Source organism: Phenylobacterium sp., from assembly GCF_041919955.1.
Lineage (GTDB): Bacteria > Pseudomonadota > Alphaproteobacteria > Caulobacterales > Caulobacteraceae > Phenylobacterium.
In genome coordinates this window covers 297,983-352,274 of the sequence record NZ_JAYRSU010000001.1, presented here as the reverse complement: position 1 = coordinate 352,274, position 54,292 = coordinate 297,983, and the positions used below count along the sequence as shown (strand labels likewise).

At 67.8% G+C, this 54,292-nt stretch carries 56 protein-coding genes (2 of these 56 cut by a window edge); 33 read left to right on the top strand and 23 right to left on the bottom strand.

What is annotated here, in order from left to right; genetic code table 11:
* Nucleotides 1-1,789: the 3' portion of a TonB-dependent receptor plug domain-containing protein gene (locus tag ACE3T2_RS01695; RefSeq protein ID WP_374654027.1), read on the top strand. The gene continues 953 nt to the left of window position 1, outside the view; only the last 1,789 of its 2,742 coding nucleotides appear in the window; the start codon falls outside the window, past its left edge; it ends in the stop codon at nt 1,787-1,789.
* A 569-nt stretch (nt 1,790-2,358) separates the two neighbouring features.
* Here ACE3T2_RS01695 and ACE3T2_RS01690 read toward each other — a convergent pair.
* From ACE3T2_RS01690 to ACE3T2_RS01665, 6 genes are all read right to left on the bottom strand, one after another.
* Entirely contained in the window at nt 2,359-4,614 is a 2,256-nt protein-coding gene (locus tag ACE3T2_RS01690) for a TonB-dependent receptor (protein WP_374654025.1), read from the bottom strand.
* A 152-nt stretch (nt 4,615-4,766) separates the two neighbouring features.
* Nucleotides 4,767-5,474, bottom strand: coding sequence for a hypothetical protein (locus tag ACE3T2_RS01685; RefSeq protein WP_374654023.1), 708 nt, complete (start codon nt 5,472-5,474; stop codon nt 4,767-4,769).
* Nucleotides 5,471-6,172, bottom strand: a complete 702-nt coding sequence (locus ACE3T2_RS01680) for a hypothetical protein (protein WP_374654021.1) — start codon at nt 6,170-6,172, stop codon at nt 5,471-5,473. Before ACE3T2_RS01680 ends, ACE3T2_RS01685 begins: the two co-directional genes overlap by 4 nt.
* Before the next feature lie 6 nt (nt 6,173-6,178).
* A complete protein-coding gene (locus ACE3T2_RS01675) occupies nt 6,179-6,985 on the bottom strand; it encodes a hypothetical protein (protein WP_374654019.1) in 807 nt (268 codons plus the stop codon).
* Between the two features lie 20 nt (nt 6,986-7,005).
* A complete protein-coding gene (locus ACE3T2_RS01670) occupies nt 7,006-7,749 on the bottom strand; it encodes a class II aldolase/adducin family protein (RefSeq protein WP_374654017.1) in 744 nt (247 codons plus the stop codon).
* A gap of 20 nt (nt 7,750-7,769) precedes the next feature.
* Complete coding sequence (locus ACE3T2_RS01665; RefSeq protein WP_374654015.1) at nt 7,770-9,092, bottom strand: MFS transporter; 1,323 nt, start codon at nt 9,090-9,092, stop codon at nt 7,770-7,772.
* A 634-nt stretch (nt 9,093-9,726) separates the two neighbouring features.
* Between ACE3T2_RS01665 and ACE3T2_RS01660 the strand changes: the two genes are divergently transcribed.
* Nucleotides 9,727-11,226 (top strand): aldehyde dehydrogenase family protein, encoded by a 1,500-nt coding sequence (locus ACE3T2_RS01660; protein ID WP_374654013.1) that lies wholly within the window; start codon nt 9,727-9,729, stop codon nt 11,224-11,226.
* Between the two features lie 111 nt (nt 11,227-11,337).
* A complete protein-coding gene (locus tag ACE3T2_RS01655) occupies nt 11,338-11,508 on the top strand; it encodes a hypothetical protein (protein WP_374654011.1) in 171 nt (56 codons plus the stop codon).
* Here the strand turns inward: ACE3T2_RS01655 and ACE3T2_RS01650 are convergent.
* The gene (locus tag ACE3T2_RS01650; RefSeq protein WP_374654009.1) at nt 11,505-12,254 is read right to left on the bottom strand and encodes a M48 family metallopeptidase; all 750 of its coding nucleotides are present in this window, start codon (nt 12,252-12,254) and stop codon (nt 11,505-11,507) included. The two genes, ACE3T2_RS01655 and ACE3T2_RS01650, sit on opposite strands and share 4 nt — an antisense overlap.
* A 34-nt stretch (nt 12,255-12,288) precedes the next feature.
* Nucleotides 12,289-12,924, bottom strand: a complete 636-nt coding sequence (locus ACE3T2_RS01645) for a glutathione S-transferase family protein (protein ID WP_374654007.1) — start codon at nt 12,922-12,924, stop codon at nt 12,289-12,291.
* A 112-nt stretch (nt 12,925-13,036) separates the two neighbouring features.
* On the opposite strand from ACE3T2_RS01645, the gene ACE3T2_RS01640 reads away from it, so the two are divergent.
* Nucleotides 13,037-14,404 carry a spinster family MFS transporter gene (locus ACE3T2_RS01640; protein WP_374654005.1) on the top strand — a complete coding sequence of 456 codons (1,368 nt, stop codon included), beginning with the start codon at nt 13,037-13,039 and terminating at the stop codon, nt 14,402-14,404.
* Nucleotides 14,405-14,441: 37 nt separating this feature from the next.
* On the opposite strand, the gene ACE3T2_RS01635 is transcribed toward ACE3T2_RS01640, so the two are convergent.
* A complete protein-coding gene (locus ACE3T2_RS01635; RefSeq protein WP_374654003.1) occupies nt 14,442-14,702 on the bottom strand; it encodes a hypothetical protein in 261 nt (86 codons plus the stop codon).
* Between the two features lie 191 nt (nt 14,703-14,893).
* Here ACE3T2_RS01635 and ACE3T2_RS01630 point away from each other — a divergent pair, with 191 nt between their 5' ends.
* The 4 genes from ACE3T2_RS01630 to ACE3T2_RS01615 all read left to right on the top strand — a co-directional run bounded on the left by ACE3T2_RS01630 (nt 14,894) and on the right by ACE3T2_RS01615 (nt 20,632).
* Nucleotides 14,894-17,848: a TonB-dependent receptor domain-containing protein gene (locus ACE3T2_RS01630; RefSeq protein ID WP_374654001.1), complete on the top strand. Its 2,955-nt coding sequence runs from the start codon at nt 14,894-14,896 to the stop codon at nt 17,846-17,848.
* Nucleotides 17,849-17,934: 86 nt separating this feature from the next.
* Complete coding sequence (locus ACE3T2_RS01625) at nt 17,935-18,864, top strand: nucleoside hydrolase (RefSeq protein ID WP_374653999.1); 930 nt, start codon at nt 17,935-17,937, stop codon at nt 18,862-18,864.
* On the top strand, nt 18,861-19,715 hold the full coding sequence (locus ACE3T2_RS01620) for a ribokinase (protein ID WP_374653997.1): 855 nt from the start codon (nt 18,861-18,863) through the stop codon (nt 19,713-19,715). The genes ACE3T2_RS01625 and ACE3T2_RS01620 overlap by 4 nt, the downstream gene beginning before the upstream one ends.
* Nucleotides 19,712-20,632, top strand: coding sequence for an isopenicillin N synthase family dioxygenase (locus tag ACE3T2_RS01615; protein WP_374653995.1), 921 nt, complete (start codon nt 19,712-19,714; stop codon nt 20,630-20,632). Before ACE3T2_RS01620 ends, ACE3T2_RS01615 begins: the two co-directional genes overlap by 4 nt.
* 22 nt (nt 20,633-20,654) lie before the next feature.
* Here the strand turns inward: ACE3T2_RS01615 and ACE3T2_RS01610 are convergent, their stop codons facing one another.
* A complete protein-coding gene (locus ACE3T2_RS01610) occupies nt 20,655-21,557 on the bottom strand; it encodes a LysR substrate-binding domain-containing protein (RefSeq protein ID WP_374653993.1) in 903 nt (300 codons plus the stop codon).
* Between the two features lie 430 nt (nt 21,558-21,987).
* Here ACE3T2_RS01610 and ACE3T2_RS01605 point away from each other — a divergent pair, with 430 nt between their 5' ends.
* From ACE3T2_RS01605 to ACE3T2_RS01590, 4 genes are all read left to right on the top strand, one after another.
* The gene (locus ACE3T2_RS01605; protein WP_374653991.1) at nt 21,988-22,395 is read left to right on the top strand and encodes a helix-turn-helix domain-containing protein; all 408 of its coding nucleotides are present in this window, start codon (nt 21,988-21,990) and stop codon (nt 22,393-22,395) included.
* The gene (locus ACE3T2_RS01600; protein ID WP_374653989.1) at nt 22,392-22,760 is read left to right on the top strand and encodes a DUF4180 domain-containing protein; all 369 of its coding nucleotides are present in this window, start codon (nt 22,392-22,394) and stop codon (nt 22,758-22,760) included. Before ACE3T2_RS01605 ends, ACE3T2_RS01600 begins: the two co-directional genes overlap by 4 nt.
* A 93-nt stretch (nt 22,761-22,853) precedes the next feature.
* Nucleotides 22,854-23,969, top strand: a complete 1,116-nt coding sequence (locus ACE3T2_RS01595) for a sensor histidine kinase (RefSeq protein ID WP_374653987.1) — start codon at nt 22,854-22,856, stop codon at nt 23,967-23,969.
* On the top strand, nt 23,966-24,709 hold the full coding sequence (locus ACE3T2_RS01590) for a LytR/AlgR family response regulator transcription factor (RefSeq protein ID WP_374653985.1): 744 nt from the start codon (nt 23,966-23,968) through the stop codon (nt 24,707-24,709). Before ACE3T2_RS01595 ends, ACE3T2_RS01590 begins: the two co-directional genes overlap by 4 nt.
* A 101-nt stretch (nt 24,710-24,810) precedes the next feature.
* Here the strand turns inward: ACE3T2_RS01590 and ACE3T2_RS01585 are convergent, their stop codons facing one another.
* Nucleotides 24,811-25,470: a PEPxxWA-CTERM sorting domain-containing protein gene (locus tag ACE3T2_RS01585; protein WP_374653983.1), complete on the bottom strand. Its 660-nt coding sequence runs from the start codon at nt 25,468-25,470 to the stop codon at nt 24,811-24,813.
* Nucleotides 25,471-25,698: 228 nt separating this feature from the next.
* Here ACE3T2_RS01585 and ACE3T2_RS01580 point away from each other — a divergent pair, with 228 nt between their 5' ends.
* From ACE3T2_RS01580 to ACE3T2_RS01535, 10 genes are all read left to right on the top strand, one after another.
* A complete protein-coding gene (locus tag ACE3T2_RS01580; protein ID WP_374653981.1) occupies nt 25,699-26,058 on the top strand; it encodes a YciI family protein in 360 nt (119 codons plus the stop codon).
* Complete coding sequence (locus tag ACE3T2_RS01575; protein WP_374653979.1) at nt 26,055-27,302, top strand: RNA polymerase sigma factor; 1,248 nt, start codon at nt 26,055-26,057, stop codon at nt 27,300-27,302. The genes ACE3T2_RS01580 and ACE3T2_RS01575 overlap by 4 nt, the downstream gene beginning before the upstream one ends.
* A gap of 86 nt (nt 27,303-27,388) precedes the next feature.
* Nucleotides 27,389-27,835 (top strand): VOC family protein, encoded by a 447-nt coding sequence (locus ACE3T2_RS01570; RefSeq protein ID WP_374653977.1) that lies wholly within the window; start codon nt 27,389-27,391, stop codon nt 27,833-27,835.
* Between the two features lie 15 nt (nt 27,836-27,850).
* Nucleotides 27,851-28,222 carry a DUF1801 domain-containing protein gene (locus ACE3T2_RS01565; protein WP_374653975.1) on the top strand — a complete coding sequence of 124 codons (372 nt, stop codon included), beginning with the start codon at nt 27,851-27,853 and terminating at the stop codon, nt 28,220-28,222.
* Between the two features lie 240 nt (nt 28,223-28,462).
* Nucleotides 28,463-30,604, top strand: a complete 2,142-nt coding sequence (locus tag ACE3T2_RS01560) for an ATP-binding protein (protein WP_374653973.1) — start codon at nt 28,463-28,465, stop codon at nt 30,602-30,604.
* An 86-nt stretch (nt 30,605-30,690) separates the two neighbouring features.
* On the top strand, nt 30,691-32,175 hold the full coding sequence (locus tag ACE3T2_RS01555; RefSeq protein WP_374653971.1) for a spinster family MFS transporter: 1,485 nt from the start codon (nt 30,691-30,693) through the stop codon (nt 32,173-32,175).
* Nucleotides 32,176-32,218: 43 nt separating this feature from the next.
* A complete protein-coding gene (locus tag ACE3T2_RS01550; protein WP_374653969.1) occupies nt 32,219-32,899 on the top strand; it encodes a MarC family protein in 681 nt (226 codons plus the stop codon).
* Between the two features lie 62 nt (nt 32,900-32,961).
* Complete coding sequence (purB, locus tag ACE3T2_RS01545) at nt 32,962-34,284, top strand: adenylosuccinate lyase (RefSeq protein WP_374653967.1); 1,323 nt, start codon at nt 32,962-32,964, stop codon at nt 34,282-34,284.
* Between the two features lie 162 nt (nt 34,285-34,446).
* The gene (locus ACE3T2_RS01540) at nt 34,447-35,688 is read left to right on the top strand and encodes a PLP-dependent aminotransferase family protein (protein ID WP_374653965.1); all 1,242 of its coding nucleotides are present in this window, start codon (nt 34,447-34,449) and stop codon (nt 35,686-35,688) included.
* Nucleotides 35,689-35,795: 107 nt separating this feature from the next.
* Nucleotides 35,796-36,284: a pyridoxamine 5'-phosphate oxidase family protein gene (locus ACE3T2_RS01535; protein ID WP_374653963.1), complete on the top strand. Its 489-nt coding sequence runs from the start codon at nt 35,796-35,798 to the stop codon at nt 36,282-36,284.
* A gap of 37 nt (nt 36,285-36,321) precedes the next feature.
* On the opposite strand, the gene ACE3T2_RS01530 is transcribed toward ACE3T2_RS01535, so the two are convergent.
* Entirely contained in the window at nt 36,322-37,560 is a 1,239-nt protein-coding gene (locus ACE3T2_RS01530) for an acetyl-CoA C-acetyltransferase (RefSeq protein WP_374653961.1), read from the bottom strand.
* Between the two features lie 155 nt (nt 37,561-37,715).
* Between ACE3T2_RS01530 and ACE3T2_RS01525 the strand changes: the two genes are divergently transcribed.
* A complete protein-coding gene (locus ACE3T2_RS01525; RefSeq protein ID WP_374653959.1) occupies nt 37,716-39,140 on the top strand; it encodes a coniferyl aldehyde dehydrogenase in 1,425 nt (474 codons plus the stop codon).
* 9 nt (nt 39,141-39,149) lie between these two features.
* Here ACE3T2_RS01525 and ACE3T2_RS01520 read toward each other — a convergent pair whose 3' ends face one another.
* Genes ACE3T2_RS01520 through ACE3T2_RS01510 form a run of 3 tightly spaced genes read right to left on the bottom strand, consistent with a single transcriptional unit; the run spans nt 39,150 to nt 41,775 of the window.
* On the bottom strand, nt 39,150-40,313 hold the full coding sequence (locus tag ACE3T2_RS01520; RefSeq protein WP_374653957.1) for a glutathionylspermidine synthase family protein: 1,164 nt from the start codon (nt 40,311-40,313) through the stop codon (nt 39,150-39,152).
* 31 nt (nt 40,314-40,344) lie between these two features.
* Entirely contained in the window at nt 40,345-41,082 is a 738-nt protein-coding gene (locus ACE3T2_RS01515) for a PspA/IM30 family protein (RefSeq protein WP_374653955.1), read from the bottom strand.
* Between the two features lie 21 nt (nt 41,083-41,103).
* Nucleotides 41,104-41,775, bottom strand: coding sequence for a YjfI family protein (locus ACE3T2_RS01510; protein ID WP_374653953.1), 672 nt, complete (start codon nt 41,773-41,775; stop codon nt 41,104-41,106).
* A 131-nt stretch (nt 41,776-41,906) separates the two neighbouring features.
* Between ACE3T2_RS01510 and ACE3T2_RS01505 the strand changes: the two genes are divergently transcribed.
* The 3 genes from ACE3T2_RS01505 to ACE3T2_RS01495 are packed head-to-tail and all read left to right on the top strand — an operon-like array spanning nt 41,907 to nt 43,608.
* Complete coding sequence (locus ACE3T2_RS01505; RefSeq protein WP_374653951.1) at nt 41,907-42,554, top strand: DUF2491 family protein; 648 nt, start codon at nt 41,907-41,909, stop codon at nt 42,552-42,554.
* A gap of 14 nt (nt 42,555-42,568) precedes the next feature.
* On the top strand, nt 42,569-42,982 hold the full coding sequence (locus ACE3T2_RS01500) for a DUF350 domain-containing protein (RefSeq protein ID WP_374653949.1): 414 nt from the start codon (nt 42,569-42,571) through the stop codon (nt 42,980-42,982).
* 8 nt (nt 42,983-42,990) lie between these two features.
* Nucleotides 42,991-43,608 (top strand): DUF1190 domain-containing protein, encoded by a 618-nt coding sequence (locus ACE3T2_RS01495; RefSeq protein ID WP_374653947.1) that lies wholly within the window; start codon nt 42,991-42,993, stop codon nt 43,606-43,608.
* A gap of 7 nt (nt 43,609-43,615) precedes the next feature.
* Here the strand turns inward: ACE3T2_RS01495 and ACE3T2_RS01490 are convergent, their stop codons facing one another.
* Both ACE3T2_RS01490 and ACE3T2_RS01485 read right to left on the bottom strand, forming a co-directional pair.
* Nucleotides 43,616-44,020 carry a hypothetical protein gene (locus ACE3T2_RS01490; RefSeq protein ID WP_374653945.1) on the bottom strand — a complete coding sequence of 135 codons (405 nt, stop codon included), beginning with the start codon at nt 44,018-44,020 and terminating at the stop codon, nt 43,616-43,618.
* A gap of 160 nt (nt 44,021-44,180) precedes the next feature.
* Nucleotides 44,181-44,504: a DUF1476 domain-containing protein gene (locus ACE3T2_RS01485; protein ID WP_374653943.1), complete on the bottom strand. Its 324-nt coding sequence runs from the start codon at nt 44,502-44,504 to the stop codon at nt 44,181-44,183.
* A 245-nt stretch (nt 44,505-44,749) separates the two neighbouring features.
* Here ACE3T2_RS01485 and purC point away from each other — a divergent pair, with 245 nt between their 5' ends.
* From purC to ACE3T2_RS01465, 4 genes are read left to right on the top strand one after another with little or no spacing between them, the layout of a single operon-like run.
* Nucleotides 44,750-45,508 carry a phosphoribosylaminoimidazolesuccinocarboxamide synthase gene (gene purC / locus ACE3T2_RS01480; protein WP_374653941.1) on the top strand — a complete coding sequence of 253 codons (759 nt, stop codon included), beginning with the start codon at nt 44,750-44,752 and terminating at the stop codon, nt 45,506-45,508.
* A complete protein-coding gene (gene purS / locus ACE3T2_RS01475) occupies nt 45,508-45,750 on the top strand; it encodes a phosphoribosylformylglycinamidine synthase subunit PurS (RefSeq protein WP_374653939.1) in 243 nt (80 codons plus the stop codon). The genes purC and purS overlap by 1 nt, the downstream gene beginning before the upstream one ends.
* Nucleotides 45,747-46,130 carry a hypothetical protein gene (locus ACE3T2_RS01470; RefSeq protein ID WP_374653937.1) on the top strand — a complete coding sequence of 128 codons (384 nt, stop codon included), beginning with the start codon at nt 45,747-45,749 and terminating at the stop codon, nt 46,128-46,130. Before purS ends, ACE3T2_RS01470 begins: the two co-directional genes overlap by 4 nt.
* An 11-nt stretch (nt 46,131-46,141) precedes the next feature.
* Entirely contained in the window at nt 46,142-46,627 is a 486-nt protein-coding gene (locus tag ACE3T2_RS01465; RefSeq protein WP_374653935.1) for a DUF3291 domain-containing protein, read from the top strand.
* Between the two features lie 94 nt (nt 46,628-46,721).
* Here ACE3T2_RS01465 and ACE3T2_RS01460 read toward each other — a convergent pair whose 3' ends face one another.
* Nucleotides 46,722-48,962 carry a TonB-dependent receptor gene (locus ACE3T2_RS01460; RefSeq protein ID WP_374653933.1) on the bottom strand — a complete coding sequence of 747 codons (2,241 nt, stop codon included), beginning with the start codon at nt 48,960-48,962 and terminating at the stop codon, nt 46,722-46,724.
* 169 nt (nt 48,963-49,131) lie between these two features.
* On the opposite strand from ACE3T2_RS01460, the gene ACE3T2_RS01455 reads away from it, so the two are divergent.
* Together ACE3T2_RS01455 and purQ are read left to right on the top strand one after the other, a co-directional pair.
* Nucleotides 49,132-50,496 (top strand): metallophosphoesterase, encoded by a 1,365-nt coding sequence (locus ACE3T2_RS01455; protein ID WP_374653931.1) that lies wholly within the window; start codon nt 49,132-49,134, stop codon nt 50,494-50,496.
* A 71-nt stretch (nt 50,497-50,567) separates the two neighbouring features.
* Nucleotides 50,568-51,230: a phosphoribosylformylglycinamidine synthase subunit PurQ gene (gene purQ / locus ACE3T2_RS01450; protein WP_374653929.1), complete on the top strand. Its 663-nt coding sequence runs from the start codon at nt 50,568-50,570 to the stop codon at nt 51,228-51,230.
* On the opposite strand, the gene ACE3T2_RS01445 is transcribed toward purQ, so the two are convergent.
* The 5 genes from ACE3T2_RS01445 to ACE3T2_RS01425 all read right to left on the bottom strand — a co-directional run bounded on the left by ACE3T2_RS01445 (nt 51,227) and on the right by ACE3T2_RS01425 (nt 53,870).
* A complete protein-coding gene (locus tag ACE3T2_RS01445) occupies nt 51,227-51,643 on the bottom strand; it encodes a hypothetical protein (protein ID WP_374653927.1) in 417 nt (138 codons plus the stop codon). The genes purQ and ACE3T2_RS01445 overlap by 4 nt on opposite strands.
* A 44-nt stretch (nt 51,644-51,687) precedes the next feature.
* Entirely contained in the window at nt 51,688-52,161 is a 474-nt protein-coding gene (locus tag ACE3T2_RS01440) for a hypothetical protein (protein WP_374653925.1), read from the bottom strand.
* 79 nt (nt 52,162-52,240) lie between these two features.
* Nucleotides 52,241-52,648 (bottom strand): SRPBCC family protein, encoded by a 408-nt coding sequence (locus ACE3T2_RS01435; RefSeq protein WP_374653923.1) that lies wholly within the window; start codon nt 52,646-52,648, stop codon nt 52,241-52,243.
* Nucleotides 52,648-53,019: a VOC family protein gene (locus ACE3T2_RS01430; protein WP_374653921.1), complete on the bottom strand. Its 372-nt coding sequence runs from the start codon at nt 53,017-53,019 to the stop codon at nt 52,648-52,650. The genes ACE3T2_RS01435 and ACE3T2_RS01430 overlap by 1 nt, the downstream gene beginning before the upstream one ends.
* A gap of 29 nt (nt 53,020-53,048) precedes the next feature.
* Nucleotides 53,049-53,870 carry a helix-turn-helix domain-containing protein gene (locus ACE3T2_RS01425; RefSeq protein ID WP_374653919.1) on the bottom strand — a complete coding sequence of 274 codons (822 nt, stop codon included), beginning with the start codon at nt 53,868-53,870 and terminating at the stop codon, nt 53,049-53,051.
* A 123-nt stretch (nt 53,871-53,993) separates the two neighbouring features.
* On the opposite strand from ACE3T2_RS01425, the gene ACE3T2_RS01420 reads away from it, so the two are divergent.
* A protein-coding gene (locus ACE3T2_RS01420) for a DUF2804 domain-containing protein (protein WP_374653917.1) crosses the window boundary here: on the top strand, nt 53,994-54,292 show its start. Its footprint extends 727 nt past the window's final position; the window shows 299 of its 1,026 coding nt (coding positions 1-299); it begins with the start codon at nt 53,994-53,996; its stop codon lies off the right edge, out of view.

Genomic DNA, 54,292 nt, shown 5'->3' with positions numbered 1-54,292 from the left:
CACGACCGGCTCCCCGGCGACCTGCTCGGAGGCGGCCTACACCAACTCGGCGTTCCGCACCGCCAGCTTCGGCGCGGCGGGCCTGTTCGCGCCGATCTACCTCGACAAGACCGGGACCTTCGATTCGAAGGGCAACCCGATCTGGGACGCCAACGGCCGCACCTTCAGCTTCCTGTCGCGCTTCCCGGGCGGCTTCGCTCCGCGCTTCGGCGGCAAGATCACCGACGCCTCGATCGGCGGCGGTTACAAGGGTGAGGTTTCGGGCGTCCGCTACGACCTGTTCGCCGGCTACGGCATGAACCGGATCGAGTACACGCTGAAGAACACGGTCAACGCTTCGCTCGGCCCCGACTCGCCCAGCTCGTTCAAGATCGGCACCCTCGAGCAGCGCGAGCTGAACGTGAACGCCGACTTCCTTTACGACTGGAAGATCGACGCGCTCGAGCAGCCGATCACCCTGTCGGCGGGCGCCGAGTACCGCAAGGAACGCTACCTGATCGGCCTGGGCGACTACGCGTCCTATGCGGTCGGCCAGTACGGCGCCCAGGTGCTGAACAACGGCAAGACGGTCACCCAGGCGCCTGGCGCCTCGGGCTTCGGCGGCTTCAGCCCTGCCGTGGTCACCGACCGCGATCAGTCCAGCGCCTCGGTCTACTTCGGCGCGGAAGGCGACCTGACCGACGCGATCCAGTTCGGCGCCATGCTGCGCTACGAGAACTACGACAGCTTCGGCTCGACGACGACCGGCAAGATCACCGGCCGCTACGAGTTCAACGACAGCTTCGCGGTCCGTGGCACGGTTTCGACCGGCTTCCGCGCGGCCACGCCGGGCCAGCAGGGCACCTACGCCCTGTCGACCACCTTCTCCGACCCGGCCAACCCGCTGACCCCGGTCATCACCGGCACCTACGCGGTCGACTCGGTGAATGCGAAGTACTTCGGGGCCAAGGATCTGAAGCCGGAAAAGGCGGTCAACTTCTCGGGCGGTTTCGTGTGGCAGCCTCTGCCGCGCACGACCATCACCATGGACTACTACAACATCAAGGTGCGTGACCGGATCACCCTGGCGCCGACCTTCCGCGTCAGCGGCACGGCGATCACGGGTGACACCAGCATCCTCAACGGCTGCGCGGCGACCAACGACAAGCAGGCCCTGGCCTGCCTCGGCGATCCCAACGCCCAGTTCCTGTTCGGGGTGAACTACTTCGCCAACCTGTTCGCGACCCGCACCGAGGGCGTCGACCTCGTGGCGACGAACACCTACCCCTCGGAAAGCTTCGGCCAGTTCACCACCACCCTGGCGGCGAACTGGAACCAGACCAAGGTCACCAAGCGCAACAAGTACGACTACAACGGCGCCGCGGCGATCGCGATCGAGGAGACCAACCCGAAGTTCAAGTTCAACATCACTGAGAACTGGCAGATCGGGAAGTTCTCCACCACAGCCCGCCTCTCCTGGTACGGCAAGTGGAAGCAGGTTCCGCTGAGCGGCACCACGCCGATCAATTCCTCGACCACGGTGCCGTCGAACCCGGGCGCGCTGATCTACAACCCGATCATCGAGTACGGTTCGGAATACACCCTGGACCTGGACGTCACCTACCGCATCAACGACCACCTGCAGTTCTCGGTCGGTGCGGAGAACATCCTGGACCGCTACCCGGAAAAGAGCCGCGAGAACGTGTTCCCGGCGACCGGCACCGGCCAGTTCGGCAGCTACTATCCGGGCGGCACCACCATCTCCACCAACGGCGCCTTCTGGTACACCAAGCTGACGGCGGAGTTCTAAGCGTTCCCGGCTCCGGGCCCCGGCTCGGAGCCGCACCTGGACGCGGCGGCGGGCGATCCCTCTCACCCCTTCGAAACCCGCCACGTCCAAGACTTGAAGCGGGGGGCCGCCCGGCCCGCCCCGGTGGTGATGCGCGCGCGCGGGGGGGCGGGCCCACCCCCACCCCCCTGACACCCCCCCCAGTCCCATGACTGCCGGGGGGGGCCCCCGGGCCCCCCCGCTTTTCTTATGCGCGCTCTCCTGGTGTCTGCGCCTCCTCCTCCGCCCGCCTAGCCTTGGGACGGTGGCGCCAGATGCCGGGCGCAGCCCTGGGCGCGCCGAGCGCCCAGGCCCCCACCGCCACGCACCAGGCCTTGCCCCCTCTCCCCTCGACCGTCATCGACGGAGGCAGACGCTCTCACGGGCGCCCGCGGCCGGCGCTCCGGTCCGCCCTGCGCTGCCGCGGATCCTCGCCGACTGTCACCGTCGCGCAAACGAAAGCGCCCGCCGGTGGGGCCGGCGGGCGCGAAACTCGAAAAAGAACCGGCGGGCTCCGCAGGAAATGGAGCCCGCCGGGTGGGGAGGAAGTCCTAGTACTTCATGCCCAGCGAGATCCCGACCGTGCGGGGTTGGCTGGTGTAGATCAGGTACGGGGTGGTGGCGTCGTTGGCGACGTTCACCTGGGCCGCTTCGTCGAAGATGTTGCGGACGTAGAGCTTGGCTTCCCAGGTGTCGCCGCTGGCGATGCTCGCGGCCGCATTGACCAGCGTGTATTCCTTACCCGGGCGGTTGTCGGCGACGCGGTAGTGCGTGATCGGCACCTCGCCCACGTGCTGGACGTCGGCGCGGACCATCGCGGTCCAGCCGTTGGCCAGATCCCAGGTGTAGCTGCCCGAGGTCGAGAACGAGAAGCTGGGCGTATTGCGCAGCTGCGTGCCGGCGGGCGGATCGCCCTCACCGTTCAGCAGTTGCTTGTCCAGCTCGGCCTTGAACGCGGTCGCGGCCAGGGTCAGGTCCAGGCCCGGCATCGGGCGCGCCGTAACGTCCAGCTCGACGCCGGTCGAATGCGCACACTTGCCTTCGCAGTTCAGCACGCCCTCGAAGGTGCCGTTGAAGAACGACCCCGAGTACTGCATGTCGTACCAGTTGATCTTGTAGGCCGACAGGTTGGCCTGCAGACGACGGTCGAACCACTCGCTCTTCACACCCGCTTCGTAGTTCAGGGTGTGGTCGGCGCCGTAGGACTCCGGCAGTTGCGGCACGACGCGGACGATGGTGCCGCCCGCACGATAGCCTTCCGACACCGAGGCGTAGAACGTCAGGTCTTCAGTGTGCTTGTAGGTCACCTGACCCTTGTAGATGGCCTTGCTCTCTTCGCTGTTCACGTTGTCCTGGGCGCCCGGGGTGCCGAGGACGCGCATGAACGGAATGACGCTGGTCGAGATGTCGTGGCGTTCGTTCTTGAACACCCGCAGGCCGGCCAGGACCGAGAGCTTGTCGTTGAAGGTGTAGGTCGCCTCACCGAACGCGGCGATCTGCTTCAGCTCGAAGTCGGCGGTGCGGTTGTACCACAGCGGGATCGTGTCGATCGGCCGGCCGGCGTTGTCGATCTGACGGAACCGGTTGTCGATGTGGATCTTGCGGTTTTGGTACATGACGCCGGCGACGCCGTTCAGCGGGCCGTCGAACTTGGTCGCGACGCGGGCCTCGGTGGTCCACATCTCGGTTTCCTGCGCCGACTCGAACACGCCCTGCGGCATGCGCGGCACGGGCGGGAAGTTGCCCTGCGAGACCAGGTAGCCGAAGTAGTCGTTCAGCTCGCTGGCGTTCGAGATGTCGTCGTTCTTACGCTTGAAGTAGGCTTGGCTGATGGTCAGGTTGGCGGCGTCGAACTCATGTTCCAGCGTCAGGCCGGCCATGACCGTGTGGTCGGTGCGCGGCTGCAGCGCCTTGGAGTCGTTCTTCCACTTGCCGGCCGCCGGATAGAGGGTCGCGCCGATGATCTCGTCGTACGGACGGTGAGCGCCCTTGTCGGCGGCGTCGATGTCCTGGACGAACAGCTGACCCAGCAGGGTCGTGCGGTCGCCGAGCCAGGCCTTGGCGCTCAAGCGGAAGCCTTGGCTGTCGACGGTGTTGATGTCTTCACGGCCCAGGCGGGTGTTGTCGATGAAGCCGCCGTCGTGCGTCTTGTAGGCGACCAGGCGGACCGCCAGCTTGTCCTCGATGATCGGCAGGTTGACCATCGACTTCAGGGCGTAGTTGGTCGAGCCGTGCGCAGTGGCCGAGCCGTCGACGACCAGTTGGCCGTGCACCGCGTCGGCTTCCGGCTCGTTGGTGATGATGCGCACCACGCCGGCCAGGGCCGACGAGCCGTACAGCGTCGATTGGGGGCCGCGCAGCACTTCCACGCGCTCGGCGTCGAAGATGTAGAGGTCGGTCTGACGGCCGGCCGAGGCGGCCGCGCTTTCACCCGAGCCGTTGGTCGGCAGGTTGTCGTAGTAGAGGCCGACGGTGGACTCGCCCGCGCCGATCAGGCCGCGGATCATGAAAGTCTTCTGGCCGGGGCCCTGGTCGACGACGTTCAGGCCGGCGACGTTGCGGGTGATGTCGATGAATTCCTTGATGTCGCGCTGGGCGAGCGCCTGCTCGCTGAGCACGCCGATGCTGGTGCCGACGTCCTGGACCGATTCAGCGCCGCGCTTGTTGGCGGTGATGACCAGTTCCTCGACCTGATAGGCGTCGCCGCCTTCGGCCGCCAGGACCGGCGTGGCGGCCAGGGCCGCGGCGATCGAGATCGCGGCGATGCTCGCGCTCGACTTAAGATTGTTTCCGATCGACTTCGTCATTGCTTGTTATCCCCCTTCATTGGCGAAGGCGTCGCGTGCGGGTTTTCCCCTGTTGGCGACTCTTCGCGTGGCTATCGGGCGCCCCTGTAGCACCGGCGGACCTGCCTGTGCCCAAGCGCCATTTCCTTTTTCACGCTGCGGAATTTCCGGGCCTAGCGCACGCTATGCACGGTGGCGGCGCCGTCCTCGGACACCCATCGCGGGTTATCCTTTCCATGTTCAACACATATGTAATCACTAATCAAAACGTCGCCCAGTCGTTCGTAAACCCTGCGCTGGGTCCACGGCTTGGCCAACATCTCTTCGTCAACCAAAGTAATTTCATCGAACAACACTCTCCCGTTTTCGGAGAGCCAGATACGCTCGACTGCGCGCAGGTCCGGGCCGTGGGGCGCGCCCTCATGGTCCAGCCAGGTGTCCTTGAAGCCGCGCGTCTCCACGACCAGCGTCTGCCCGTCCCAACGGCCGAGCGAATGGCCGTTATATGCGGGGTCTGCGTCGGCTTCCGGCGCTCGGCCGTCCGTGAAGACCCGGCGCACGCGGATTCCCGCCTGGAAAATCATTGTCACCTGCCCGGGCGTCTGGACGATCTGGATGGGGAATCTCGTCGCCATGTTCCGCGGGAAACCCATCGGCAGGCACTGCGTCGTCGGGTCGGCGGTCTTTGGGCTCGCAGCCAGGGCGGCGCGGTTCGCCTCGTAGGCGGCCTTCCCGGCCGGGGTGAACTCGGGCGGCGGCGAGGCCTCCGGGCGCATCATCCACACCCCGGCGATCTGCGCCTCGGCCAGCGCTTGCGAGGCGCCCACGAGCGCAGCCAGGGCGCATCCTAGCGCGGCAAGATGTCTCGGCAGGTCGCTCATTTCGACGTCGTCTCGCCCTGAGCGTTAGGCTTGTTGCGGTTATTCTCCTCGCAGGAATATTCCATCATGCGGATGGTCGGGTCCTTCCGCAGGTTGAACCGCAGCGTCCACGGACGCGTGAAGGCGACGGGATCATCGATCGTCACCTCGTCGACGAGGTCGCCGTTGGCGGCGACACTGATCCTCTCGGTCGTCCGCATCTGCGCGCTGTGCGGCACGCCAGTCGGGTCGAGGATGGTCCAATCGACGAAACGCTCCGAGCGGATGACGAAGACCTCGCCCTCCCACTGGCCGACCGCCACTCCGGAATAGAGCGGCGGCAGCGTCTCCAGACCCTTTCGCCCGGGCCGATAGACGCGCCGCACCCGGTCGCCGCCCTCCCAGAGCCAGAGCATCTGGTCGGGCGTCTCCAGGATTTCGGTCGGATAGGGAACGTTCAGCACGCGCGGGAAGCCGCCGCCGGCGCAGCCGGCGGTGGGGTCGCCGATCGGCCGCCCCACGCGCCGCGATTCCAGCCGCGCAGCGTAGGTCCGCGCATACTCATCCCGTAGGGGCGGGGGCTCGCTGAAGGCGGTCGCGCCGTGGCCCGGCGTCGACCAGTAGCGGCCGGCCAGGCTCGGCCGCTCGGCCGCCCACGCCTCAGCGCTTCCCGCCAGCAGCAGGACCGCGCCGAACGACAGCATCGCCCTCGCCCCCACCTTGACCTACTTCGGCAGGATGGTGGTGGTCTGGCCCTTTTCGTTGACCGGGTTCCGGTTGTTTTCCAGGCAGATGTATTCCTTCAGGCCCGGATGGTCCTTCTGCAGCTTGTAGACCTTGGTCACGGTCCAATCGATCGTGAAGGCCTTGCGGTCATAGATCGTCACGTCGGCGTGCAGGGTCACCGGATCGACGAAGCGGATGCGCTCGACCACGCGGGTGATGTCGCTGTGCGGGATGCCGCTGGCGTCCAGGACGGTGTCGGCGCGCAGGCCCACGGTCTCGATCACCAGAGTGTCGCCTTCCCAGTGGCCGATCGAATGGCCGTTGTACGAGGGCTCCAGATCGGCCGGATGGCCGCGGCCGTCCATGTAGATGCGGCGGGTCTGCTCGTTCCACTCCGAGGTGAAGTTGATCTGCTTGGGCGTCTGCAGGATCTCGAAGCCGAACGGCATGTTCATGAACCGCGGCATGCCTTGCGGCAGGCAGTTGGCGGTCGGGTCGCCGGTCGGCAGGCCCGCGTCGGCCGCGGCCACGTGGTCGGCGTAGATCTTGGCGTATTCCGGCGTCAGCGGCGGATGCTGCTTGCCGCCGCGCGGGTTGTTCGGCGTGTAGCTGAAGCCGGTCGTCGCATAGTAGATCCCGTTCATGTCCGGGACGCCGGCCGGCACGGCGCCCGGCGCGGCCGAGACCGGGGCGCCGGCCACCGGCGGGGCGGGCTGGGCGACCGACCAGGTCGGGGCGATCGCCGCCAGGGCCACGGCCATCGCCGCCGTCGCGCCCAGCTTCTTGCCGATGCGGTTGTTGCTCATCCTCGGTGCTCCCGTCGTCATTAGGTCTTGTAGGAAGGGTCGATCCGCTCGATCTCGCGGGTCAGGGCGTCGAACACGTCGCGGCCTGCGCCATATTGCGGATCGAGGGTCATGGAGTCGCGAGCGCTGGCTTCCAGCGCTGCGGGGGTTATCGGGTTGGCGCGGCCCATCGACAGGGTCGCGACCTGGATCTCACAGGCCCGGTTGAGCAGCCACAGCACCGCGAAGGCCTGCGGAACGCTGCGGCCCCAGGCCAACAGGCCGTGGTTGCGCAGAATGACCGCGGGCTTGTCGCCGATATTGGCCACCAGCCGCGCGCCTTCGTCGGCATGGATCGTGATGCCCTCGAAGGGATGGTAGGCGACCTTCCCGTGCAGCTGCGCGGAGTAGAAGTTGGTCGGCGAAAGCCCCTCTTCGAGGCTCGCCACCGCCAGGCCCGCCGTGGTGTGCGTGTGCATCACGCAGTGGGCGTCCGGCAAGGCCGCGTGGATCGCCGCGTGGACCGTGAAGCCGGCGAGGTTCACCGGCCAGTCGGACTGGCCGACGATCCGGCCTTGGAGGTCGATCTTGACCAGGTTCGAGGCGGTGACCTCGCCGTAGGTCAGGCCGAACGGGTTGATGAGGAAGTGCGTCTCCGGCCCGGGCAACCGCAGGCTGATGTGGTTGTAGATCAGCTCGCTCCAGCCGAGCCGGTCGAAGATGCGGTAGCAGGCCGCCAGCTCCGTCCGGGCGGCCCACTCCTCCTTGCTGAAATTCCCCCCCACGGCCGTCCGTCCTTCGTCGGTCAGTCGCCGTCGCGCACGCGGATCTGACCGTCGTAGCGCTTGAGGAACAGGCTGCCGCCCAGGCCGATCAGGGCCGCAACGGTCATGAAGTAGCCCGGGCCGGCCGGCGAGCCGGTGGCCGAGATCAACCAGGTCGCCGCCAGCGGCGCAGCGCCGCTGAAGATGGTGACGCCGAGGTTCATCGAGACCGCCACGCCGCTGAAGCGGATGCGGGTGGGATAGAGGTCGGCCAGGATCGCCGCGAAGGTTCCCAGGAACAGCGAGCCGACGATGCCTGCGATCACCACCAGCGGGATCAGGCCGACCGTCCGCTCCGCGGCGGCGTGGTAGAACGGCGCGGCCAGCAGGGCGACCAAGGCCGAACCGGCCATCAGCAGGTAACGGCGCGGGATCTTGTCGCCCAGCCAGGCCCAGAACAGGTTCCCGACCGAGATCACCGCCAGACAGACGTTCTGGGCGGTCATCGCCTCGACGCTGTCGTACTTCAGCACAGTGGTGAGATAGGCCGGCAGGTGGGCGAAGAGCAGGCCGTTGAAGCCGGCCATCGAGGCGACGATGGCGATGCCCACGAAGATCGGACCCGGATGCGAGCGCACCAGTTCGCCCAGCGGTTGCTTGGCCGCGGTGTGGCGCATGGCCTCGAATTCCGGCGATTCTTCCAGCGACAGGCGCAGCCAGAAGCTGATCAGGCCAAGGGCGCCGCCGATCAGGAAGGCGATGCGCCAGCCCCACGCGCCGACTTCCTCGGGCGTCATCGTCTCGTGGACGATCAGGCTGAACAGCGCGGCGAGCATGACGCCCGAATTCACGCAGACGAAGATGACGCCGCAAGCCAGGCCCGCCCGCTTCGGCGCGGTCTCGACGACATAGGTGATCGCGCCCGGCAGCTCGCCGCCGAGGCAGAAGCCCTGGGTGAGGCGCAGCAGGATCATCAGCATGGTCGCCGCGATGCCCCAGGTCGCCGCCGTCGGCAGCAGGCCCATGCCGAAGGTCGATGCCGACATCAGCAGGATCGAGGCGATGAACACCCGCCGGCGGCCGTATTTGTCGCCGAAGTGGGCCAGAACGATGCCGCCCAGCGGACGGGCGATGTAGCCGACCGCGAACACCGCGAACGACAGCATCAGCGAGACCAGCGGGTCGTTGCTCGGGAAGAAGGCGGTGGCGATGTACTTGGCGAAGATGCCGTAGACGACGAAGTCGTAGTACTCCAGCGCCCCGCCCAGGCTGGCCAGGATGATGACCCGCCATTCACGCCAGGACAGGCGTCCCTGCTCCGCCGCTCCGACCGCCGTCGCCGACGCCGCCCCCTCGCTGGCCATCGCCGCTCTCCTCGTCACATGTCCAGGCGGCCGAGCCGCCGGACTCGCCGGCGGCTCGGCCGCGTAAATTGCATTTCGACGGGAAAGAGCGCGCCGCACGCTGCGGCCGGCGCCCCGTCATCCCCAGGCGGGGTCCCGACGTCTCATCCCTCGTCGCGGCGGGCTCGCCATCCGTCGACAGGCAAGACTCTACACATGTGAACTTTCCTGTAAAGGCGACCACCATGAGCGCGTTTCGCAGCCCGATATCGCCCTGACATGGCGATTATCGAAATTTGATATAGCCATGATCAGAACAGATGCCTTGTCACAAGCGTTGGGGAAGACGACGAAATTCGACGGTCAATTTCATAGACGCATTGTTTCATAAAATCGTCACTGCCTATTCGACGCGTCTGCTCTTGGGTGCGCGGAAGCAACCGTTCACCGACCGCTAAATTCACGCGTTATCTAAATTGTCGCCGACGAATGCCGGGTCGCGCATCAGGCCTTCCGCCCGAGGAATTTATGATATTAATTACCTCGACCGATCGATCCCCCGTCCGCGCCGCCGCGCTCGGGCGGGCGCGAGCCTTCGGACGACAGTCCTTTCAATGACGAGCCGGCCAAGCCGCCCCAGGGAGACCACCGCCCGATGACCTCCACCACCCAGATTCAGCTGCTCGCCGCGGCTCCGGCCCTGGCCGGCCGCGCCACCGGCGCGTTCATCGACGGCCGCATGGTCGCCACCGCCTCGGACCTGCGCCTGGACGTCTACGATCCGGCCACCGAAGAAGTGATCGCGCGCCTGGGCGAGGCCGGCGAGTCTGAGGTCGACGCCGCCGTGCGCTCGGCCCACACCGCCTTCGAGGACGGCCGCTGGTCGCGCCTGCGCCCGGCCGACCGCGAGCGCATCCTGCTCAAGTTCGCCGACCTGGTCGAAGCCCACGGCGAGGAACTGGCCCAGATCGAGAGCTGGAACCAGGGCAAGTCGATCAACATCGCCCGCGCCATCGATGTCGGCGCGACGGTGGAATACATGCGCTACGTCGCCGGTCTGGCGACCAAGATCACCGGCCACACGCTCGACGTCTCGATCCCGGTGCCGCCCGGCGCGCGCTTCAACGCCTATACCCGCCGCGAGCCCCTGGGCGTCGTGGCCGGCGTCGCCCCCTGGAACTTCCCGCTGATGATCGGCGTCTGGAAGGTCATGCCCTCGCTCGCCGCCGGCTGCACCGTGGTGCTGAAGCCGTCGGAGATCACCCCGCTGACCAGCTTCCGCCTGGCCGAGCTGGCCCTGGACGCCGGCGTGCCGCCGGGCGTCTTCAACGTCGTCAACGGCCGCGGCCAGACCACCGGCAAGGCCCTGACCACCCACCCTCTGGTCGCCAAGGTCAGCTTCACCGGCTCGACCCCGGTGGGCAAGGACATCGCCCGCGCCTGCATCGACAACATGACCCGCGTCGCGCTCGAGCTCGGCGGCAAGAACCCGGCCATCGTGCTTGGCGACGCCAACCTCGAGAAGGTCGTGCCGGGCCTGCTGGCGGGCTCGCTGCTCAACAGCGGCCAGGTCTGCGCTGCGGCCTCGCGCATCTATGTCGAGCGCAACCTCTATGGTCCGCTGGTCGACGCCCTCTCGGGCGCGATGACCGGCATGTCGATGGGCCCGGGTCTCGACCCGGCCGCCGAGGTCAACCCGCTGGTCTCGGCGATTCAGCGCGATCGCGTCCGCGGCCATATCGCCACCGCGCGGGAACACGGCGCCGACATCGTCAGCGGCGCCAAGACCCCTGACCGCGGCTACTTCGTCGCCCCGACCCTGGTTGTCGGCGCCAAGGCCGACCATCCGATCCAGAAGGCCGAGGTGTTCGGGCCGGTGGTCAGCATCACCGCCGTCGACAGCGCCGAGGAAGCCATCGCCCTGTCCAACGACAGCCGCTACGGCCTGGCCTCCAGCCTGTGGACCGAGAACCTCAGCCGCGCCATGGACGCCATCCCGCAGATCCGCGCCGGCACCGTTTGGGTCAACAGCCACATCCCGCTGGATCCGAACATGCCGTTCGGCGGCGTGAAGGAATCCGGCATGGGTCGCGACTTCGGCCCGCAGGCGCTGGACGCCTTCACTGAGACGAAGTCGGTCTGCATCGCCTATTGACGCCTGATCGCGGGGGTTTTCCCGGCCCCCGCGACTTCTTCCCTGCTGGTCCACCGTTTGCTCCCGGAACGCCCTACGGTCCCGATGCGGGACTTCATCGGGAGGCAGGCGATGGGCGAGCTGGCCTATGCGATAGATCCGGCTGAACACGGCTGGCGTTGGCGGGTCTTCGATATCGAAGGCGAACTCGTGGCCGGCGGCGTGGCGCCCAGCCAGGCCGAGGCCGAGGCCCGCGCCTTCAGAAGCTCCGGCGCCGAGCCGCCCGCCTCTCTCGAAATCTAGCCCTTCGGCAACGCCGCCACGGCTTCGCGCAGCGCCGCCAGCCGCGGCGCGTCGGCGGGGTGAGTCGACAGCACCTCCGGCGCCTGCGCCTGTCCCGCGCCCTTGCGCGCCATGCGCTCGAAGAACCGGACCGACCCGGCCGGATCGAGGCCGGCCCGCTGCGCCAGGTCCACGCCCAGCCGATCGGCCTCCAGCTCGTGGCTGCGCGAATAGGGCAAGATCACCCCATAGACCGCGCCCATGCCCAGCGCGCCGGCGATCTCGCCGGCGTGCTCGGCATATTCGCCGTTGGCCAGGATCGCCTGGACCACGTTGACGCCAAGTTCGACGGCCATCTGCTGGCTCACTCGCTCAGCCGGATGCCGCGCCAGGATGTGGCCGATCTCGTGTCCCAAAACCCCGGCCAGTTCGTCGTCGTCGGCCGCGAAGTCCATCAGGCCCCTGAACGCGCCGACCTTGCCGTTCGGCAGGACGAAAGCGTTGATCTCGGGGCGGTCGAAGACCACGAACTCCCAATCCAGGTCGGGCCGGCCCGCGGCCTCGACGATTCGCCACCCCACCCGCTCCAGGCGCGCCTGCATTTGCGGATCGCTCGACCGCGGGGTCTGGCGGCGCAGATCGGCCCAGGCCTGGTCGGCCATCTCGGCCAGCGCCTCGTCCGGGGCGACGACGAACTGGTTGCGTCCGGTCGCCGCGTTCTCCGAACAGGCCGCCAGGGAAATCCCGGCGGCCAGGAGGGCCAGCATGCCCCGCCGGCTATGGCCGCAAGCACACCTCACCTCAGGCCTCCGCCCTCGCGGCCGCTTCCCATTCGAGGAACTCCGGCGTCGCCAGCAGACGGCTGGCATAAGCGCCGCACGCGCCATCGTCGCCATAGTCCGACAGGTGCACGCCATAGGTCCGGAAGCGCGTGGCGACCGGCGTATAGAACGCGTCGGCGATCGACCATTCTCCGGCCAGGTACGGCCCGCCCGACCGTTTCAGCAGCCCGTTCCACAACGAGACGATTCGGCGGATGTTCTTTTGGGTGGCTTCGGACAGGGCGGTGACCTTCGGCTCGACCCCCAGCGCCATGGGGCATTCGCCGCGCAGCGACTGGAACCCGGAATGCATCTCGGCGGACGCCGCCCGCGCCAGCGCGCGCAGTTGCGGATCGTCCGGCCACAGCTTCGCCTGGGGGAATTTCTCGGCCAGATATTCGCAGATCGCCAGGGAGTCCCAGACCGTCAGGCCGCCGTCCTTCAGCGCCGGCACAAGGCCTGATGGGGAATGCGGCAAAATCTCCGCCTCCGTGCGCCCCTCGTCCTGGCGAAGGCCGACCAGCGTTTCCTGAAACGACGCCCCGGTACGCTTCAGCACAAGCCAGGGTCGCAGCGACCACGTCGACCACCGCCTGGTTCCGATAACGAGTTCCATCGCGCGCTCCTTTTCGCTAGGTGAGCCTATTGCCCAAGCCCCCCATGGCTCGTCTAGAGTGGGGCCAACGATAAGAAATTCAGTTCGTCCATTTTCGCAGGAAACGCCATTCATGACCGAGACCGCCGCGCCATCGGTTGAGCCCGTCGCTCCCCCCGCAGCCGCCGCGGCCAGCGCGGCGCCTTACTCGGCTTCTTACACCCGGTATGCGATGTTCCTCCTGCTGGGGATCTACATCGTCAATTTCCTGGATCGTGCTGTGGTCAATATTTTGGCCGAGCCGATCAAGAACGACCTCGGCCTCGCCGACTGGCAGCTCGGCCTGATGAGCGGCTTGGCCTTCGCCATCTTCTACACCGTGCTCGGCATTCCGATCGCCCGCATGGCCGAGCGCCGCAACCGCCCCATGATCATCGGCACCGCGGTCGCGGTCTGGTCCGGCTTCACCGCACTCTCCGGCGCGGCCCAGAATTTCGCCCAGCTCGTCCTCTTCCGCATCGGCGTGGGCGTCGGCGAGGCCGGCTGCACCCCGCCCGCCCACTCGCTGATCGCCGACTACGTGCCGAAGGAAAAGCGCGCCTCGGCGCTCGCCTTCTACTCCATGGGCACGCCGCTCGGCGGCCTGCTGGGCCTCGTCATGGGCGGCCTGGTGGCCGACGCTCACGGCTGGCGGGTGGCGTTCCTGGTCGCCGGGGTCCCCGGCATCCTGTTCGCCCTGCTCTGCTGGTTCACCCTCAAGGAACCGCGCAAACTGATGGCCCAGCACTCGGCCGCGATCCACGCGACCCAGGCCAGCTTCGGCGAGACCCTGAAGTACCTGGGCAAGAAGAAGACCTTCTGGCTCATCGCGCTCGGCGCGGCGATCAAGGCGTTCATCGGCTACGGCCACGCCCCCTTCACCGCCTCATTCTTCCTGCGGGTGCACGGCGCCGAGGTGAAGGGCTTGGCCGAGAACTTCAACCTGCAGTCCGTCGGGTTCCTCGGCCTGGCGCTGGGCCTGATGGGCGGCACCGCCGGCGCTATCTCGTCCTATCTCGGCGGTCAGATCGCCGACAAGTACGCCAAGACCGACCTGCGCGGTTACGTGTCGGTCCCGGCGCTCGCCTCGCTGATCGCCGTGCCGGTCTACATCATCGCCGTCAGCGTCCCCTCGGCCTCGGTCGCCCTCTGGATCCTGGTCATCAACGGCCTTCTCGGCTCGCTGTGGTACGGCCCGGTCTACGCCATCGGCCAGTCGATCGTGCCGCCGCACATGCGCGCCACCACCTCGGCCATCCTGCTGTTCACGATCAACCTGATCGGCCTGGGCCTCGGCCCGCTGGCCGTCGGCATCCTCTCGGACGTGATGAGCAACGCCGCGGGCCTCGGCTCGGCCCAGGGCGTTCGCTGGGCGCTGATGATCTCGACCTGCTTCGGCTTCGTCGCCTTCGCGCTCTTCTGGATCGCCCGCAAGACGATCCGCGAGGAAATGGTCAGCTAGACAACGTGCGGGAGGGCGCGGCGCGCCCTCCTCACCCTTACTGGCGCAGGAACACCAGCCACACCGCGGTGGCGGCGAAGATCGCTCCGAACACCGCGTTCAGCCATCGGGCCCGCCGCACCGGCCGCCCCAGCGCCGCCTGAATCAGGAACACAGCCGCCGCCAGGGCGCACCCCGCCGCCGCCAGCCAGAACTTCGCCGGCGGCGCCACGAACACCGCTCCCGCGACCATGGCCAGGGCCACGGCCCGCCCGAACAGTTCCGGCGCCAGTCGCCGCCCGCCGCTGCCTTCCGCCATACGCGTCCTCCATGGTCTGGCGCCGGACTTACCGAAGTCGGGCCGCGCGCGACAAGCCGCCCTCGCTCAACGTCTCGAAAGCGTCATCTGTGGCGCCCGCGTCATGGCGCACTCCATCACGATCCCATAGCCTGCGAGCAAATCACCCGCAGGGGTGGAGCAAAACGATTTCAATCCCGAGGGGGGAATTCGTGATTTCAATCCGTTCCGGCTTGCTCTGCGCAAGCGCCCTGGCCGGCGTGCTCTGCGCCGTCCCCGCCCTGGCCCAGGAGACCGAAGTCTCCGAGGTCGTCATCACCGGCTCGCGCATCGCGCGTCAGGACTACGTTTCCGAAAGCCCCATCGTCACCGTCGGTCAGGATCGCATCGCCGCGGCCGGCATGGTCACGGTCGAGAACGTCCTGAACGAGCTGCCGCAGTTCGTGCCCTCCAACGGCGCCGGCACCAACACCACCAACTTCGTGACCACGCCCGGCCAGGCCTACGCCAATCTGCGGGGCCTAGGCCCCACCCGCACCCTGGTGCTGGTCGACGGCCGTCGCATGGTCGCCGGCAATCCGAACGCCGTGGTCGACCTCAACACCATCCCGACCTTCTTGGTCGAAAGCGTCGAGACCATCACCGGCGGCGCCTCCGCCGTCTATGGCTCCGACGCCGTCGCCGGGGTGGTCAACTTCAAGCTCAAGAAGAACTTCGAAGGCTTGGTCCTCGACGCCCAACTCGGCTCGACCACCGAGAACGACGCAGGTCAGCAGAGCTTCTCGGTCGGCTACGGCCGCAACTTCGCCGACGGGCGGGGCAATGTTTCCTTGGGCGTCAGCTACGACCGGCGCGAGGGGCTGGTCGCCTCCGACCGCGACTGGGCGGCGGTCGGCTATTCGATCCTCACCACCGGCCTCACGCCCTCGGGCGCCGCGACCATTCCCGACGGCCGCTTCGATCCTTCGTCCAACGCCGGCGGCGCCGCCAACCTGCCGACCCAGGCGGCCATGGACGCGGTGTTCGCCAAGTACGGCCTGGCGCCCGGCAGCGTCGCGCGCGGCGCCAACCTCTCCTTCAACGCCGACGGCACGCTGTTCTCGACCTCGCCGGTCCGCAACTACCGCGGCGACAAGATGCTCGGCTACTCCGACGCCAGCTACACGTTCAACAGCGCCGACTATCGCTATCTGAACCTGCCCCTTGAACGGTATGCGGTCTATGCGGCGGGGACGTACGACCTCGAGCGCGGAGCCGAGCTCTACGGGACCTTCAGCTTCACCACCTACGACGTGTCGCGCCAGCTGGGGCCGGCCTCGGCGTCGGATGGCGCCTTCCCGGGACCGGACATCGTGGTGCCGGTCACCAATCCGTTCATCCCGGCCGACCTGAAGGCGCTGCTGGACTCTCGCGCCAACCCGACCGCGGCCTTCTATCCTCGCCGCGCCTTCACCGAGGTCGGCGGCCGCCTCTCGGACAACACCTACCAGACCTGGCAGGTGGTGGGCGGCGCGCGCGGCGAGCTCGGCTTCAGGGACTGGAAGTGGGACATCTACGCCAGCTTCGGCGAGATGAACCACACCGAGGACCAGCATGGAAACGTCAGCCGCGCGGCCATGCGCGAGCTGACCTTCGCCCCGGATGGCGGGGTCGCGATCTGCGGCGGCTTCAACATCTTCGGGGCGGGCAAGGTCAGCCCCGGCTGCGCGAAGTACATCGCCCGCGAGGTCTCCAACGACACCACGATCAAGCAGACGGTGTTCGAGGGCTTCGTCACCGGCTCGCTGTTCGAACTGCCCGCCGGGCCGCTGAAATTCTCGGCCGGCGCCCAGTATCGCAAGGACGAGTTCGACTATTCGCCCGACCCGCTGCTGCAGGGCCCCGACCTCGTCGGCTTCAACCCGGCCGTGCCGGTGAAGGGCGACATCTCCTCCAAGGAAGCCTACGGCGAACTGCTGATCCCGATCCTGGCCGAGGCGCCGCTCGCCTACAGCCTGGACCTGTCGCTGGGCGGCCGGATCGCCGACTACAACACCATCGGCAAGACCAGCGCCTACAAGGCCGACCTGACCTGGCGGCCGATCCAGAGCCTGATGATCCGCGGCGGCTACCAGCGCGCCGTCCGCGCGCCGAACATCGCCGAGCTGTTCTCGCCCCAGTCGCTCGGCTTCTCCGGCATCGGCACGCCCGGCGCGGGCACCACCGCCGGCGACCCGTGCGACGTGCGCTCATCCTTCCGCACCGGCGCCAACTCCGCGGCGGTGCGGACGCTCTGCCTGGCCCAGGGCGTGCCGGCCGGCATCGTCGACACCTACCAGCAGCCCTCGACCCAGGTGGAGATTCTCGGCGGCGGCAATCCGGGCCTGTCGGAGGAGAAGTCCGACAGCTTCACCGCCGGGATCGTCTGGACGCCGCGCATCGACGTCCCGTTCCTGCGCCGCCTGAACATCAGCCTCGACTACTACAAGATCGAGATCGAGGACGTGATCGGCACGCTGTCGGTCCCGACCATCGTCGGCGAGTGCTTCAACACCGGCGGCGCCAACCCCACCTTCGACAACGCCAACTTCTACTGCCAGCAGTTCAAGCGCATACCGAGCGGCGCCATCACCGGGGTTCTGACCACCCAGGTCAACCTGGCCGCCTGGAAGACCTCCGGTCTCGACGCCCAGATCGACTGGGGCTTCGATCTCGCCGACCTCGGCCTGCCGGACGGCGCAGGCGCGATCGACCTCAACCTCGTGGTCTCCAAACTCGAAAATTTCGAGAAGCAGGCCCGCCCGGGCGCGCCCTTCCTGCAGAACGCCGGAACCATCGGCGGCGAGTTATCCGGCGGCGCCTATCCGGAATGGAAGTCGGCCCTGACCGCGACCTACAAGGTCGGCCCGGCCAAGGTCTCCCTCCGCTGGCGGCACATCGACGCCATGAAGGACTTCCGCAGCGTGCCGGTCTTCTCGCCGACCGCGGTCAACACGCCGGACTACGACCTCTTCGACCTGACCGGATCCTGGACCTTCGACGAACGCGTCACCCTGCGCGCCGGCGTCAACAATCTCGGCGACAAGGACCCGCCCTACTATACGAGCTACTCGAACTCGAACACCGATCCATCGACCTACGACATCCTGGGTCGGCGGTTCTATGTGGGCGTCAACGCGCGGTTCTAGGATCACGTGTCCTCTCCCCTCCGGGGGAGAGGATTTGCGCCGAACCAAGCCTTGCCGCCGAGGCCGTTCCTCTTGAGAATGGTTCGGTGAAAAAGATCATCTTCGACTGCGACCCTGGCGTCGACGACGCCGTCGCCCTGTTCCTGGCCTTCGCCTCCCCGCAAGACCTGGACATCCTCGCCATCACTACGGTCGCCGGCAACGTCGCCGCCGACCTCACTGCACGCAACGCCGCCGTGATCCGCCAGATCGCCGGGCGCGAGGACGTGCCGATCCATGCCGGCGCTCGGGCGCCGCTGATCCGCCCGCCGTTCGACGCGGGCGCCTTCCACGGCGAGAGCGGCCTGGGCGACCTGCCGCTGTTCGAGCCCGCCAAGGGGGTCGAACCTGGCCATGCGGCCCAGGTCATCGCCGACCTCGTCATGAACCACGCACCCGGCGAGATCACGCTGGCCGTCACCGGCCCGTTCACGAATCTCGCCCTCGCCATTCGCCTGGAGCCGGACATCGTCGAACGCCTCGGCCCGGTCGTCGTGATGGGCGGCGCCCGGCGTGAGGGCGGCAACATCACCGCTTCGGCCGAGTACAACATCTGGGCCGACCCGCACGCCGCCGACATCGTCTTCTCGTCCGGCGCGGCTTGCGTGGTGATGGGCCTCGACGTCACCCATCAGGTGAGGTCCGACCCCGCACGCACCGCCGCGATCGCCGCTGTCGACACTCCAGCCGCCCGGGCCAGCGCCGCCCTGCTGGAGTTTTCCAACGCCATCGAGCGCGACATCGTCGGCGGGAGCGGCGCGCCGATCCACGACCCCTGCGTCGTCGCCTATCTGCTGGCGCCGCAGCTCTTCACGCTGCGCCCGTGCGAGCTGCGGGTGGAGACCGCCTCGCCCCTGACGCTCGGCCACACCGCGGTCGAATTCCGGATCGACCCGACCGCCGCGCGCATCCAGTGGGCGACCGGTGCAGACGCCGACGGCGTCTTCGCCCTGCTGACCGAGCGGCTGGCGCGATGACCCGGATCACCGTCGTCGGCTCGGTCAATCTCGACTTCGTCGCCACCGCGCCGCGCCTGCCTGCACCGGGTGAGACGGTCACGGGCGCGACCCTCGCCCGCCACCCTGGCGGCAAGGGCGCCAACCAGGCTCTGGCCGCGCGCCGGCTCGGGGCCGACGTCTCGCTGGTCGGCCGCGTCGGCGCCGACGCCTTGGCCGACGAGGCGCTGGCCCTGCTCCGGGCCGAGGGCGTGGACCTCTCCCAGTGCGCAGCGGACGACCGCGCGCCTACCGGCGTCGCCCTCATCGCCGTGGCGGCGGGCGGCGAGAACCAGATCGTCGTGGCTCCCGGCGCCAATATGGAATGCCGGCCTGAAAACCTGACGATGGCGCCCCAGGGCGCGCTTATCTGCCAATTGGAATTGCCGGTCGAAACCGTCGCCCGCGCCGTCGCCCTGGCCGAGGGTTTCGTCTGCCTGAACCTGGCTCCCGCCGCGCCCACGCCAGCCGAGACCCTGGCCCGCGCCGACCTGATCGTCGTCAACGAGACCGAGGCCGCCTTCTACGGTGAAGCACTGAACGCTCTGCCCGGCTTGGTCGCCATCACCCGGGGCGCCAAGGGCGCCGGCCTCTATCGCCACGGCGAACTCATCGCTTCCGCGACCCCGCCGCCCGTGCAAGCGGTGGACACGACCGGCGCCGGCGACACTTTCGTCGCCGCCCTGACCCTGGCCCTGCTGGAGGGCCAGGCGCCGGACGCCGCCCTCGCCTTCGCCTGCGCCGCCGGCGCGGTCACCGCCACACGTCCGGGGGCCCAGCCCTCGCTTCCCACCCGCGCCGAGGTCGAGGCGCGCCTGGAGTCCGTCCGATGAGCGTCCCCACCCTTAGCCTCAAGGCCTTCACCGAGGGCGCGCCCGCCGAGCGCGAGGCCTTTTCCGACGCCCTCATGCAGGGCCTGCAGGACTACGGGTTCATCATCCTCGCCGACCATGGCGTCCCCGCCGACCTGCTGGAGGCCGCCTACGCCCAGAGCGCCGAGCTCTTCGCCCTGCCCGAGGCGACCAAGCGCCAGTACGCCGCCGGCCTGCGCGGCTACACCCCGTTCGGCGTCGAGCACGCCAAGGATTCCAAGGTCGCCGACCTGAAGGAGTTCTGGCAGATCGGCCGCGATCCGGTCCCCGGCCTGTCGGCGGTCGACTTCCCGCCCAATGTCTGGCCGGCCGAAGCCCCGGACTTCCAGGCTACCTTCAGCGCCCTCTTCTCCGCCCTGGACCAGACCGGCCGAACGTTGCTGCAGGCGCTCGCCCCTCGGCTCGGCGTTCCGGCCGACTATTTCGACGCCAAGGTCGCGACCGGTCCGTCGATCCTGCGAGTGCTCCATTACCCGCCGATCCCGGGCGACGCTCCGGACGGCGCGGTCCGGTCGGCGGCCCACGAAGACATCAACTTCATCACGCTCCTGGTCGCCGCCAAGGGCGCTGGCCTGGAGTTGCTGGACCGCGACGGGACGTGGCTGCCGGTCGAGACCGAGCCGAAGAACCTCATCGTTGATTCCGGCGACATGCTTCAGCGCCTGACCAACGGCGTCATCCCGGCCACCACTCACCGCGTCGTCAATCCGCAGGGCCCGAACGTCAGCCGCTACTCGATGCCGTTCTTCATGCACCCGGCCAACGACGTGTCGCTGAAGTGCCTGCCGTCGTGCGAAGGCGACGGCGCCAAATGGCCGGAGACCACCGCGGGCGAGTTCCTGGCCCAGCGCCTGCGCGAAATCGGTCTGACGAAGTAGACCCCATCAGGCTCCGCGCGGTTTAGCCTGCCGGTACGGGAAGCGCCCGCAGAACCGGGGGCGGGGCCGCGGCGGCCTCCTCGACCAGCCACTCACGGAACGCGGCGACCACCGGGCGTTGGCCGCCGGCCGGCGCAACGAAGTGGAACCGCGCCGGCGTGCGCACGAAGCCGTAGGGCGCGACCAGCCGGCCCGAGGCGATGTCTCCCGCCACGTAAATCCAGGGCGAAACACCGGCGCCGAGCCCCGCCACCGCCGCCTCGAGCATGTAGAACAGGTGCTCGTACTCGCGATGGTCCTCGCCGTCGGCGAGTTCGACGCCCGTATGCAGCGACCATTCCCGCCAAGCCTGACGGTGCGGACGCGTATGCAGGCGCGGCGCGGCCGCCAACCCCTGCGCGGCGAGGGCCGGCGCCATCACGGGGCCATGGAAGTTCTCCAGGAAGGGCGTCGCCTCCAGCCCGTCCCCTGTAATCCGCTCGGCCAGCCGGATGGCCGCGTCGAACGGATCCTTGCCGAAGTCGACCGGGCCATAGGCCTCGGTGACCCGTACGTTAAGGCCGGGATGGCGCGCGTGGAACGCGGGCAGCCTCGGGATCAGCCAGCGCATGGCCAGCGTGCCGACGCACGAGACGTGAAGGTCCCGCTCCGCGGCAGAGCGCAACGCCAGGAAGGAGCGCTCGATCCCATCGAAGGCGCCCGCCAGCGTTTCGGCGAACCGCCGCCCCGCCTCGGTCAGCCGCAGACCGTTGCGCGGGCCTTCAGTCAGTCGCACGCCGCAATGGCGCTCGAGGCCGCGCACCTGACGGCTGATGGCGCCATGGGTCACGCACAGTTCGTCTGCGGCCAGGTTCATCCGGCCCAGGCGCGCAAAGGCCTCGAAGGCGCGCAGGGCGGTCAGCGGCGGCAAGCTACGCTTGGGCATGGGGTTCGGCTCGCGACGATACCGTCGTTATAGGAGGCTGCGCTTCTCCGGGACAACCGCGTCTCGCTGCACCGCGCCCCGCGTCCAGCGCTCGGGAGGATTTTCCGGGACCCCGTGCGGGACCAACTAGCGGGCGGCCACCCGCGCCCGCACCAGCCGTCCAGAGCCTTATCGCCGGGCTGCACATCGCATACATCGCCGGCTGCCGACCGGGCCTCGCCGCCCAGTCGGCGGTAAGCCCGCCACTCGCCATCAGTCTGCCCCCTGCAGCGTCGCACGCAGGATGACGCGCCGAGGCAATGGGCCGCAAACGACTAATCGGCCGGCGCTTAGTGAGGTGAGGTCACGAACAAGATGCTCCTCCAAATTCCCAATAAGACTCCAACATCCGATCTTTTCGGATCATAAGGGAATAAACACCGAGGCTTTCGTGTCCGAGAACGTCCTGAGCGTCGCCGCCGCCGCCGAGCGGTTGAAGTTGCATCCGAAGACCATCCTACGGTTCATCCGCGAGGGCCGGCTGCGCGCGACAAGGGTCGGCCGCCAATACCGCATTCTGCAGTCGGACCTCGCCGCCCTCGCAGGCGAACCGGAAAGGCCGGCTCCGCACGCGCGCGTGACCGCCATCGTCGACGTGGCCGAGGTCGACGCCGAAACCGCGCGAGACCTGGCTGCCTGCTTGCCGGCGGCGCGGGCCGGCGGGACGCCCTCAGGCGACCTGATGAGCATCGACCTCGCCTACGATCCTGCCCGCCGACAGCTCAAGGTCGTGCTGATCGGCGCGCCCGGCGACGTGGCCGCCATGCTCTCGATAACGGAAACCCGGCTGGTGAGATGACTGTACAAGCCCTCGAACTCGGCGGTCTGCTGGCCGTGGCCTGGCCCACGGACGGCGCCCCGCTGTCAACCGACCGCGACGCGGGCGACCTTGTTGGGGCGGCGTTCTCGCACGAGGCCCGGCTGGTGATCCTGCCCGCTGCGAACCTCTCGCCCGACTTCCTGCGGCTGGCCTCCGGCCTGGCCGGCGACATGCTGCAGAAGTTTGTCAATTACGGCCTGCGAGTCGTCATCGTCGGCGACATCTCCCCGGCCTTGAAGCAGAGCGCGCCGCTGCGCGATTTCGTCCGGGAGTCCAACCGCGGTCGCCAGGTGTGGTTCGTCGCCGACCTCTCCGAACTGGAAACGCGGCTGGCGACAGGCTGAACGGATCGACCAATCCGGACGGCGCGTCGACCAAAGGCGACGCCTCGCGCGCGCCCTTGAGCTAGTCTTCGCCGATTGGACGCGAGGGGACCGATGTTCAAGACCGATGAATCGCGACAGGCGGCTTGGCTGACGCTGGGCGTCTGGGTCTTGTCCGGCTTCCTAGCCTCGTCGATCGGCGTCCTGATCGGCGTCCGCCTCACGACGTTGCTGATCTACACGGTCATCGCCATCAACGTTCTGGGGATCCTGTCCTCGATCGCGCTCTATCGCGTGGCCGTATGGGTGCGGGAAATGCACCCCGTCGCGCGCACCCTGCTCATGGCCGGCGTCGTGGTGTTGGCCGCCGTGACGCTGGCCTCGGCCGACGTACTGATCATGGAACTTTCGCACACGGCCGAAAGCTGGTCTCCGAACCGCACCCGATTCATGCGGTTCGCCGCGAACAGCGTGGGGTTCTTCTGGATCCTCGGCATGTTGGGCGCGATCTACCTGACGCTGCAGGCCAACTGGATGGTGCGCGAACGCGAGCGTCAACTGGCCGACGCGCGCACCGCCGCCAGCGAGGCCAACGCCGCAGCCAGCGCCGCGCGGCTGGCGGCGCTGCGCTACCAGCTCAATCCGCACTTCCTGTTCAACACCTTGAACGCCGTGTCGGCCGCCGTCATCACCGGCCGCTCTGACGAGGCGGAGACCATGCTCTCCAAGCTCGCCGACTTCCTGCGCGTGACGCTGGTGGCCGATCCCCAGGCCCTGATCCCGCTGGAGGACGAGCTCGCCACCTTGCAGGCCTATCTCGAGATCGAGAGCGTCCGCTTCCGCGACCGGCTGGCTGTGGAGTTCATCTGTCCGGACGACCTGCGCAACGCCCAGACCCCGTCGTTCCTGCTCCAGCCGCTCATCGAAAACGCCATCAAGCATGGCGTCTCGTCCACCAGCGAGACGGTCACCATCCGGCTCGAAGCCAGCCAGGACGGAGAGGATCTGGTTTTGAAGGTCCAGGATGACGGCGGCGGGGGTCAGAGCGATGAGGTGCGCCCCGGCGCCGGGGTAGGATTGGTCAACATCCGCATGCGGCTCGAGACCCTCTACGGGGAGCGCGGCTCGCTCCAGGCCGTCCCGCTGGCGCGCGGTTATCTGGCCGTGGTCCGCCTCCCGTTGCAGTGGAACGCGACCGTCACCCCATTCCGCCGGAGGGTCGCGGCATGATGCGCCTGTTGCTCGTCGACGACGAACCGGCGGCCCTTGAGCGGCTGTCCGCGCTGTTGACCCAGGTGCCGGACGTGCAGGTGGTCGGGACGGCTCGAAACGGCCGCGAGGCCGCCGAGCAGGTCGCCGCGCTGAAGCCCGACCTGGTGCTGCTGGACATCCAGATGCCGGAACGCAGCGGCCTGGCCGTGGCCGCCGGGCTACCGCCCGAGGAGCGGCCAGAGATTGTCTTCGTCACCGCCTTCGAGCTCTACGCCGCCGACGCCTTCGAGGTGGAGGCCGCCGACTATCTGTTGAAGCCGGTACGGTTCGACCGGCTGCGCCAGGCGATCGAACGCGCCCGCCGCCGCCAGGCCCTGCGCGCTGCCGCGGCCCGCGCCGAGGAAGGCGCCGGCGAGGAGGATTCCGACGGGTTCTGGGTGCAAGTCCGCACCGGCTATGTGCGGGTGCCGCTGTCGGAGATCGACTGGATCGAGGCCGCCAAGGACTATGTGCTGCTGCACACCGCCACCCGCAGCCACATCCACCGCGCCACCATGAACGCCCTGGAACGCAAGCTGCCGCCGGCCGAACTTGTTCGCGTGCACCGCTCTGCCTTCGTGCGGCCGGCCAAGGTCCGCGAGGTTCAGCGCCTGGGCAAGGGACTGATCTCACTGGTGCTGGAGGACGGCGTGAACGTCGCCGTGGGGCCGTCCTACGTAAACGCCGTCACCGAAAGGCTGGCGCTCCACCAGGACTGAGCGGCCTGCAGACATGAAGGCGCCGCCCGTCCGCCTAAGCTCGAAAAGGCGGAGGGCGGCGCCGACCTCGGCCTGGGGCCGAGGAGACGGCCTGAATTGGGTCAGGCCGCTGTCGCTGAGAAGGTTCTGCGGCGGGCGCGGATAGCTCCGCCCGCCATCCCGAAGCCCGCAATCATCATCGCCCAGGTCGCGGGTTCGGGAACTGCGCTCGGCAGCCCGCCAGTGACCGTCAGGTTGTCGATCTTGAGGCCGCGGCCGACCAGCGAGTGGTCGCTCGCGAACTGGAAGCGGATATCGACGACCTGACCCAGCAGCGGCGCGAGATCGAAGCTCGCGCGTCCGGTCTCGATCCCGGAGAGCCCTCTCGGCCCCAAGAGTTCGCCGGCGCGACCGCCCAGCGAGCGGAAGAGGCCCGGCGTCGTCGGGTCAAGCAGATGGGCCGGCGAGAAGACGCCGTCGACCGCGTAGGCGAGGTTGAAGCCGTCCCAGGTGTATTCGCTGTGCAGGTCGTAGTCGAAGCTCAGCAGGGCGCTGCTCGCCTTCGTCAGGTCGAGCCGGACTTGATAATAGGAATAGTCGTTGTTGACATAATTCCCCGCCTGGTGGCCGACCGTGCCGCCAGCGACGCTGAACTTGCCCCCGACGCTCTCGTTGGCGCGCAGACCGCCCGAGAAGTCCTGGGTGTAGATCGTCGCGGCCTGGGCCGCGCCCACGCCAAGCGTGCAGGCGGCGACCGCCCCCAGAAGTACCAGCTTCTTCATTCCAAACCCCGTCATCCGACGCCCGAGCGGCGTCCGTCGGGCCTCTTCCTGCCGCGCAAGCCCGGCGGGGTCTGCAAGACTGCGCTCAACCTGGACAGCAGCGCGCCCCGTGCGACGAACGCCGCCAGCTGCGCGACGGGGGCGCCGCGCTGTTAACTTGCGATTTTCTGTGAGACCCCTGTCGGAAACGGACGCGGTGGTCCGTCCTTAGGGAGAACCGAGGCTCAAATGCGCTACGCCATCCTCTGCTACAACGACGAAGCCGTCACCTCCGCCTGGAGCAAGGAGGAGGACGAGGCTGTCATGGCCAGGCTTCAGGTCGTCCATGACCGGATCGCCGACAAGCTCGGCCCCGCTATCCGCCTGCAGCCCACCACCTCGGCCACCACCCTGCGCAAGTCGCAGAACCTGGTGATCGATGGCCCTTACGCCGAGACCAAGGAACAATTGCTCGGCTTCTACATCGTCGATGTCGATAGCCTCGACGAGGGTCTGCAGATCGCGCGCGAGCTCGGTCAGGCGAATCCGGGCGGCGCCTACGAATTGCGCCCGCTGATGCTCTACCTGCCTGGGAAACCCATGACGTGACCACCGACCCCGCCTGGATCGACGCCGCCCTGACATCCGCCCGCCCGCAGGCGGTCAGCGCCCTGCTGCGCTACTTCCGCGACCTAGACGTCGCCGAGGAAGCCTTCCAGGACGCCTGCCTGCGCGCGCTGAAGTCTTGGCCGGAAAAGGGCCCGCCGCGCGATCCGGCCGCCTGGCTGATCCTGGTCGGGCGCAACAGCGGCATCGACGGCGTGCGCCGCCGCGCGCGCCAGCAGGCGCTGCCGGCGGAAGAGACCATCTCCGACCTCGACGACGTCGAGGCGCCGCTGGCCGAGCGGCTCGACGGATCGGACTATCGCGACGACATCCTGCGGCTGCTGTTCATCTGCTGCCATCCCGACCTGCCCGCGGTGCAGCAGGTCGCGGTCGCCTTGCGCATCGTCTGCGGCCTGTCGGTCAGGCAGATCGCCCGCGCTTTCCTAGTCAGCGAAGCGGCGATGGAGCAGCGCATCACCCGCGCCAAGGCCCGCGTCGGCCAGTCCAAGGTGCCGTTCGAGGCGCCCGGCCCGGCCGAACGCGCCGAGCGTCTGGCCGATGTGGCGGCCGTGGTCTACCTGATGTTCAACGAAGGCTATTCGGCCACCCTGGCTGAGGCCGATGCGCGCCAGCCCTTCGCGATCGAGGCGATCCGCCTCGCACGCCTGTTGCTGCGGCTGTTTCCGACCGAACCGGAGATCATGGGCCTGGCGGCCCTGATGCTGCTGCAGCATTCGCGCGCCGCCGCCCGCTTCGACGCCAACGGCCAGGTCGTGCTGCTGGAGGATCAGGACCGCGAACTCTGGAACCACAACATGATCGCCGAGGGCCTGGCCCTGCTCGACAAGGCTATGCGCCACCGCACGCCGGGCGCATATCAGGTCCAGGCCGCGATCGCCGCCCTGCACGCCCGCGCTCGCACCGCCTCCGAGACCGACTGGGCGCAGATCGACCTGCTCTACGCCACCCTGGAACAGATGACGCCCTCGCCGGTGATCACCCTGAATCGTGCGGTGGCGGTCTCCAAGACCGCAGGGCCGGAGGCGGCCCTCGCCATGATCGAACCGCTGGAGGGCCAGCTCTCCGGCTACTTCTACTTCCACGGCGCCAAGGGCGGCTTCCTCAAGCAGCTAGGCCGCCGCCGTGAGGCGCGCGAAGCTTTCGACCGCGCCATCGCACTCGCCAACAGCGCGCCCGAGGCGGCCCATATCCGCCAGCATCTCGACAGCCTGGCCGGCGACGGCTGATTTTTTGGTGGGCCCTGTCGATCTCGGCCTCTCCCGCCCGTCCTAGGTTCAAAGCGCCCGTCGGCGCACATGCAAGGAGGATCGCAATGACCACCACCGCCACCATGGACACCGCCGCCGAGACCGTGGCCGCCATCGATGCGCCGATGAAGGGCGTCATTCCGCACCTGAACGTGGTCGGCGCCGCCAAGGCCGCCGAGTTCTATCAGAAGGCCTTCGGAGCCCAGGAACTGATGCGCCTGCCGGCCCAGGACGGCGAACGGCTGATGCATTGCGCCCTGGTGATCAACGGAGGCTCGCTGTTCCTCTGCGACTGCTTCCCGGAGATGGGCCACGGCTACGAGCACCAGCCCTCCAACTCCTTCACCATGCATCTGCAGGTGGACGACATCGACGCTTGGTTCGACCGCGCGGTCCAGGCCGGCGCCGAGGTGCTGGAGCCGGTCTCGCTGATGTTCTGGGGCGACCGCTACGGCCGGCTGCGCGACCCGTTCGGCGTCTGCTGGTCGATGGGCCAGACGGCTCAGCGATAGACCGGGGATTCCGCCATGTCCGCGAAAGTCGACGCCTACCTCGCCACCCTGCCCGACTGGCAGCAGGCGACCGCCCGCGACCTGCGCACCGCCCTTCTGGCCCAAGGCCTGTCCGAGGACTTCAAGTGGGGCCACCCCATGTGGTCCTCGGCTGACGGCCCGGTCTGCCTGCTGAAGGGCTTTAAGGCCCACATGAACTTCGCGTTCTGGCGCGGCGCCCAGATGACCGACCTGGACGCCCGTCTCGAACCCAGCGGCGGCTTTCAGATGGCGACCATCAAGCTGACCGGCCCAAGCCAGGTCTCCGCCGACGAGGCCGCGCGCCTGGCTCAAGCCGGCGCTGCGCTCAACAAGACCCACGGCGACCCGATGAAGACCAAGGCCTAGGGTCGAGGCCTGTAGGCTCCCGTCTCGTACTCCACGCAGTCGGTCCGCTGGTCAGCGACCGCCTGCGGCGGGGTTGGGATGTAATAGTGGATAATCCGTCGACAGGCCGCGCAGCCCCAATCCTCGGTCAAGTGGAACCGGTGGTGTGTCGGTCCGATCGGAACCTCGGCTTTCCGACGCCGTTGAACGAACTCCGTGCTAGGTTCCGCGCGGACGAGGATCGGGAAGGCGGGATCGCGCGTGAGCATTGAAGAAGCTCCATCGGCGACGGCGGCGTCGCTGCTGCAGGCGATCGACTGGGACGCGACGCCGATCGGCCCGCGCGCGAGCTGGTCGCGCGCTTTTACGACGACTCTGGAGCTGATGCTCAGCTCGCGCCATCCAATGTGCCTGGGATGGGGGAAGGACCTCACCTTCTTCTACAACGACGCCTACGCGCCGTTCCTTGGTGCGCGACATCCCTCGGCGATGGGCCGTCCGTTCGGCGAGGTCTGGAGCGACGTCTGGCCGGACATCGAGCCCCTGTTGCGACAGGCCTTGAGCGGGGAGGCCACGTGGTCCGAAGACCTGCCCTTGCTGATGACCCGCAACGGCTATCCGGAAGACACCTGGTGGAGCTTCTCCTACAGCCCGGTTCGCGACGACGACGGCGCCATCGCCGGCGTGCTCGACGTCTGTACGGACTCGACCGCCAAGGTGCTGTCGCAGCGCCGCAAATCGTTCCTGCTCGCCTTCAGCGACCAGATCCGCAACCTGGTCGATCCGATCGACATCACCAACGCCGCCTCTGAGGTGCTGGGCGCGCATCTGGGCGTCAGCCGCGCCGGCTATGGAGAGGTCGACGCCGCCGTCGAGCATGTCCGCATCGACCGCGACTGGACCGACGGCTCCGTGCTCAGCCTGGGCGGCCAGAATCGGCGGCTGGACGGCTTCGGCCCGCTGGTTGCCGACACTCTGCGCGAGGGCCGGATCCTGCGCATCGACGACGTCACCTCGGATCCGCGCTCTGCGGCCTATGCGGCCACCTATGGCTCGCTGGTCGCCCGGGCCTTGCTGGTCGTGCCTTTGATCCGCGGTGGACGCCTGCGCTCGGTCTTCTATCTGCATGATGCCAATGCGCGGATCTGGAAGCCCGAGGACGCCACCCTGGCGCTCGACGTCGCCACGCGCACCTGGGAAGCGGTCGAGCGCGCACGCGCCGAAGCCGAACTGCGTGAGTTCGCCCAGACGCTGGAAACTCGCGTCACCGAGCGCACGGAGCAGTTGCTAGCCGCCGAGGCGGCCCTGCGCCAGAGCCAGAAGCTGGAGGCCATGGGCCAGCTCACCGGCGGCGTGGCGCATGATTTCAACAACCTGCTGACGCCGATCGTCGGCAGCCTGGACCTGCTGCAGCGCCGCGGCCTTGGCGAGCGCGAACAGCGGTTGGTCGAGAACGCGCTGCAGTCCGCCGAACGCGCCACCACCCTCGTCCAGCGCCTCCTGGCCTTCGCCCGCCAGCAGCCCCTCAAGACCGGTCCCACCGACATTGCGGGCCTCGTCCAGGGCCTGGGCACGCTGCTCGGCAGCATCATCGGCCCGAAGGTCGAGCTGACCTGTGTCTGTGACGCCGATCTGCCCGACGCCCTGGCCGATCCGCACCAGCTCGAAATGGCGCTGATCAATCTGTGCGTGAACGCTCGCGACGCGATGCCCGACGGCGGGCGTCTGCAAATTCGCGCCTCGGTCGAGCGGTCCGCCGAGAGCGGCGACCTTACGGCCGGGGACTACGTACGACTGGCCGTCATCGACACAGGCTGCGGCATGGACGAGGCGATGATCGCGCGGGCGGTCGAGCCGTTCTTCTCGACCAAAGGCGTCGGCAAGGGAACGGGTCTCGGCCTCTCGATGGCCCACGGCCTGGCTTCCCAACTCGGCGGGGCGCTGCGGATCGACAGTCAGGTGGGGGCCGGCACCACGGTCGCCCTGTGGCTGCCGGTGGCGGAGGCCGGCGCGACGGTTCAAGATGACGAGGCCGGACTGCCGATCCTGGTGCGCCTGGCGGGACGCGCCCTGCTGGTCGACGACGAGGCGCTGGTGCGGTCGACCACCAGCGAAATCCTCAGCGAGCTCGGCTATGACGTCGTCGAGTTCGCGAGCGCCGAGGAGGCGCTCGACCATGTCGATCGTGGCGAACCCTTCGACCTGCTGGTCACCGACCACCTGATGCCGGGCATGAACGGCGCCGACCTCGCGATGCGCCTGCGCCAGATAGCCCCGCTTTCACGCGCGGTCGTGGTGTCGGGCTCCGAGGAAGTGGAGCTTCACGTCGAGGGCGTCGCCCGGCTGGTCAAGCCGTTCCGCCCCAGCGAGCTGGCCGCCAGCATCGCCCAACTGGTGGGCTGAAGACGCTCACGCCGCTTTCTCCTTCCCCTCTCCGCACGGCCATGCGTAACCTGCGCAAAACAACATAACCTCGAGGGGGAGGTCCCATGGCCGAGACCGCAGCCGGCGCCGCCGCGTCCGCACGCAAGCCGCTGTTTTCCGAGGGCTACAAGCAGACCGTCCTTTGGCTCCTGGTCCTGGCCTATACCTTCAACTTCATCGACCGCACGATCATCGCCACCATCGGTCAGGCGATCAAAGTGGACCTGAAGCTGACCGACACGCAGCTCGGCCTGCTCGGCGGCCTGGCCTTCGCCCTGCTCTATACGACTCTCGGCATCCCGATCGCCCGCGTGGCCGAGCGTCACAGCCGGGTCAACATCATCACCATAGCCATCGTGATCTGGTCGGGGTTCACCGCGCTCTGCGGCATGGCCCACAGCTTCCTGCAGCTCATGCTGTTTCGGGTCGGCGTGGGCGTCGGCGAGGCCGGCCTGTCCCCTCCCGCCCACTCGCTGATCTCCGACTATTTCGAACCGAAGAAGCGCGCCTCGGCGCTCTCGATCTACTCGTTCGGCATCCCGCTCGGCACCATGTTCGGTGCGGTGGCCGGCGGCTGGATCGCCCAGAACCTCGACTGGCGGATGGCCTTCATGATGGTCGGCCTGCCCGGCATCATCGTCGCGATCCTGCTGAAGGTCTTCGTCAAGGAGCCCCCGCGCGGCTACTCCGACCGCCTGGTGGCTGAGCAGGCGGGCGACATCCCGCTCACGGAAGGCGACGAAACCGCTCCGCCCGTCCACGCCAAGCCGCCGTCGATCCTGGCCGTCGCCAAGCGCATCTTCGGCAGGTGGGGCTTCTTCCACATGGTGGCGGGTATCACGCTGGCTTCCTTCGCCGGCTACGGCACCGGGCAGTATTCCGCGCCCTACTTCATCCGAACCTTCGGCCTGGACTTGGCGACCGTCGGCATCATCTTCGGCCTGATCGGCGGCGTCGCGTCGGGCGCGGGCACACTGCTGGGCGGGTTCCTCACCGACTGGGCCGCCAAGAAATCCGGCCGCTGGTACGCCCTGGTGCCCGCGATCGGCCTGCTGATCGCTTGCCCGCTCTACATCCTGGTCTACACCCGGCCGGACTGGAAGGTCGCCGCAGCCCTGCTGCTGATCCCCGGCGTTTTCCACTACACTTATCTCGGCCCGACCTTCGGAGTGATCCAGAACGCCGTCAGCCTGCGCATGCGGGCCACCGCAACCGCCCTGCTGTTCTTCGTGCTGAACCTGATTGCGCTCGGCTTCGGCCCGCCCTTCTGCGGTTGGTGCATCGACATGCTCTCGCAACACAATTTCGCGGTGAACAACCTCGGCTCGTTCTTCGAGATGTGCCCGGGCGGCGTGGGGCGCGAAGGCGCTGGGGCCGTTGTCGACGCCGCCTGCAAGGCCGCCATGGCCAAGGGCACGCGGGAGGGCATCATCCTCAACCTGCTGATCTATGCATGGGCGGGCGTTCACTATCTCCTGGCCGCCATCACCCTGCCCAAGGACATGGCCGACGCGCTGAAGCAGACCGAACTGGAGGCCGCCGGCGCCTGACCCCTGGCGCAGGTCCCCCGCCTGCGCCTAGGTTCCCCCCCGCATGACCCTCGATCCGCTTCCGCTGAACACCGTCGTCGGCGCCTTCCTTCTGGCGTTCCCAGCCCTGTTCTCGATCGTCAATCCGCTCGGCGCCGCGCTTACCTTCCATCAGGTGACCGAAGGGCGGGGCGACCGGCACGCCCTGGCTTGGCGGATCGCGGTCTACGCCCTCTTCATCCTGCTAGGCTCGCTGCTGCTGGGCAGCTACATCCTCGGATTTTTCGGTGTCAGCCTGGGCGCGCTGCGCGTGGCCGGCGGCCTGGTGGTCGCCATCCGCGCCTGGAGCCTGCTGATGGACCCGGAGGTGCAGGAGGACCGCAAGGCCAACGCTGCGGCTCCGGCCGAGAAGGCGCACGACGACGTCGCCTTCTTCCCGCTGACCATGCCGTTCACCACCGGACCCGGCGCGATCTCGGTGGCTATCGCACTGTCGTCCCAGCGCCCGGCCGAGGGGCACGGGGTGCTGACCTTCTTCATCGGAGTCAGCCTGGCCGCGGTGCTGGTCGCCCTGATGGTGGGCGTCTTCTACCGCTGGTCCAGCGTGGTGCTCTCCATGCTGGGCCGCTCCGGCGCGCGGGTGCTGTCGCGCCTCGTCGCCTTCCTGTTGCTCTGCGTGGGCGTGCAGATCATCTCCAGCGGCCTCGAAAGCCTGGTCCCGACCTATCTCAAGGCCGCGACTTAAGCGCCCCGCACATTGCGATTGAGGCTCCGGGAGGCTAACACGCGCGCCGAAGGAGCCCCGCCATGATCCCCCGTTACGCCCGCCCGGAAGCCGCCAAGATCTGGGACCCGCAGACGCGCTTCAAGATCATGTTCGAGATCGAGGCTCACGCCGCCGACAAGATGGCGGAACTGGGCGTGATCCCGAAGCTGGCCGCCGAGACCATCTGGGAGAAAGGTCGCGACGCGATCTTCGACGTCGACCGCATCGACGCCATCGAGCGCGAAGTGAAGCACGACGTCATCGCCTTCCTGACGCATGTGACCGAGATCGTCGGCCCGGAAGCCCGCTTCCTGCACCAGGGCATGACCTCGTCCGACGTCAACGACACCGCCCTCGCCGTCCAACTTTCGCGCGCCACCGACCTTCTGATCGAGGACGTCGACCTGGTGCTGGCAGCGCTGAAGAAGCGCGCGTTCGAGTTCAAGCTGACGCCGACCGTCGGCCGCAGCCACGGCATCCACGCAGAGCCGACCACCTTCGGCCTCAAGCTCGCCGGTCACTACGCCGAGTTCCAGCGCGCCAAGGAGCGCCTGGCCATGGCCAAGTTCGAGATCGCCACCTGCGCGATCTCCGGCGCGGTCGGCACCTTCGCCAACGTCGCGCCCGAGGTCGAAGCCCACGTGGCGGAGAAGATGGGTCTGGCCGTCGAGCCCGTCTCGACCCAGGTCATTCCGCGGGACCGACATGCGGCCTACTTCGCGGCCCTCGGCGTCGTCGCCAGCTCCATCGAGCGCCTCGCCGTCGAGATCCGCCACCTGCAGCGGACCGAGGTGCTTGAGGCCGAAGAGTTCTTCGACGTCGGCCAGAAGGGCTCGTCGGCCATGCCGCACAAGCGCAACCCGATCCTGACCGAGAACCTGACGGGCCTGGCCCGTCTGGTCCGCTCGGCGGTCGTCCCGGCCATGGAGAACGTCGCCCTTTGGCACGAGCGGGACATCAGCCACTCGTCGGTCGAGCGCGGCATCGCCCCGGACAGCACCATCCACCTGGATTTCGCCCTGCGCCGCCTCGCCAATGTCGTCGACCGTCTGCTGGTCTATCCGGCCAACATGCAGAAGAACCTCGACCGCCTTGGCGGGCTGGTTCACTCGCAACGCGTCCTGCTGGCCCTGACCCAGAAGGACATCAGCCGCGAAGGCGCCTACGCCGCGGTTCAGCGCAACGCCATGAAGGTCTGGCGCGGTGAAGGAAACTTCCTCGACTTCCTGAAAGCCGACCCGGAGGTGATCCTCTCGGACGCCGAGCTCTCCGAGCTGTTCGACCTCGGCTATCACTTCAAGAACGTCGACGTGGTCTTCGCCCGCGTATTCGGCCAGGACGCCATGGCCAAGGCGGCCGAGTAGGGTTAGAGATCCGGCATGGCTAAGACCAAGCATGGCCGGCGGCGCTTCTGGCGCCGCCGCACCCAGGGCCCGACCTGCATCGTATGACGCCCCTGATCTGATCAGGCGGCGCTGCGCACTCGCGCGGCGTCAACGGACGGACACCGCCCCGTCCCCGACCCCATGCGAGACCATACAACCATGACCGACCAAACCGACTGGGCCCAGCGCTTCAGCGAACGCATGACCCGCGTTCGCGCCAACGAGATCCGCGAGTTGCTGAAGCTGCTCGACCAGCCCGACATCCTCTCCTTCGCCGGCGGCATCCCCGATCCGGAACTGTTCCCGGCCGACCGCATCCAGGCCGCCTATGACGCGGTGCTGTCCGATCGGCAGCTTTCGCAGCAGGCCCTCCAGTATTCCGTCAGTGAGGGCTATCTGCCCCTACGTGAATGGATCGTGGAGCGGATGGCGATCCACGGCGTGCCCTGCACGCCCGACAACATCATGCTCACAGCCGGCTCGCAGCAGGCGCTGGACCTGCTGGGCAAGCTGTTCCTGACGCGCGGCGATACGGTGATGGTCGCGCGCCCGACCTATCTCGGCGCGCTGCAGGCCTTCACCTCCTACGAACCCCACTATCTGGACCTGCCCGACGGGGCGCTGACCGACGGCGTGGACGCCCAGGCCCTGATGGCCGGGCGCAAGCCCCGCCCGCTCGGCTACTTCGTTCCCGACTACGCCAATCCGACCGGCGAGAGCCTGTCGCTACCGCAGCGCGAGGCCCTGCTGGATCTGGCCGGCGAGCTGGACATGACGCTGATCGAGGACGCGGCCTATCGCGAACTGCGCTTCGGCGGCGAGGCCCTGCCCAGCCTGCTGGCGCTCGACATCGCACGCTCGGGCTCCATCGAGACCGCCCGCACGCTCTATTGCGGCACCTTCTCCAAGACCATCTCGCCGGCCCTGCGCCTCGGCTGGGTGTGCGGGCCGAAGGCGGTGATCGAGAAGCTGGTCCTGCTCAAGCAAGGCAGCGACCTGCACGTCTCGACGATCAACCAGATGGTCGGCTGGCGCACCGTCACCGAGGACTACGAACAGCACCTGTCGCGCCTGCGCGGCGCCTATGGCGCCAAGGCCAAGGCTCTTCTCGACGCCCTGGCCCGCCACATGCCGCAGGGCGTGACCTGGTCCAAGCCCGAGGGCGGCATGTTCGTCTGGATCCGCCTGCCCGAGGGGATCGACGGCAAGGACCTGCTGGCCCGCGCCATCGAGGAAGAGCGCGTCGCCTTCGTGCCGGGCGCCCCGTTCTTCGCCGAGACCTCGGCGACCAACACCATCCGCCTCAGCTACTCGCTGCCCACCCCGGAGCAGATCGACGACGGCGTGGCGCGCCTGGCTCGCCTCATCGCCCGCACAGCCTAGGCTGCCTGGCGGGATTGTTCCCAGCCGGCGACGAAATAAACTCGCAAGCTCGGCCGCAACGCCCATGGGGCCCCTCCGTTCACCTCGCTTGAACGGAGGAGCCATTCATGACCACCCCCACCGAGATCGAAGAGAAGTTCTGGAAGGCGCTGAAGTCCGACATGACCCTGATGCTGGGTCTGGTCGGTGTCGAGGAAGGCCACGCCCAGCCGATGACCGCCCAATTCGACGGCGACGATCGCCGGGCGATCTGGTTCTTCACCGCCAAGGACAGCGATCTGGTCCAGGCGCTGGGCGCGCGCCACGAGGCGGCCGCCTATTTCGCCGACAAGAGCCACGACATCTTCGCCGCCGTGCAGGGTGAACTGGTGGCCGACAACGATCCGGCCATGATCGACCGGCTTTGGAACCGCTTTGTCGCCGCCTGGTTCGAAGGCGGCCAGAGCGATCCGAACTTGCAACTGCTGCGCTTCGTGCCCGACCGCGCCCAGATCTGGCTGAACGAGAACAACCTGCTGGCCGGCGTCAAGCTGCTGCTCGGGAGCGACCCGAAGAAGGACTATCAGGACAAGGTCGCCGACGTCCGGCTGAACTGAAGTCGGCGGGGCGCGATCAGCGCCCCGCCTCTTCCCATCAGACCCGTTCGATGATGATCGCAGGAGCCATGCCGCCGGCCGCGCACATGGTGACGAGGCCGCGCTTGAGGTCGCGGCGCTCCAGTTCGTCAAGGACGGTGCCGATCAGGATCGAGCCGGTGGCCCCGATCGGGTGGCCGAGCGCCATGGCCCCGCCGTTCACGTTCACCTTGTCGCGGTCGAGGTTCAGGTCGCGGATGAACTTCTCGGCCACCACCGCGAAGGCCTCGTTGATCTCGAAGAGGTCGATGTCGTCGATCGTCAGGCCGGCCTTGGCCAGCACCTTCTGCGCCGCCGGGACCGGAGCGTTGAGCATCAGCGTGGGGCTGTCGCCCATATTGGCCATGGCCACCACCTTGGCCCGCGGCTTCAGGCCGTTCTTGGCGGCGTAGGCCGGCGAGGCCAGCAGGATCGCCGCCGCGCCATCGACCACGCCCGACGAGTTGCCGGCATGGTGGACGTGGCGGATCTTCAGGTCCGGATAGACTTGGCGGATCAGGTCGCCATAGGTCGTGCCCTTGTCGTCGACCGGCACGTTCGCGATCATTTCGAACGAGGCCTTCAGGGCCGACAGCCCCTCCAGCGTTGTCTGCGGGCGCGGGAACTCCTCGCGGTCGAGGGCGAGCGAGCCGTCCTCGCGATAGACCGGCACCAGCGATTTGGCGAAGCGGTCTTCACGGATCGCGACGTCGGCGCGCTGCTGACTGACCAGGGCCAGCTCGTCCAGGGCCTGACGCTCGATGCCTTCCAGGGTGGCGATGGCGTCGGCGCAGACGCCCTGCTGGCTCTGCGGATGGCGCGCGCGCAGGCGCAGGTTGCCGGCGTCCATCATCGGCGGCGTCGAGGGATCGGCGCTGGCGGCGGTGTAGGACATCATCTCGGTCCCGCCCGCAACAACCAGGTCCTCCATGCCCGACATGATCTGCGCGGCGGCCAGGTTCACGGTGGTGATGCCCGAGCCGCAGAAGCGGTCCAGGGTCATGCCGCTGGCCTTGATGTCGTAGCCGGCGTCTAGCGCGGCCATCCGGCCCAGGTCCCCGCCCTGCTTGCCGCGCTGGCTGGAGGTGCCCCAGATGATGTCGTCAACTTCGGCGGTGTTCAGATTGTTGCGCTCAGCGATGGCCTTCAGGACCGTGGCGGCCAGATGCTGCGGGTGGAAGTCGGCCAGGGCGCCCTTGCCGACCTTTCCGATCCCTCGCGGGGTGCGCGCGGCGTCGATAATAAGGGCTTCGGGCATGGTCGTTCCTTCCTGGTGGGCCCGGCTTGGCCGGTTGTTCGAGGTAAGAAAACCCCACCCGCCGCCGCGTCAGTCCAGAGGCATTTGCACGCGGACTTCCATTCCCTAACGTCATTATCCGAACATCCGCCGGATCGGGATCGGGAGGGAATGCCATGGACGCCGCCGCGATGAACGCCTTGCTGGCCAGGCAGAAGGCGGCCCATCTGAGGGACGGAGAGCCGAGCGCCCGGATGCGGACAAGCCGGATCGACCGGGCCATCGCCCTGCTGATCGACAACCGCCGCGCCATCGAGGACGCGATCAACGAGGACTTCGGCTCGCGCTCGCGCGAGGCGACCGCCTTCACCGACATCGCCGCCTCCGTCGGCCCGCTGAAACACGCCAAGGAGAACCTGGCCAAGTGGATGCGCCCGGAAAGGCGCAAGCCGACCCCGGCCATCCTCGGCCTGTTCGGCGCCAAGGCCGAGGTCCGCTTTCAACCCAAGGGCGTGGTCGGGATCATCAGCCCCTGGAACTTCCCAGTGAACCTGACCTTCGCCCCGCTCGCCGGTGTACTGGCGGCCGGCAACAGGGCCATCATTAAGCCGTCCGAGTTCACGCCCGCGACGTCCGACCTGATGGCGCGGATGTTCGCAGGAGCGTTCTCGGACGAGGAGATCGCCGTCGTGACGGGGGGGTCAGAGGTCGGCCAGGCGTTCTCCTCCCTCGCCTTCGACCACCTGATCTTCACCGGAGCGACCTCAATCGCCCGGCATGTCATGCGCGCAGCCGCCGAGAACCTGGTGCCGCTGACGCTTGAGCTGGGCGGCAAGAGCCCGGTGATCCTCGGCAGGGGCGCCGACATCGGCGTCGCCTCGGCGCGGATCATGAACGGCAAGACCCTGAACGCCGGCCAGATCTGCCTGGCGCCCGACTATGTGCTGACGCCGAAGGACCAGCTCGAGCCCTTTATCGCCGGCGCCCAGGCCTCGGTCGCCAAGATGTTCCCGACCCTGAAGGACAACCCCGACTACACCGCCATCGTCGCCCAGCGGCACTACGACCGGATCAAGGGCTATGTCGACGAGGCCCGCGCCAAGGGCGCGCGCGTGATCGAGCTTAAGCCCGAGGGCGAAGACCTGTCACAGCAGGAGCATCGCAAGATCGCCCCGACCCTGATCATCGACCCCAGCGACGATCTTAAGGTCATGCAGGAGGAGATCTTCGGTCCGGTGCTGCCGGTGAAGACCTACAGCGGCATCGACGAGGCCATCGCCTATGTGAACAAGGGCGATCGTCCCCTTGGGCTCTACTATTTCGGCGCCGACGAAGCCGAGCGCGAGAAGGTGCTCAGCCACACCACCTCGGGCGGGGTTACGGTCAACGACGTGGTCTTCCACGTGGCGCAGGAGAACCTGCCGTTCGGCGGCGTCGGGCCGTCCGGCATGGGCAGCTATCACGGCGTCGACGGCTTCCGCGAATTCAGCCACAAAAAGGCGATCTACAGCCAGATCAAGGCCGACAAGCCGCTGCAGCAGATGCGCCCGCCCTTCGGCCCGGCGATCCGCAAGTACCTCGACGGACAGTTGCGGCGGTAGGCGCGGCCCTCAGCCCAGGATCACGTGCGGCACGAAGCGCGAGCGGTCGCGGGTGATGCGCCCGCGGTCCTCGCGCACGCCCATGCCGGCCGGCTCGTCACCGATCATCCAGGCGCCGACTACGGGATAGTTGGCGCCGAACCGCGGCGGCGGCGACAGCGCCTGACGGACCCAGCCTTCGGCCCCATAACCCTGGTCGAGCACCCGCCCGCGCCGGCCGTTGTCATAGAGTTCGACATTGGCGCCCTCGCGCGAGAACAGCGGCTTACGCACATAGCTGCGCCCCAGACCCGCGGCCTTGGGATCGTCGTCGAAATAGGCTTCCAGCAGGTTGGGATGGCCGGCGTGCCGTTCCCACAACAGGGGCAGCAGCCCCTTGTTCGATAGCACCGCCTTCCAGGCCGGCTCGATGAACCGCGCCTTCGAGCCGGCGATCTCGCCGGCATAGTCGTCGCGGAAAATCTCCTCCCAGGGATAGAGCTTGAAGATCGCCCCGATCAGATAGTCCTCGGCGTCGACGAACCGGCCGTCGGCGTCCAGGCCGATGTCCTTCACGGCGACGAACTTGGGCTCCAAGCCCGCCTGAGCAGCCACGTCCTCGAGAAAGCGCACGGTCTGGCGGTCCTCGGCGTGATCGGCGTCGCTGGCGAAATGCACGAAGCCGCCGGCCGGGAATATCCCACGAAAGCGCGCGACCAGCTTTTCGTAGAGGCTGTTGAACTGGTCGGTGTCGGCGGCGAAGGTTCCGTCGGCGATCCGGTCCTCCAGCCACAGCCACTGGAACACCGCCGCCTCATAGATGCTGGTCGGCGTGTCGGCGTTGTACTCGTAGAGCTTGGGGGGAGCGGCACCGTCATAGCCGAAATCGAACCGGCCATAGAGAGAGGGCTCCTTCGCCGTCCACGAGGCGGCGACGAGATCGCGCGCCCCTTCCGGAATGGCGAGCCGCGCCATCAGCGCCTCGCTGCCGGCGACCTCGCCCACCAAGGCCAGGCACATCTGGTGCAGCTCCTGAGCGGCGGCCTCGATATGGTCCTCGACCTGGGCGAGCGTGAAGGCGTAGCAGGCGCGCTCGTCCCAATATCGCGCGCCGTCGGCATGGTGCCAGGTGAACCCCACCGCCTCGGCCTTGGCCAGCCAGTCGCGGCGCGGTTTCAGGAGGATGCGACGCATGTCGTGATCCTTGCAGGGGCTAGCGGCAAGGTCAGTCCTTGGCCTTGTCCTCGATCGCCAGACGCGGCGCCTCGATCTGAGGCATCGGCGTTCCCTGCAGTCGCGCCAGCACATCGTCGGCGCCCGCATGGCCGGGCAGGATGCCGGCGGCCTGCAGCTTGGCGTCGAGGTCCGCGCCGGTGCGGCGATCCTCCAGCTCGGCGTGCACGCGGAACTGCTCCTCGCGCACGGCCTGGCGCTCCTTGATGCGCTTCAGGCTGTCGGCGGCCGAGCCCAGGGTCGTGCCGGTGCTGCCTGCGCGCGAGACGACCGCGGCCTGGGCGCGCTGAACGCTTTCGTTGACCTTCACGACCTCGATCTCGCGGCGCAGAGCCTCGATCTTACCGTCGGTCTGGGTGATGACTTGGCGCAGCCGGTCCTCGGCGGCGCGCAGTTCGACCGTCTGATCGGCCTTCTGGGTGGCGTCGCGCTCCAGGTCGGCGATCCGCTGGGCGACCTCGCGGGCGAGGGCCTCGTCACCCTTGGCGAGCGCAGCGCGGGCCGAGGCCTCGTACTTGCGCGCCTGCTCGGCGAACTGCTTGGCCTCGTTTTCCAGCATACGACGGCGGGCGACCAGGGCGGCCATCTCGTCGCGCGCCTTGCCCTGGGCGGCGTCGGCGTCGCGGATTTCCTGGTCCAGAATCCGCAGGGCGTTGGCGTCCACGATCCCCTGCGCGCCCTCATGGGCAGCGCCGCGGAAGAGCGCCGAAAGCTTGTTCCAGATCGACATGTGTTTTCTCCTTCGGCGGTCTTAGGCGGCCGCGCCGCCGAGGTTCTCGAACGACTCACGCAGGTCGCCGGCCGCGTCGATGGCGTTGCTGGCCAGCATGCGCAGCTCGATCAGCACGGTCTGCAGCGAGGTCTTCGACGAGATTTCGCCGAACAGCTCGTAATAGTCGCGGCCGTCCACGGTGCTGATGCCGAAGTTCGACAGCGGCACGATTTTCTGGGCCTTCAGCAGGAAAACATTGAACCGCTCGGCGTCCTTCTGTTCGTCCACCGGCCACAGGATCACCGACACCACCATCTGCAGCGGGCCGATGCTGAGATAGACAGGCAGATCTCCGTACTCGTGCATGGTCACCAGCAGGACCGGCTCAGAGCCCTCAACGACCTGCGCCGTCAGTTCGCCCTCCCGGACCAGCGCGCTGGTCGCCAGCGCGTCACGGACGCTGTGTACGGTCCAGGCCGTATCGATGATCGGATCCATGTGTCTCACGCCCTTCGGGTCGCTGGGTTTGGTTTGCAGCGCAGGCCCGCGCGTCGATTCGATGACGATCGCCTGCACCGCAGCCTGGATGTCGGCCTTACAGGCGGCGGGCGCCCAGACCTCGATCTTCACGAACCCCGCCGCCCGGCGCGCATCCCGCCAGGCGCGCGTGCGCTCGGCGGCTTGCTCGGACCTTGGAGAACGCTCGGCCATGCATACATGTACGCATACCATGAACGCTTGACAAGATGTCGCAGAGGTTCATTCTTGGGCCTTGGGCGCGGCGACAGACCGATTTAACGCCGCCGGATTTCGCCCCCGCTGCGCAGGAAGCCGCACATCCTATGTTCCGTAAGCTTTTCGGCCGCGATCACGGCAAGACTGAGCCCGACACGCTGCCGGTGGTCCGCAATGTCACCATCGGCCGAACAGTGGTGCTCGATCCCCTCGCCTGGCGCAGGTTCGGCGGAGCGACGCGCTTCGTACTCGACCGCGACACCCTGGAGATCACCGCCCAGGGCCTGATCGCCCTGGACGACGGCGCCTTCGTCCATCGCTTCTACACCGACGACCATGTGATGCTGCAGGCGGTGTCGGACGACCGCGAAGGCCAGGCGGCCAACGACTTCACGCTCTTTATTCCCTGGCGCAGCGCCTATCCGGCCAACTCCGCCGACCAGCGCGTCTGGAACGACCGCATCCGCGCGCCCCGATTCACCGACGAAGGTCTGGCCGAGTACGCCCGCTTCTGGTTCGACGACGAAAGCGCGCGCCAGGAGCCGGTGGCGTTCTGGGAGAGCGTCCACGACAGCCGCGAGGCGGACGCCCCGCCCTACGCACGCATCTATCAGAGCTGCATGTTGTTCGCACGCGAGTTGCCGGACGAGGGCCGTGAACTGCTGCTGGCCATCACGGTCGAGCCGCAGAAGGGCGACCTGACCCACGACATCATGATCGGCCTGCCGCTGACGGTGGGCGAGTTCAAAGCCTGAAGGGGCCAAGCACCATGTTCGACCTCAGCGGTTTCCAGACGGGCGCCCTGGCCTTCCTGCTGGCCTTCGTGGTGGCCGGGCTATTCACCCTGGCCTTCAAGGTCATCTACCAGGCCGTCACCCCCTATCGGGAGCGCGACCTGATCCGACAGGGCAACACGGCCGCCGCCATCGCCCTGGTCGGCGCCCTGATCGGCTACGTCCTGCCGCTCGCCTCGGCGCTCAGCCATACGGTGACGCTGGCGGAGTTCGTCGCTTGGGCGCTGCTGGCCGGCGTCATCCAGATCATTGCCTTCACCCTGGTGCGCGTGATCGCCCTGCCCGACGTCAAGGCGCGCATCGAGAACGGCGAGGTCGCGGTCGGCGTCTACTTGGCCGGCGTCTCCGTCGCGGTCGGCGTGCTGAACGCCGCCTGCATGACCCCTTGAGGCCCGGCATGACCCAGACGACAAAGCGCAAGCGTTCGTCCTCGCTGACCCTGACCACCATGGTGGCCGCGGGCGCCGGCCTGACCGTCGCGGCCTGCGATTCCTCGAATCCCGCGCAGTGGAACGAGGTGCAGCCGCGCAGCGAACAGGTCGAGGCGTTCCAGTACGCGACCCTGCAGGCCTGCAAGGACGCCAACGACATTCCGGATTCGGCCTGCGACACCGCCTACGCCGCCGCCCAGAATGACGATGCGGCCAACAGCCCGCGCTACAGCCAGCAGGCCACCTGCGAAGAGGTCTACGGCCAGGGCAATTGTGTGCCGCGCAGCGCCCAGGGCGGCGGCAGCTTCTGGGGGCCGCTGCTGGCCGGTTTCGTGGTGGGGCGCATGCTCGACGGCGGCGGCTACTATCGCGGCACAGGCCTTTACCGCCAGGACGAACGCTACGGCGGCGGCTACACCACCGGCTGGGGCGGCGCGATGGGTCGCGACTACGTCACCGGCCGCACCACCCTGTCGCGCAGCAGCTTCGATCCGCCCGACGCGTACGCCCCGCCCAAGGCCCAGACCCGCACCTCGGTCGTCTCCCGCGGCGGCTTCGGCGGCGGACGGGGTTTCGGCGGGTGATCTCGCGCTACTGACCGAGGCGCTTCAACCAAGCGGCGGCCGTGGTCGGTCCGGCCGCATAGGTGTCGGTGTGCTCAGCGATGTACTTGCGCAGCTCGATCCCGACCATCGGCCCAGTCGCCATGCCCATCTTCTTGGCCGCGGCGTCGAGGGCCGCATCCTGTTCGCGCGTCGCTGCCGGCGATATCCAGACAAAGTCCCAGCTGGCCCCGTCCTGGTGGACATAGAGCTGGCCAGCGGCCATCCCCGCGGCCTGGGCTATACGATCCTGGCCTTCCAGCCACTTCAGAAGCGCGACCTGCTGGCCGGGTGCGGCGCGATAAATGCTGACGACTTGAGTGGGGGCTTCCTGGGCGAATGCGGCTCCGGCCACGCCCATCACGCCCAACGCTGCGAGAACGATCATACGCATGACACTTCTCCCATCCTTGTCCGCCTGGATGGCGGAAAGCGGGAGCATGCGCTCGACGGGGCAAATTAAAAACTATTACAAAACAGCTGCTTGTCAGCCACGCGGCCATAAAAAAACGCCACCCCGAAGGGCGGCGCTCTTTGCCGTCCGACCGAGGCGCCTATTCGCCCGATCGGAGCTGTTCGCGGGCCTGGGCCAGCAATTCGTCCATCTTCATGCGGACCTCGCCTTCGCTGACAGCGACGCCCGAGCCCTTCAGGTCCTCGAACACCTTGCGCAGCACGTCCTCGTCGCCCGGCAGCTCGAAGTCGGACTTCACCACCGCCTTGGCGTATTCGGCGACGCTGTCGGCGCCCAGGCCCATCAGGCCGGCGGCCCACTCGCCCAGCAGGCGGTTGCGACGAGCGCCAGCCTTGAATTCCAGCTCCTGGTCGAGCTCGAACTTCTTTTCAAAGCCACGCTCGCGATCGTCGAAGGTCGTCATGTGTTCCCCGGATAGGCGGTCGGTCGGCGTTGCATATCCTCTGATCCCGTCCCCCGCAACGTAAACGCACGAGGATGCGATGCGGCTCTTGCGCCGTTTGCGCCACAGCGCCCCTTCGGCTATTTTCCGCGCGCCTCATACGAGTGAGAGGGCCTTAAAGCTGGAGCCGCGCGCGTCGGGATCGAATCGCGCGCGTTTTTCGTTTTCCGGTAGCGGCCGAGCCCTCGCTCTGGGAGAAGGCGCATATGACCACCCGCCGCAAGAAGATCTACGAAGGCAAGGCCAAGATTCTCTATGAGGGCCCCGAGCCGGGAACTCTCATCCAATACTTCAAGGACGACGCCACCGCCTTCAATGCGCAAAAGAAGGCGATCCTCGAAGGCAAGGGCGTCATCAACAACCGCATCAGCGAGTACGTGATGACCAAGCTGAACTCCATCGGGGTTCAGAACCACCTCATCCGCCGCCTGAACCTGCGCGAGCAGTTGATCCGTGAAGTCGAGATCATTCCGCTCGAAGTCGTCTGCCGGAACGTCGCCGCCGGCAGCCTGTCGCAGCGCTTCGGCCTGCCCGAGGGCCAGGCCCTCCCGCGCTCGATCATCGAGTTCTATCTGAAGGACGACAAGCTGAACGACCCGATGGTCGCCGAGGAGCACATCACCGCCTTCAACTGGGCCTCGACCCAGGAGATCGACGACATGATGGCCCTCACCCTGCGGGTGAACGACTTCCTGACCGGCCTCTTCGCCGGGGTCGGCATCACCCTGGTCGACTTCAAGGTCGAATTTGGCCGTGTCTACGAAAACGACTTCGCCCGTGTGATCCTCGCCGACGAGATCAGCCCCGATTCCTGCCGCCTCTGGGATAGCCAGACGAACGAGAAGCTGGACAAGGACCGCTTCCGTCGCGACATGGGCGATGTGATCGAGGGCTACACCGAAGTCGCTCGTCGTCTCGGCATCATGAAAGAGATGCCTACCGTCATCCAAGGAGGCCTGCACTAGTGCGCGCGAAAGTTCATGTGTTCCTGAAGCCCGGCGTACTGGACGTTCAGGGCAAGGCGGTCGAGAACGCCCTGCACGGTCTGGGCTGGCCGCAGGTGGACGGCGTGCGCGTCGGCAAGACCATCGAGTTCGACCTGAAGGACGCGACCGACAAGGCCGCCGCCGAGGCCCAGGTCAAGGACATGTGCGAGAAGCTGCTCGCCAACACCGTGATCGAGAGCTACCGGGTCGAGGTGGCGTGAGGGCGGTCTTCGCCCTCTCCCTTCTCCTGCCCCTGACCGTGGCGGCCTGCGCGCCGAAGGCCGAGACGGCGGCCCCACCACGCCTGGTACTCGACTGCTCGCTCTCGTACGAGGCGTTGTCGGCCAAGGTGCTGACCTATCCTGGCCTGGTTCCTGCGCCCGAGCAGCGCGGCGAGCCCTATCGCTTTTACAACGTGACCGGCGGACGCGTGGCATTCGTGCTGACGGAGCCAGGCGCGCCCGGTCATCCGGCGATCTTCAAGCAGGAAGCCGCACAGGAAAATGGCCGCAAGGTCATGAAAAACACCGGCTGCGCCTATGGCGACAAGGCTGGATTCGCCAAGGTCATGACCTATCTGGAAAGCTTGAGCGCACGCTGAGGGCATTGCGGATGAGCGGCTACCACCTCGCCCAGATCAACGTCGGCAAGCTGAAGGCGCCGATCGACGCGCCGGAGACGGCCGACTTCAAGAACAATCTCGACCGCGTCAACACCCTGGCCGAGGCCTCGCCCGGCTTCGTCTGGCGGCTCACCGGCGAGGGCAACGACGCCACCGACCTTGTCGCGTTCGACGACCCGCTGATCATCACCAACATGTCGGTCTGGGAAAGCCCGGCCGCGCTGGGCGCCTTCGTCTACCGCTCGGGCCACGTGGAGATCATGCGGCGGCGGGCCGAATGGTTCGAACCGATGGACGTCTTCATGGCCCTCTGGTGGGTTCCCGCCGGCCACGAGCCGACGGTGGCCGAGGCGGTCGGGCGGTTGGCCCTGCTGCGCCGGAAGGGGCCCGGCCCCCAGGCCTTCACCTTCCGAGAGCTCTATCCCGCGCCTGACGCCCAAGCTGCGCCGCCTCCGGTGCTCGACAGGTGCGCCTGACCCCCGGCCTACATAAAACCTGTCCCCGGTCGCGGGTCGCGCGCCGGGGACTGGATCGGCCGGGCCTTGCGGCCCGGCCTTGGCCGTCAAGATCCTAGAAGCGCTTCGTGAGCTGGATCCCGAAGGTCCGCGGCTCGTTGACGAAGGCCGTCAGGTTGTTGAAGTCGATGGCGCCGATGACGTTCTCCTCGTCGGTGATGTTGCGGACATAGACCGCAGCCTCGAGGCCCAGTTCCGGCGCGCGCCAGCCGGCGCGGGCGCCGCCTTCGAACGAGGTGTCCTGCATGAACTCGACCGACTCATAGAGGAACAGGTTGAAGTTCTTCTGCAGCACCCAGTCGGTGGAGGCGAACAGTTCGGCGCCGTTGGCCAGGGTGTGCTCCCAGCTCAGCGTGATGTTGGCGGTGTATTCCGGCGCCTGCGGGAACGGGTTGCCGTCGATGTTCGCCCGCCGGGTCGTCCCGATGTTCACGATCGGGTCGGTGACGGTGCAGCCCGCGCCGCAGAAGGCGACCAGCAGGTCCTTGTCCTTAATCTCGGTGTGGTTCCAGGCGAAGCCGCCAGCCAGGTTGAAGCCGGCGCCCAGATAGACGTCGCCGTCGAGTTCCAGGCCGTAGCCCTCGCCCTTGTCGGCGTTGATCAGCTGGTTGAAGTTGCCCTCGCCGCCGATCGCCGTGAACTGCGGGTCGGTGACCTCGTAGTAATAGGCGGTCGCGTTCAGGCGCGCTCGGCCTTCCCAGAGGCGGGCCTTGAAGCCGGCTTCATAGGACATGACCGTTTCCGAGTTGGCCGTGGTCACGACGTTCGAGGTGGCGATCCGCCCTTGGATCGACGGACCGCGATAGCCCTTGGCCACGCGGGCGAACAGGTTCCAGTCGCTGTTCAGCTCGTAGAGGGCGCTGACATCCCAGCTCACCTGCTCGTCGCCGACGTTCTTGGTGACGTCCAGTGGGGCGCCCAGCACGCGGCGGCCGCGGAAATCCCGGGCGTCGTCGGTATAGCGCAGGCCGGCCGTCAGCTTCAGGGCGTCGGTCACCTGGTAGTTGCCCTGGCCGAACACCGACCAGGAGTCCGACTCCTGCACGATGTCGGTGACGATGGTGGGCTGCAAACCGCCGACGCCGTTGAACGTCGCCGAGATCAAGTTGAAACGCTCGTCCCAGTAGAAGGCGCCGACCTGCCAGCCGAAGCGGCCGTCGCCATTGGAGGCCAGGCGCAACTCGTAGGTGTCCTGGCGCAGGTCGCTGTCCAGCGTACCGGTCTCGGAGTTGAACGGCGTCTTGTAGGACGCGCCGGCCGGGGCCGACGCCACACCGCCGTCGATATCGCCGTCGCCCGCCGAGGCGCCCCAGTAGCGACCGACCACGCCGGTCAGGGTCGCCGGACCGAAGTCGTAGGCCACCTGCAACGAGCCCGAACGGGTCTTCTGCTTCTGGAAGTTGTTGCGGCCGCCGTCGTAATAGACGCGTTCACGGTCGAAATTGCCATTCAGCTCGTTGGAGCCCTTGGTCAGCACATTGGCGCGGTTCATCGTGCCGGTGCCGTTGTAGTCGCGGGCCTGCAGGGTCAACAGGGCCGAGAGGCGGTCCGTGGGCTGCCATGCGACGTGGACGCGTCCCGCCTTGTCGTCGAAGTTGCCCAGGTCCTTGCCGTTTCGGTCGACGAACGGCGCGTCGTACATGTTGTCGACCCAGTCGTCCCGATGGTTCCACAGACCGGCGACGCGCACCTGCAGAGTGTCGCTCAGCGGGATGGTCACGCCGGTCTCGGCGCGCACCGCGCCCAGGTTGCCGACTGCGAGCGAGCCGAAGCCGCCGAACTCATTGCCCGGCTTGACACTGTCGATCTTGATCACGCCAGCGGGGGTGTTGCGACCGAACAGGGTGCCTTGCGGCCCACGCAGCACTTCCACCTGCTGGACGTCGAACAGCGGGAAGCCCTTCAGGAAGACGTTCTCGAGCACCACATCGTCGAGCACGATCGAGACCGGCTGCGAGGCGTTGAAGTCGAAGTCCACATTGCCGAGGCCGCGGATATAGAAGCGTGGCGCATAACGGCCGTTGGAGCTCTCGACCTGGAGGCTCGGCACGCGGGCGGTCATCGACAGGATGTCGGCGCCGCCGGCAGCCACCTCAGCCATTGTCTCCTGGTTCACCGCGCTGACCGCGAACGGAACGTCACGGATGTTCTCGCTGCGGCGCTGGGCGGTGACCACCACGTCTTCGACCGTAAAGGCCGCGTCGGAGGCGTCAGCGGTCTGCGACAGCGCGGGCGTGGAAACGAGAAGAGCCAGGCCGCTGACCGTGCAGGCCAGCGCGCCGAAACGACGAGACATTCAGTTTATCCCCGAGGACCAAATAACGGCGCCGCCGTACGTTGCAGCGCACAATGACGCCAATACAAAACAACGTTCAGCTTGTGAATTTTTCCCAACGTGACCCCAATCACGCATTGCAGCATCAGGAGGACGTTGCCCGGCTGTCGAAATGATGAAATCAGGCGCTGTGCCCTATCCTCCCGATCTTCCCGACCGGCGCAGACTCCTCCGCGGAGCGGCCGCGACCGCCGCTGCTCCCCTGCTGACCGCCCTGTCCTCGCCGATCGTCGGGCGGGTGCTCGCCATGTCCGACCTGCATTCGGCGTACGAGCGCACCGGCCAGCTGCTCGCGGCGCTGGAAGCGGAGGTCGCGAGCGCGCCCATCCCGCACGTGATCGCCATCGACGGCGACATCTTCGAGCACGGCAACGTGGCGGCTACCCGCTCGGGCGGAGCGATCGACTGGGCTTTCCTGGGCGAGGCCGCAAAGATCGCGCCGACTGTGGTCAACCTCGGCAACCACGACAACGACATCACCCCGGACCTCGCCGACGTTGTCGCCCGCCTGCGGGGTCTGGGCGTCACCGTCGTCAGCAACATCGTCGACGCCCGCACGGGCGCACCGTTCGCGGCCCCGTCGGCGGTCGTGAAGTTCGGGGCCCGCGCCCTGAAAGTGGTGGGCGTGGCGACCAACTCGCTCAACACCTATCCGGCCGCCAGCCGGCCCAGACTGAACATCCCGGTTCCCGGCGAGTGGGCGCGCACGCATCTGGCCAATGAGCTGGCGGGTGCGGACCTCGCCATGGTCATGAGCCATGCCGGCGTGACCGCCGACCGCGAGATCCTGCCCCTGCTTCCGCGCGGCGTGCCGATGGTCGGGGGCCACAACCACCTGCTCTTCCAGCACCAGCAGGGCGGCAATCTCTATGTGCACACCGGCTCGTGGAGCAACGCCTTCACAGTCGTGACCCTCTATGCAGACGGCTCGGCCCGGGCCGCCTCCAAGCCCGTCGCGCTGAACGGCGCGCCCTCTCCCCGCATCGCGGACCTGATCGCCAACGTGCTCGCGCAGTCGGTGAAGGACGAGGAAAAAGCGCTCCTCGGCGTCTCGCCCAGCGCCCTGTCGCTCGGCGACACCGGCCGCGCGGTGGCCGCCGCCATGGCGAAGGCGGCCGACGCCGACGCCGGCTTCATCGGCCACACCACGCTTGGGACCGGCCTGCCCGCGGGGCCGGTCTCGCGCTACGCCTTCGACGCCATCGTGCGCTTCGAGGGCAAGCTGATGGTCGCCGAAACCTCGCGCGAACGCCTCGCCGGGTTCCTCAAACGCGCGAACCAGGATCGGCCCACCCCCTTCGACCAGCGCAACGGCGACTTCCTCTATGCCAAGACCGTTCGGCTCCACGGACCGGGGCCCGTGCGCATCGTCACGACCGACTGGTGCGCCGCCAACCAGAAGGAATATTTCGGCGTCTCCGACCTGGCGTTCGCCGAGTTTCCGGAGCTGCGGCTCAAGCCCACCGCCGCCAAGGCGCTGCTGGCCAAGGCCTAGAGGGCGCAATCGCCCCTTGCGGCGCGGCGCCCTAGCGACATTTAGAGCGAAGCCTGATAGGAGCCGCGTCCATGAAAGCCGCCGTCATCGTCTTCCCCGGTTCCAACTGTGATCGCGACTGCAAGGTCGCCGTCGAACGCTCCACCGGAGCCAAGGTCGACATGATCTGGCACGCCGAGACCTCCCTGCCCCAGGGCCTGGACCTGATCGTGCTGCCGGGCGGCTTCTCATACGGCGACTATCTCCGCTGCGCGGCCATGGCCTCGCTGGCCCCGGTGATGACCGAGGTCCGCGCCGCCGCCGACCGCGGCGTCGCCGTCGTCGGCATCTGCAACGGCTTCCAGGTGCTGACCGAGTCGAAAATGCTGCCTGGCGCGCTGCTGCGGAACGAGAAGCTCAAATACGTCTGCAAGCCTGTGGCGCTGGAAGTCACCAACTCCCAGACCCGCTTCACCGCCGCCTATCAGGGCCGCCGGGAAGTCGAGATGACCGTCGGCAACGGCGAGGGCAACTTCTTCGCCGACGAAGAAACCCTCGACCGGATCGAGGGCGAGGGCCAGGTGGTCTTCCGCTACCTCGACAACCCGAACGGCTCGTCGCGCAACATCGCCGGCGTCATCAACAAGCACGGCAACGTGCTCGGCATCATGCCGCACCCGGACCGCGCGTTCGAGGCCGAGCTCGGCTCGGCCGACGGGGCCCTGCTGTTCCAGAGCGTTCTGGCCAGCGCCTAATCTTCCTCGTCATCTTCGCCGGTCTCATCGCCGATCGCCTCGGCGACGAGCTTGCGCCAGATCGGGTCGCTGTCGTCGACCAGGTCGACGTCCTCCAGCAAGGCCACCGCCCCGCCGCCATCCGGCAGGATTAGGCCGAGGACTTCCATGATCTCGCCATCTTCGGTCTGGTGCGCCTCGGCCTGTACGGCTACGGCCGCCACCTCGCCATCGTCGTCCCACCAGATCACCGGCTGAGGCATCTCCATCTCGATCGGCCGTCCGCCGTGGGTGTCGCCCAGCGCAAAGATCGCCACGCGCCGCTGCACGTCGTCGAGCGTGGCCAAGGCGCCGACGAACGGCTTCAGCCGCGTCCAGTCGTCGACGTCGTAGCCGCCCCCGTCAAAGCCGAGTTCGTCGTCCTGGTCGTCCATCGCCTTGCTCCTACGCGCTCACCGCACGTCTAGAGCCGGCAAGCCTAATGGATCGTGGCCGGAACGAGCAGAGCCTCGTCATCCCACAGCCGCACCGGCAGCGGATAGCCTGCGTTCCCGAGTGCGACGTTCAGGGTGCGGGCCAGCAGCACCGGCGCTTCGGGCGCATTGACCAGCGGCCGCAGCAGGTCGAAGGCCGCGCCCAGCGAGGCGCGCGCCACCCCGCACGCCAGCACCACCCGCTGCTCGTCCTCCGAATAGCCGGCGCAGGCCACGCAATGAATCTCCATGGCCCGCGAGGCGTCTCGCTCGATGTGCTCCATCATGGCGGTGAAGACGGACGCGACCGGCTTGGAGGCGACATGCATCAGGCCCGGGCGGATCAGGCAGCGCGGCTCGTCGCCCGCCATCCGCGCGCGGGCCCAGGTCCGCAGGCCAGCGAGGACGAGCTGCTCGCCCAGCGACAAGCCAGGCGGCCCGATCCGCAGCACCGAGGCGGCTTGAGGTCCGGGTCTCATGGGGCGCTCCACTCTGGTTCATATTTGCGAATGACTCGCAATATCGATACGCCCACCGCCGCCTTCGGTCAATCGTGACCTATCCGCCCGGCGCGAGGGCGACCTCCAGGTTCCGCTTCATGGCCCAGCAGCCAGCCTCCATCAGCGGCGCGACGAGGCTTTCCAGGTCGCCGGGAAGGAAGTCAGTGATCCAGATCACGCGGCAGGCCGCCGGCCCGTTGGCCACCACCTGCATCGAGGCGCCGTGATAGGTGAACGGTCCCTCGATCACGCTGTAGGCGACGCGCATGCGCGCATCATCGACGTCGATGATCCTCTCCTTGGCGATCATGCCGTTGGCGAAGGTGACCGTCCGCACGTCGCCCTCCAGCCGGCTGGCGGTCAGGACCCCTGCGAACAGCCGATGCGGTTGGCTGACCTCCCGCAGCGCGGCCCAAACCTTCGGCGCCGGGAGCGCCAGGGCGGCCTCGCGTTGAACCGAAGCCATCAGCCTTGCTCCGCCAGGCAGACCGCCTCGACGTTGGTCCCGTCCGGGTCGAAAAGGAAGGCGGCGTAGTAGTTCGCGCCATAGTCGACGCGCAGGCCGGGCCCGCCGTTGTCGCGGCCGCCTGCCGCCAAGCCCGCGGCGTGGAAGGCGTCGACCGCCGCCCGCGTCGCCGCAGCGAAGGCGACGTGCGGCCGCGGCCCAGTCCCGTCGGTGTCGCGATGCAGCCAGAGAGCCGGTGCGCCCCGCGGCCCGAAGCCGGCGCCCTCGGCGTCCTCATAGCTCTTCACATGGCCCAGCGGGGCCAGGGCCGCGGCATAGAACGCCGCGCTCGCCGCGATATCCGCCGCTTTCAGTCCGACATGATCGTACATGCTCGTCTCCTTGATCTGGAGACGAAGGCTTAGGCGGCCTCGCCGTCGCGGACTTGGAGGATATTGCGCTCGCCCCTCGCAGCTTTACGGAACGCCCGCGGCGACACGCCCGCGGCCCGGCGGAAGGTGCGCACGAAGTTAGACAGGTCGCCGAAGCCGCTGTCATAGGCGACGTCGGTCACTGGCCGTTCGTCGCCAGCCAGCATTCGCGCCGCGCGCCGAACCCGTGCGCGAAGCAGGTATTGGTGCGGCGTCACCCCGATCACCTTGGCGAACAGGCGCAGAAAGTGGAACGGGCTGAGGCCAGAGCGCCGAGCGGCGCTCTCCAGATCGATCGGCTGGTCGGCATGGTCATCGATATAGAGCGCAGCCTCAACAGCCCGGCGGCGGTCGCGACCGGCCGCATCGGGCGGCGCGTGTCGCTTGCCGGTCACCAGGCTGACAAAGCGCCCGGCATAGAGCATGCCCGCCTCATCCAGCCCGACCTCGCTGTGGCCCCCAGCGGCGGCCTGGGCCAGTTCGCCCAGCACCGCCAGCTCCGGAGTCGGCGGGACCGCGCCGGTGCGCCACACCTCAGCCCCGCCGCCTAGCGCCTCGACCAATTCGGGGGACAGGCGGAAGCACAAGCAGGCGTCGCCGCACTGGTGGTCGTGGGTGCAGACGTAGTCGTCGCCCGCGCGCCCGACGACCGCGCTGCCGGCCACCATCTCGAAGGCCCTGGAGCCCAGCCGGTAACCAAAGCCGCCGGACCGCACATAGGAGATCGAGGTGGCCGCGTGCTCTTCGGCATAGGGCATGGCGGCGGGTCCGGCCTCGCACCGGTAATCCACCACCTCCACCGACCCGGTCATCAGAACCGTCTGCACCGACATACCGTCGATATACCATGCGGCCAGGCGGCCGACTTTGCGTTTCTTGCGCTTCCGCTGCCCCGGCGTCATGCCCTAAGCAGCGCGCGAGCCAAGGGAGGCGACATGCAGATGAAGATGGGCTCGGGCGAGTTACTCGACGCGCAGGGGCGCCTCGTGGAACGCGGCTGGGCGACGCACGAGGTCCGCCGCTACGCCCGCACCGCCGTTGGCGTTGCGCATGACGATCCGGCGATCAAGGAGTGGGACTACTACGCGATCCTCACCCCCGACTTCGGCCTGGCCCTGACCATCGCCGACAACGGCCACATGGGCTTTCTCGGCTCCTCGTGGATGGACTTCCGGGCGCGCACTTTCGTCAACGGCGGCGTCGCCCTGCCCGCTCCGCACGGGACGATGGAGCT

What these genes read in the sequence shown, in the direction of transcription:
- ACE3T2_RS01690 (WP_374654025.1), bottom strand. Translation starts at nt 4,614, where the DNA reads ATGACGAAGTCGATCGGAAACAATCTTAAGTCGAGCGCGAGCATCGCC.
- ACE3T2_RS01685 (WP_374654023.1), bottom strand. Translation starts at nt 5,474, where the DNA reads ATGAGCGACCTGCCGAGACATCTTGCCGCGCTAGGATGCGCCCTGGCT.
- ACE3T2_RS01675 (WP_374654019.1), bottom strand. Translation starts at nt 6,985, where the DNA reads ATGAGCAACAACCGCATCGGCAAGAAGCTGGGCGCGACGGCGGCGATG.
- ACE3T2_RS01665 (WP_374654015.1), bottom strand. Translation starts at nt 9,092, where the DNA reads ATGGCCAGCGAGGGGGCGGCGTCGGCGACGGCGGTCGGAGCGGCGGAG.
- ACE3T2_RS01660 (WP_374654013.1), top strand. Translation starts at nt 9,727, where the DNA reads ATGACCTCCACCACCCAGATTCAGCTGCTCGCCGCGGCTCCGGCCCTG.
- ACE3T2_RS01655 (WP_374654011.1), top strand. Translation starts at nt 11,338, where the DNA reads ATGGGCGAGCTGGCCTATGCGATAGATCCGGCTGAACACGGCTGGCGT.
- ACE3T2_RS01650 (WP_374654009.1), bottom strand. Translation starts at nt 12,254, where the DNA reads ATGCTGGCCCTCCTGGCCGCCGGGATTTCCCTGGCGGCCTGTTCGGAG.
- ACE3T2_RS01645 (WP_374654007.1), bottom strand. Translation starts at nt 12,924, where the DNA reads ATGGAACTCGTTATCGGAACCAGGCGGTGGTCGACGTGGTCGCTGCGA.
- ACE3T2_RS01640 (WP_374654005.1), top strand. Translation starts at nt 13,037, where the DNA reads ATGACCGAGACCGCCGCGCCATCGGTTGAGCCCGTCGCTCCCCCCGCA.
- ACE3T2_RS01635 (WP_374654003.1), bottom strand. Translation starts at nt 14,702, where the DNA reads ATGGCGGAAGGCAGCGGCGGGCGGCGACTGGCGCCGGAACTGTTCGGG.
- ACE3T2_RS01620 (WP_374653997.1), top strand. Translation starts at nt 18,861, where the DNA reads ATGACCCGGATCACCGTCGTCGGCTCGGTCAATCTCGACTTCGTCGCC.
- ACE3T2_RS01615 (WP_374653995.1), top strand. Translation starts at nt 19,712, where the DNA reads ATGAGCGTCCCCACCCTTAGCCTCAAGGCCTTCACCGAGGGCGCGCCC.
- ACE3T2_RS01610 (WP_374653993.1), bottom strand. Translation starts at nt 21,557, where the DNA reads ATGCCCAAGCGTAGCTTGCCGCCGCTGACCGCCCTGCGCGCCTTCGAG.
- ACE3T2_RS01600 (WP_374653989.1), top strand. Translation starts at nt 22,392, where the DNA reads ATGACTGTACAAGCCCTCGAACTCGGCGGTCTGCTGGCCGTGGCCTGG.
- ACE3T2_RS01595 (WP_374653987.1), top strand. Translation starts at nt 22,854, where the DNA reads ATGTTCAAGACCGATGAATCGCGACAGGCGGCTTGGCTGACGCTGGGC.
- ACE3T2_RS01590 (WP_374653985.1), top strand. Translation starts at nt 23,966, where the DNA reads ATGATGCGCCTGTTGCTCGTCGACGACGAACCGGCGGCCCTTGAGCGG.
- ACE3T2_RS01585 (WP_374653983.1), bottom strand. Translation starts at nt 25,470, where the DNA reads ATGAAGAAGCTGGTACTTCTGGGGGCGGTCGCCGCCTGCACGCTTGGC.
- ACE3T2_RS01580 (WP_374653981.1), top strand. Translation starts at nt 25,699, where the DNA reads ATGCGCTACGCCATCCTCTGCTACAACGACGAAGCCGTCACCTCCGCC.
- ACE3T2_RS01570 (WP_374653977.1), top strand. Translation starts at nt 27,389, where the DNA reads ATGACCACCACCGCCACCATGGACACCGCCGCCGAGACCGTGGCCGCC.
- ACE3T2_RS01565 (WP_374653975.1), top strand. Translation starts at nt 27,851, where the DNA reads ATGTCCGCGAAAGTCGACGCCTACCTCGCCACCCTGCCCGACTGGCAG.
- ACE3T2_RS01555 (WP_374653971.1), top strand. Translation starts at nt 30,691, where the DNA reads ATGGCCGAGACCGCAGCCGGCGCCGCCGCGTCCGCACGCAAGCCGCTG.
- ACE3T2_RS01550 (WP_374653969.1), top strand. Translation starts at nt 32,219, where the DNA reads ATGACCCTCGATCCGCTTCCGCTGAACACCGTCGTCGGCGCCTTCCTT.
- purB (WP_374653967.1), top strand. Translation starts at nt 32,962, where the DNA reads ATGATCCCCCGTTACGCCCGCCCGGAAGCCGCCAAGATCTGGGACCCG.
- ACE3T2_RS01540 (WP_374653965.1), top strand. Translation starts at nt 34,447, where the DNA reads ATGCGAGACCATACAACCATGACCGACCAAACCGACTGGGCCCAGCGC.
- ACE3T2_RS01535 (WP_374653963.1), top strand. Translation starts at nt 35,796, where the DNA reads ATGACCACCCCCACCGAGATCGAAGAGAAGTTCTGGAAGGCGCTGAAG.
- ACE3T2_RS01530 (WP_374653961.1), bottom strand. Translation starts at nt 37,560, where the DNA reads ATGCCCGAAGCCCTTATTATCGACGCCGCGCGCACCCCGCGAGGGATC.
- ACE3T2_RS01525 (WP_374653959.1), top strand. Translation starts at nt 37,716, where the DNA reads ATGGACGCCGCCGCGATGAACGCCTTGCTGGCCAGGCAGAAGGCGGCC.
- ACE3T2_RS01520 (WP_374653957.1), bottom strand. Translation starts at nt 40,313, where the DNA reads ATGCGTCGCATCCTCCTGAAACCGCGCCGCGACTGGCTGGCCAAGGCC.
- ACE3T2_RS01515 (WP_374653955.1), bottom strand. Translation starts at nt 41,082, where the DNA reads ATGTCGATCTGGAACAAGCTTTCGGCGCTCTTCCGCGGCGCTGCCCAT.
- ACE3T2_RS01510 (WP_374653953.1), bottom strand. Translation starts at nt 41,775, where the DNA reads ATGGCCGAGCGTTCTCCAAGGTCCGAGCAAGCCGCCGAGCGCACGCGC.
- ACE3T2_RS01505 (WP_374653951.1), top strand. Translation starts at nt 41,907, where the DNA reads ATGTTCCGTAAGCTTTTCGGCCGCGATCACGGCAAGACTGAGCCCGAC.
- ACE3T2_RS01500 (WP_374653949.1), top strand. Translation starts at nt 42,569, where the DNA reads ATGTTCGACCTCAGCGGTTTCCAGACGGGCGCCCTGGCCTTCCTGCTG.
- ACE3T2_RS01495 (WP_374653947.1), top strand. Translation starts at nt 42,991, where the DNA reads ATGACCCAGACGACAAAGCGCAAGCGTTCGTCCTCGCTGACCCTGACC.
- ACE3T2_RS01490 (WP_374653945.1), bottom strand. Translation starts at nt 44,020, where the DNA reads ATGCGTATGATCGTTCTCGCAGCGTTGGGCGTGATGGGCGTGGCCGGA.
- ACE3T2_RS01485 (WP_374653943.1), bottom strand. Translation starts at nt 44,504, where the DNA reads ATGACGACCTTCGACGATCGCGAGCGTGGCTTTGAAAAGAAGTTCGAG.
- purC (WP_374653941.1), top strand. Translation starts at nt 44,750, where the DNA reads ATGACCACCCGCCGCAAGAAGATCTACGAAGGCAAGGCCAAGATTCTC.
- ACE3T2_RS01465 (WP_374653935.1), top strand. Translation starts at nt 46,142, where the DNA reads ATGAGCGGCTACCACCTCGCCCAGATCAACGTCGGCAAGCTGAAGGCG.
- ACE3T2_RS01460 (WP_374653933.1), bottom strand. Translation starts at nt 48,962, where the DNA reads ATGTCTCGTCGTTTCGGCGCGCTGGCCTGCACGGTCAGCGGCCTGGCT.
- purQ (WP_374653929.1), top strand. Translation starts at nt 50,568, where the DNA reads ATGAAAGCCGCCGTCATCGTCTTCCCCGGTTCCAACTGTGATCGCGAC.
- ACE3T2_RS01445 (WP_374653927.1), bottom strand. Translation starts at nt 51,643, where the DNA reads ATGGACGACCAGGACGACGAACTCGGCTTTGACGGGGGCGGCTACGAC.
- ACE3T2_RS01440 (WP_374653925.1), bottom strand. Translation starts at nt 52,161, where the DNA reads ATGAGACCCGGACCTCAAGCCGCCTCGGTGCTGCGGATCGGGCCGCCT.
- ACE3T2_RS01435 (WP_374653923.1), bottom strand. Translation starts at nt 52,648, where the DNA reads ATGGCTTCGGTTCAACGCGAGGCCGCCCTGGCGCTCCCGGCGCCGAAG.
- ACE3T2_RS01430 (WP_374653921.1), bottom strand. Translation starts at nt 53,019, where the DNA reads ATGTACGATCATGTCGGACTGAAAGCGGCGGATATCGCGGCGAGCGCG.
- ACE3T2_RS01425 (WP_374653919.1), bottom strand. Translation starts at nt 53,870, where the DNA reads ATGACCGGGTCGGTGGAGGTGGTGGATTACCGGTGCGAGGCCGGACCC.